The sequence below is a fragment of the Paenibacillus terreus genome, from assembly GCF_042138595.1.
Taxonomy (GTDB): domain Bacteria; phylum Bacillota; class Bacilli; order Paenibacillales; family Paenibacillaceae; genus Paenibacillus; species Paenibacillus terreus.
Genome location: NZ_JBHIRX010000001.1, coordinates 1 through 57,671 on the forward strand (window position 1 = coordinate 1; position 57,671 = coordinate 57,671).

Annotated in this window: 53 protein-coding genes, 1 rRNA gene and 1 riboswitch; of the genes, 14 read left to right on the top strand and 40 right to left on the bottom strand. The window is 51.2% G+C overall.

Annotated elements, in window-relative coordinates; genetic code table 11:
- The 4 genes from ACE5KN_RS00005 to ACE5KN_RS00020 form a co-directional block, all read right to left on the bottom strand.
- Window positions 1-552: ribosomal RNA gene (locus ACE5KN_RS00005) — 16S ribosomal RNA — on the bottom strand; the annotation flags it as partial.
- A gap of 402 nt (window positions 553-954) precedes the next feature.
- Window positions 955-2,556 carry an amidohydrolase gene (locus ACE5KN_RS00010; RefSeq protein ID WP_375528401.1) on the bottom strand — a complete coding sequence of 534 codons (1,602 nt, stop codon included), beginning with the start codon at window positions 2,554-2,556 and terminating at the stop codon, window positions 955-957.
- Window positions 2,553-3,311 (bottom strand): 4'-phosphopantetheinyl transferase family protein, encoded by a 759-nt coding sequence (locus tag ACE5KN_RS00015; protein ID WP_375528400.1) that lies wholly within the window; start codon window positions 3,309-3,311, stop codon window positions 2,553-2,555. The genes ACE5KN_RS00010 and ACE5KN_RS00015 overlap by 4 nt, the downstream gene beginning before the upstream one ends.
- A 4-nt stretch (window positions 3,312-3,315) precedes the next feature.
- Window positions 3,316-4,662 carry an MFS transporter gene (locus ACE5KN_RS00020; RefSeq protein WP_375528399.1) on the bottom strand — a complete coding sequence of 449 codons (1,347 nt, stop codon included), beginning with the start codon at window positions 4,660-4,662 and terminating at the stop codon, window positions 3,316-3,318.
- 262 nt (window positions 4,663-4,924) lie between these two features.
- Between ACE5KN_RS00020 and yhbH the strand changes: the two genes are divergently transcribed.
- Together yhbH and ACE5KN_RS00030 are read left to right on the top strand one after the other, a co-directional pair.
- Window positions 4,925-6,085 (top strand): sporulation protein YhbH, encoded by a 1,161-nt coding sequence (gene yhbH / locus ACE5KN_RS00025; protein WP_375528398.1) that lies wholly within the window; start codon window positions 4,925-4,927, stop codon window positions 6,083-6,085.
- 142 nt (window positions 6,086-6,227) lie between these two features.
- Window positions 6,228-7,670, top strand: a complete 1,443-nt coding sequence (locus ACE5KN_RS00030) for a SpoVR family protein (protein WP_375528397.1) — start codon at window positions 6,228-6,230, stop codon at window positions 7,668-7,670.
- A gap of 282 nt (window positions 7,671-7,952) precedes the next feature.
- Here ACE5KN_RS00030 and ACE5KN_RS00035 read toward each other — a convergent pair whose 3' ends face one another.
- The 9 genes from ACE5KN_RS00035 to prkA all read right to left on the bottom strand — a co-directional run bounded on the left by ACE5KN_RS00035 (window position 7,953) and on the right by prkA (window position 18,640).
- The gene (locus ACE5KN_RS00035) at window positions 7,953-9,065 is read right to left on the bottom strand and encodes a glycerol dehydrogenase (RefSeq protein WP_375528396.1); all 1,113 of its coding nucleotides are present in this window, start codon (window positions 9,063-9,065) and stop codon (window positions 7,953-7,955) included.
- Window positions 9,066-9,105: 40 nt separating this feature from the next.
- Window positions 9,106-9,420, bottom strand: a complete 315-nt coding sequence (locus ACE5KN_RS00040) for a PHP domain-containing protein (RefSeq protein ID WP_375528395.1) — start codon at window positions 9,418-9,420, stop codon at window positions 9,106-9,108.
- Between the two features lie 77 nt (window positions 9,421-9,497).
- The gene (locus tag ACE5KN_RS00045) at window positions 9,498-10,709 is read right to left on the bottom strand and encodes an ABC transporter permease (RefSeq protein ID WP_375528394.1); all 1,212 of its coding nucleotides are present in this window, start codon (window positions 10,707-10,709) and stop codon (window positions 9,498-9,500) included.
- Window positions 10,706-11,428: an ABC transporter ATP-binding protein gene (locus ACE5KN_RS00050; protein ID WP_375528393.1), complete on the bottom strand. Its 723-nt coding sequence runs from the start codon at window positions 11,426-11,428 to the stop codon at window positions 10,706-10,708. The genes ACE5KN_RS00045 and ACE5KN_RS00050 overlap by 4 nt, the downstream gene beginning before the upstream one ends.
- Entirely contained in the window at window positions 11,428-13,053 is a 1,626-nt protein-coding gene (locus ACE5KN_RS00055) for an efflux RND transporter periplasmic adaptor subunit (protein WP_375528392.1), read from the bottom strand. Before ACE5KN_RS00055 ends, ACE5KN_RS00050 begins: the two co-directional genes overlap by 1 nt.
- A gap of 45 nt (window positions 13,054-13,098) precedes the next feature.
- A complete protein-coding gene (locus tag ACE5KN_RS00060; protein WP_375528391.1) occupies window positions 13,099-14,277 on the bottom strand; it encodes a TolC family protein in 1,179 nt (392 codons plus the stop codon).
- Window positions 14,278-14,400: 123 nt separating this feature from the next.
- Window positions 14,401-15,840, bottom strand: a complete 1,440-nt coding sequence (locus tag ACE5KN_RS00065; RefSeq protein WP_375528390.1) for a sensor histidine kinase — start codon at window positions 15,838-15,840, stop codon at window positions 14,401-14,403.
- Window positions 15,824-16,507 carry a response regulator transcription factor gene (locus ACE5KN_RS00070; RefSeq protein ID WP_375528389.1) on the bottom strand — a complete coding sequence of 228 codons (684 nt, stop codon included), beginning with the start codon at window positions 16,505-16,507 and terminating at the stop codon, window positions 15,824-15,826. Before ACE5KN_RS00070 ends, ACE5KN_RS00065 begins: the two co-directional genes overlap by 17 nt.
- Before the next feature lie 237 nt (window positions 16,508-16,744).
- Entirely contained in the window at window positions 16,745-18,640 is a 1,896-nt protein-coding gene (gene prkA, locus ACE5KN_RS00075) for an ATP-dependent protease PrkA (RefSeq protein WP_375528388.1), read from the bottom strand.
- 219 nt (window positions 18,641-18,859) lie between these two features.
- Here prkA and ACE5KN_RS00080 point away from each other — a divergent pair, with 219 nt between their 5' ends.
- Complete coding sequence (locus tag ACE5KN_RS00080) at window positions 18,860-19,651, top strand: DUF2161 family putative PD-(D/E)XK-type phosphodiesterase (RefSeq protein ID WP_375528387.1); 792 nt, start codon at window positions 18,860-18,862, stop codon at window positions 19,649-19,651.
- 17 nt (window positions 19,652-19,668) lie between these two features.
- On the opposite strand, the gene ACE5KN_RS00085 is transcribed toward ACE5KN_RS00080, so the two are convergent.
- Complete coding sequence (locus ACE5KN_RS00085) at window positions 19,669-20,883, bottom strand: aminotransferase-like domain-containing protein (RefSeq protein ID WP_375528386.1); 1,215 nt, start codon at window positions 20,881-20,883, stop codon at window positions 19,669-19,671.
- A gap of 113 nt (window positions 20,884-20,996) precedes the next feature.
- On the bottom strand, window positions 20,997-21,653 hold the full coding sequence (locus tag ACE5KN_RS00090; protein WP_375528385.1) for a response regulator: 657 nt from the start codon (window positions 21,651-21,653) through the stop codon (window positions 20,997-20,999).
- Window positions 21,654-21,962: 309 nt separating this feature from the next.
- Between ACE5KN_RS00090 and ACE5KN_RS00095 the strand changes: the two genes are divergently transcribed.
- Together ACE5KN_RS00095 and ACE5KN_RS00100 are read left to right on the top strand one after the other, a co-directional pair.
- Window positions 21,963-22,400: a hypothetical protein gene (locus tag ACE5KN_RS00095; protein ID WP_375533012.1), complete on the top strand. Its 438-nt coding sequence runs from the start codon at window positions 21,963-21,965 to the stop codon at window positions 22,398-22,400.
- Entirely contained in the window at window positions 22,397-23,467 is a 1,071-nt protein-coding gene (locus ACE5KN_RS00100) for a phosphodiester glycosidase family protein (RefSeq protein WP_375528384.1), read from the top strand. Before ACE5KN_RS00095 ends, ACE5KN_RS00100 begins: the two co-directional genes overlap by 4 nt.
- A gap of 92 nt (window positions 23,468-23,559) precedes the next feature.
- On the opposite strand, the gene ACE5KN_RS00105 is transcribed toward ACE5KN_RS00100, so the two are convergent.
- The 13 genes from ACE5KN_RS00105 to ytxC all read right to left on the bottom strand — a co-directional run bounded on the left by ACE5KN_RS00105 (window position 23,560) and on the right by ytxC (window position 38,358).
- The gene (locus ACE5KN_RS00105) at window positions 23,560-23,814 is read right to left on the bottom strand and encodes an AbrB/MazE/SpoVT family DNA-binding domain-containing protein (RefSeq protein ID WP_355316838.1); all 255 of its coding nucleotides are present in this window, start codon (window positions 23,812-23,814) and stop codon (window positions 23,560-23,562) included.
- A 235-nt stretch (window positions 23,815-24,049) separates the two neighbouring features.
- Window positions 24,050-24,514 carry a tRNA (uridine(34)/cytosine(34)/5-carboxymethylaminomethyluridine(34)-2'-O)-methyltransferase TrmL gene (gene trmL, locus ACE5KN_RS00110; protein WP_375528383.1) on the bottom strand — a complete coding sequence of 155 codons (465 nt, stop codon included), beginning with the start codon at window positions 24,512-24,514 and terminating at the stop codon, window positions 24,050-24,052.
- 98 nt (window positions 24,515-24,612) lie between these two features.
- A complete protein-coding gene (serC, locus tag ACE5KN_RS00115) occupies window positions 24,613-25,701 on the bottom strand; it encodes a 3-phosphoserine/phosphohydroxythreonine transaminase (RefSeq protein WP_375528382.1) in 1,089 nt (362 codons plus the stop codon).
- A 247-nt stretch (window positions 25,702-25,948) separates the two neighbouring features.
- Window positions 25,949-27,373 (bottom strand): type I glutamate--ammonia ligase, encoded by a 1,425-nt coding sequence (gene glnA, locus ACE5KN_RS00120; RefSeq protein WP_375528381.1) that lies wholly within the window; start codon window positions 27,371-27,373, stop codon window positions 25,949-25,951.
- A gap of 248 nt (window positions 27,374-27,621) precedes the next feature.
- Complete coding sequence (gene aroF / locus ACE5KN_RS00125) at window positions 27,622-28,686, bottom strand: 3-deoxy-7-phosphoheptulonate synthase (protein WP_375528380.1); 1,065 nt, start codon at window positions 28,684-28,686, stop codon at window positions 27,622-27,624.
- Between the two features lie 197 nt (window positions 28,687-28,883).
- Window positions 28,884-29,840 (bottom strand): 4-hydroxy-3-methylbut-2-enyl diphosphate reductase, encoded by a 957-nt coding sequence (locus tag ACE5KN_RS00130; RefSeq protein ID WP_375528379.1) that lies wholly within the window; start codon window positions 29,838-29,840, stop codon window positions 28,884-28,886.
- A 56-nt stretch (window positions 29,841-29,896) separates the two neighbouring features.
- Complete coding sequence (locus tag ACE5KN_RS00135; protein ID WP_375528378.1) at window positions 29,897-31,372, bottom strand: sensor histidine kinase; 1,476 nt, start codon at window positions 31,370-31,372, stop codon at window positions 29,897-29,899.
- 1 nt (window position 31,373) lies between these two features.
- Entirely contained in the window at window positions 31,374-32,063 is a 690-nt protein-coding gene (locus ACE5KN_RS00140) for a response regulator transcription factor (protein WP_375528377.1), read from the bottom strand.
- A 125-nt stretch (window positions 32,064-32,188) separates the two neighbouring features.
- Entirely contained in the window at window positions 32,189-33,766 is a 1,578-nt protein-coding gene (locus tag ACE5KN_RS00145) for a S1C family serine protease (RefSeq protein WP_375528376.1), read from the bottom strand.
- A 219-nt stretch (window positions 33,767-33,985) separates the two neighbouring features.
- On the bottom strand, window positions 33,986-34,429 hold the full coding sequence (locus tag ACE5KN_RS00150; RefSeq protein WP_375528375.1) for a hypothetical protein: 444 nt from the start codon (window positions 34,427-34,429) through the stop codon (window positions 33,986-33,988).
- A gap of 100 nt (window positions 34,430-34,529) precedes the next feature.
- Window positions 34,530-35,117 carry a 3D domain-containing protein gene (locus tag ACE5KN_RS00155; RefSeq protein ID WP_375528374.1) on the bottom strand — a complete coding sequence of 196 codons (588 nt, stop codon included), beginning with the start codon at window positions 35,115-35,117 and terminating at the stop codon, window positions 34,530-34,532.
- Window positions 35,118-35,190: 73 nt separating this feature from the next.
- Window positions 35,191-37,131, bottom strand: a complete 1,941-nt coding sequence (thrS, locus tag ACE5KN_RS00160; RefSeq protein WP_375528373.1) for a threonine--tRNA ligase — start codon at window positions 37,129-37,131, stop codon at window positions 35,191-35,193.
- A 285-nt stretch (window positions 37,132-37,416) separates the two neighbouring features.
- Window positions 37,417-38,358, bottom strand: coding sequence for a sporulation protein YtxC (gene ytxC / locus ACE5KN_RS00165; protein WP_375533013.1), 942 nt, complete (start codon window positions 38,356-38,358; stop codon window positions 37,417-37,419).
- Between the two features lie 230 nt (window positions 38,359-38,588).
- On the opposite strand from ytxC, the gene ACE5KN_RS00170 reads away from it, so the two are divergent.
- The 4 genes from ACE5KN_RS00170 (at window position 38,589) to ACE5KN_RS00185 (ending at window position 41,994) form a co-directional block, all read left to right on the top strand.
- A complete protein-coding gene (locus ACE5KN_RS00170; protein WP_375528370.1) occupies window positions 38,589-39,665 on the top strand; it encodes a GGDEF domain-containing protein in 1,077 nt (358 codons plus the stop codon).
- Window positions 39,666-39,833: 168 nt separating this feature from the next.
- Window positions 39,834-40,208, top strand: coding sequence for a hypothetical protein (locus tag ACE5KN_RS00175; RefSeq protein WP_375528369.1), 375 nt, complete (start codon window positions 39,834-39,836; stop codon window positions 40,206-40,208).
- A gap of 57 nt (window positions 40,209-40,265) precedes the next feature.
- Window positions 40,266-40,760 (top strand): cation:proton antiporter regulatory subunit, encoded by a 495-nt coding sequence (locus ACE5KN_RS00180; RefSeq protein ID WP_375528368.1) that lies wholly within the window; start codon window positions 40,266-40,268, stop codon window positions 40,758-40,760.
- 4 nt (window positions 40,761-40,764) lie between these two features.
- A complete protein-coding gene (locus ACE5KN_RS00185; RefSeq protein WP_375528367.1) occupies window positions 40,765-41,994 on the top strand; it encodes a cation:proton antiporter in 1,230 nt (409 codons plus the stop codon).
- Between the two features lie 65 nt (window positions 41,995-42,059).
- On the opposite strand, the gene mqnC is transcribed toward ACE5KN_RS00185, so the two are convergent.
- From mqnC to metA, 4 genes are all read right to left on the bottom strand, one after another.
- Window positions 42,060-43,196 (bottom strand): cyclic dehypoxanthinyl futalosine synthase, encoded by a 1,137-nt coding sequence (gene mqnC / locus ACE5KN_RS00190; protein ID WP_375528366.1) that lies wholly within the window; start codon window positions 43,194-43,196, stop codon window positions 42,060-42,062.
- A gap of 141 nt (window positions 43,197-43,337) precedes the next feature.
- Complete coding sequence (locus ACE5KN_RS00195) at window positions 43,338-44,516, bottom strand: aminotransferase class V-fold PLP-dependent enzyme (protein WP_375528365.1); 1,179 nt, start codon at window positions 44,514-44,516, stop codon at window positions 43,338-43,340.
- Window positions 44,513-45,700, bottom strand: coding sequence for a PLP-dependent transferase (locus tag ACE5KN_RS00200; RefSeq protein WP_375528364.1), 1,188 nt, complete (start codon window positions 45,698-45,700; stop codon window positions 44,513-44,515). Before ACE5KN_RS00200 ends, ACE5KN_RS00195 begins: the two co-directional genes overlap by 4 nt.
- A gap of 35 nt (window positions 45,701-45,735) precedes the next feature.
- Window positions 45,736-46,665 (bottom strand): homoserine O-acetyltransferase MetA, encoded by a 930-nt coding sequence (metA, locus tag ACE5KN_RS00205; RefSeq protein ID WP_375528363.1) that lies wholly within the window; start codon window positions 46,663-46,665, stop codon window positions 45,736-45,738.
- A gap of 112 nt (window positions 46,666-46,777) precedes the next feature.
- A riboswitch (SAM riboswitch) is annotated at window positions 46,778-46,897 on the bottom strand.
- Window positions 46,898-47,376: 479 nt separating this feature from the next.
- Between metA and corA the strand changes: the two genes are divergently transcribed.
- On the top strand, window positions 47,377-48,312 hold the full coding sequence (gene corA, locus ACE5KN_RS00210) for a magnesium/cobalt transporter CorA (RefSeq protein ID WP_375528362.1): 936 nt from the start codon (window positions 47,377-47,379) through the stop codon (window positions 48,310-48,312).
- Between the two features lie 81 nt (window positions 48,313-48,393).
- On the opposite strand, the gene ACE5KN_RS00215 is transcribed toward corA, so the two are convergent.
- The 8 genes from ACE5KN_RS00215 to ACE5KN_RS00250 all read right to left on the bottom strand — a co-directional run bounded on the left by ACE5KN_RS00215 (window position 48,394) and on the right by ACE5KN_RS00250 (window position 55,271).
- Entirely contained in the window at window positions 48,394-49,398 is a 1,005-nt protein-coding gene (locus ACE5KN_RS00215) for an HRDC domain-containing protein (RefSeq protein ID WP_375528361.1), read from the bottom strand.
- Between the two features lie 163 nt (window positions 49,399-49,561).
- Window positions 49,562-50,434, bottom strand: coding sequence for an ROK family protein (locus tag ACE5KN_RS00220; protein ID WP_375528360.1), 873 nt, complete (start codon window positions 50,432-50,434; stop codon window positions 49,562-49,564).
- Between the two features lie 34 nt (window positions 50,435-50,468).
- A complete protein-coding gene (locus tag ACE5KN_RS00225; protein WP_375528359.1) occupies window positions 50,469-51,116 on the bottom strand; it encodes an MOSC domain-containing protein in 648 nt (215 codons plus the stop codon).
- A 70-nt stretch (window positions 51,117-51,186) separates the two neighbouring features.
- The gene (locus tag ACE5KN_RS00230; protein WP_375528358.1) at window positions 51,187-52,305 is read right to left on the bottom strand and encodes a phosphodiester glycosidase family protein; all 1,119 of its coding nucleotides are present in this window, start codon (window positions 52,303-52,305) and stop codon (window positions 51,187-51,189) included.
- Window positions 52,302-53,198: a 5'-3' exonuclease gene (locus tag ACE5KN_RS00235; protein WP_375528402.1), complete on the bottom strand. Its 897-nt coding sequence runs from the start codon at window positions 53,196-53,198 to the stop codon at window positions 52,302-52,304. The genes ACE5KN_RS00230 and ACE5KN_RS00235 overlap by 4 nt, the downstream gene beginning before the upstream one ends.
- A gap of 119 nt (window positions 53,199-53,317) precedes the next feature.
- The gene (locus tag ACE5KN_RS00240; RefSeq protein WP_375528357.1) at window positions 53,318-53,683 is read right to left on the bottom strand and encodes an arsenate reductase family protein; all 366 of its coding nucleotides are present in this window, start codon (window positions 53,681-53,683) and stop codon (window positions 53,318-53,320) included.
- Window positions 53,684-53,733: 50 nt separating this feature from the next.
- Window positions 53,734-54,705, bottom strand: coding sequence for an RluA family pseudouridine synthase (locus ACE5KN_RS00245; RefSeq protein WP_375528356.1), 972 nt, complete (start codon window positions 54,703-54,705; stop codon window positions 53,734-53,736).
- Entirely contained in the window at window positions 54,702-55,271 is a 570-nt protein-coding gene (locus ACE5KN_RS00250) for a cob(I)yrinic acid a,c-diamide adenosyltransferase (RefSeq protein ID WP_375528355.1), read from the bottom strand. The genes ACE5KN_RS00245 and ACE5KN_RS00250 overlap by 4 nt, the downstream gene beginning before the upstream one ends.
- 240 nt (window positions 55,272-55,511) lie before the next feature.
- Between ACE5KN_RS00250 and ACE5KN_RS00255 the strand changes: the two genes are divergently transcribed.
- From ACE5KN_RS00255 to ACE5KN_RS00270, 4 genes are all read left to right on the top strand, one after another.
- A complete protein-coding gene (locus ACE5KN_RS00255) occupies window positions 55,512-55,799 on the top strand; it encodes a Dabb family protein (RefSeq protein ID WP_355318374.1) in 288 nt (95 codons plus the stop codon).
- 84 nt (window positions 55,800-55,883) lie between these two features.
- Window positions 55,884-56,327 (top strand): DUF86 domain-containing protein, encoded by a 444-nt coding sequence (locus ACE5KN_RS00260; RefSeq protein ID WP_375528900.1) that lies wholly within the window; start codon window positions 55,884-55,886, stop codon window positions 56,325-56,327.
- Window positions 56,328-56,358: 31 nt separating this feature from the next.
- Window positions 56,359-56,976, top strand: a complete 618-nt coding sequence (locus ACE5KN_RS00265) for a helix-turn-helix transcriptional regulator (RefSeq protein ID WP_375533014.1) — start codon at window positions 56,359-56,361, stop codon at window positions 56,974-56,976.
- A 109-nt stretch (window positions 56,977-57,085) separates the two neighbouring features.
- The gene (locus tag ACE5KN_RS00270) at window positions 57,086-57,502 is read left to right on the top strand and encodes a YtxH domain-containing protein (RefSeq protein WP_375528898.1); all 417 of its coding nucleotides are present in this window, start codon (window positions 57,086-57,088) and stop codon (window positions 57,500-57,502) included.
- Window positions 57,503-57,671: the final 169 nt, after the last annotated feature.

The following is a 57,671-nucleotide window of genomic DNA, read 5'->3' on the forward strand; positions in this document are numbered from 1 at the left end:
CCCCTACGTATTACCGCGGCTGCTGGCACGTAGTTAGCCGGGGCTTTCTTCTCAGGTACCGTCACTCCTTAAGCAGTTACTCTTAAGGACGTTCTTCCCTGGCAACAGAGCTTTACGATCCGAAAACCTTCATCACTCACGCGGCGTTGCTCCGTCAGGCTTTCGCCCATTGCGGAAGATTCCCTACTGCTGCCTCCCGTAGGAGTCTGGGCCGTGTCTCAGTCCCAGTGTGGCCGATCACCCTCTCAGGTCGGCTACGCATCGTCGCCTTGGTAGGCCGTTACCCCACCAACTAGCTAATGCGCCGCAGGCCCATCCTCAAGTGACAGATTGCTCCGTCTTTCATCACGCTGCCATGCAGCAGCATGAATTATCCGGTATTAGCTACCGTTTCCGGTAGTTATCCCAGTCTTGAGGGCAGGTTGCCTACGTGTTACTCACCCGTCCGCCGCTAACCCAGAGCGATCCGAAGATCGCCAAGGTCCGCTCGACTTGCATGTATTAGGCACGCCGCCAGCGTTCGTCCTGAGCCAGGATCAAACTCTCCAATAAAGATCATCCGAAGGATGATCGCCCTGCATTCCATTTGGTCCATCTCGAATGGAGCGGATGAATGGAATGCAGCCTATCGAAAGAGCGATTAAGCTCATTTGAATCTGACGAGATATCATATCTCAATATTCGCTCCGTCATTTATTCTGTCATAGACACGAACCAAATGACTTCACGCTCGGTTTTACGATGTAAAACCTACTCACTCGTTGTTCAGTTTTCAAAGATCAAACTTCGTCGTCGCCTCAGCTCATCGCGTCAGCAACTTTTATATCTTAACACGCCTAATCCAACTTAGCAACCCTTATTTCAAAAAAAATGATTCCCTTTTTCATCCATACACAAACACCTCGGTTACAATCAACGAAGAGCCTTCACAAGAAAGCTCCCCGCCGAACTCTATTATCCTCGATAAGCCACCGTACCGTTTACTACCGTCATAAGGACCTTCTGCCTCAGCAATTCATCCGGGGACGCTTCAAAAACATTCTGCTTCAGGACAGTAAAATCAGCGGCATACCCTTCTGCTATCTTCCCGCGCTGGTCTGCTTCACCTGCCGCTGCCGCACTGCCGGTTGTAAACAAATTTATTGCTTCACTTATATCCAGCTTTTCTGCAGGCAGGTAGCCATCATGGGTTTCTTCCGGCTTGCGTCGAGTAACTGCTGCATGGATCCCAAAGAACGGATCCAGCGGCTCAATGGGAGCATCGCTTCCTCCTGCACAGGTAATACCGGCATCAAGCAGCTTCCTCCATGCATACAGATACCCGGTCCTGTCGGGGCCGACTCTTTCCAGCACCCATGGAAAATCACTCGCCACAAACCTCGGCTGAATATCCGCGGCCAATCTGAGACGAGCCATTCTTGCCACAAGTTCTTCATTCAGCACCTGAGCATGGATAAAACGGTCAGGCAAACATGCGGCCGAATCCAGCCGATGCTTTTCCAACGAGGTTAGAACCATATCGGCGGCCCCGTCTCCAATGGCATGCACTGCTATTGGAAATCCGGCGCTTCGGGCACGTAAAGTAATATCCTCCAACTGCTCCTGAGTTAAAATCGCCATCCCCTTCGTCCCGGGTGCATCATGATAAGGCTTGCGCAGCAGAGCGGTTCGACCTCCGATCGCTCCGTCGGCAAATAGTTTCACCGCCCCGATAGCCAGCCATTCATCTATCTCACCAGTCTGAAGCTCCAGTTTCTGGGCCTCCTCAAGAAATGGATAATAGATCAATTGATGCGTTCTGAAGGCGAGCCCTTCCTCTCGCAGCTCGCTGTAAATACGAAGCATCGTCTCAATACTGCCGAGAAAGCGAAGATCTTCGGTATGAGATGCCGTCAGGCCCAGACGCAGCGCATCTTCACATGCCCGTTTAATGCAGGCCTTTTTGATTGCATATTCGGGCTCCGGCTGAGCCTCGTTAAACGGCTGCGACGCTTCTTCATAAATCCAGCCGTTCAGTTGCCCTTGCCCATCCCGGCCATAGGCTCCCGATACCGGGTCAGGTGTATGCTCATCAACCCCCGCTCTCCGAAACGCTTCAGAATTGCCCAGAAAAGCGTGAAAGCAGGTCCGGGTTAAAAATACAGGATGTCTGTCCGTCACGGCATCCAATTCATGAATATCGGGAGCGACGGCAGGGTGGAACGCATTTTCGTTCCAATTCAGCCCCAGTATCCATTCTCCAGGCGGAGTTATTTCCGCCCGCTTGCGCAGCATTTCCAGCATTTCTGCCTTCGATTTTGCTTCGGTAAAATCAAGCATTCCGAGCTTCATACCGTGCATGGACAGATGCATATGCGAATCAACCAGCCCAGGTAGTACATAAGCGCCTTCCCAATCAACAGTACGATAACTCCGCCCGCTTAGCTGAAGCTTCAGTTCGTCTGTTTGACCTATCGCAATGATTTTGCCGTTCTCAACGATGACCCCTGCTTCTTTGCTGAACCCTGTCAACGAGGAGAATGCCAATTTGCCGTTTTGAAATAAGGTTAAACTCATAATTGCTCACGCTCCGATTTCAACGAACTCAATTGAATATCTGTACAGGAAATAAAATGTACTGTGTCGGCAAATCGCTCATGCGAAGCAGCCACCGCTGCCTTATAACCCGCCTCAATGCTATATTGTTTAAAATATCGAAAAGGTGAATCCCACCCGTCGGTATGTATAACACCACCAGCCTGACCGGCAGAAAACGTTACTTTTTTTAAGGGAAGGTTAAGCCCCCGGCCATCAGCCTTCGCAAAGCTTTCTTTTAAAGTCCACAACTCATAAAAATAGCTTAAGCGCTCCTTTTCGGGAAGCTGCATCAACTCAGCAAACTCCTGCTCCGAAAAGCAAATGCGCCCCACCCCAAAATCAATAGGCCGGATTTCTTCAATATCCACGCCCAACGGCTCGACATCTATCGCGCACAGCACCCATTTTCCGGCGTGAGAGACGTTAAACTGCAGCTCCGGATAACCTTCTATGAAAGGCTTGCCATGCTGTAATCGGGCAAAGCAAAGCTGATCGTTTGCCAGACGCAGCCGGTCGCATGCCAGCCAGCGCACCAGCACCTCACCCCCAAGCCCCCGCAGAGCATCTTCTTTCCGAAGAAATCTTTGAAGGCGGTTTTTTTTCTCGTCAGGCACCCAGTCAAGCATTCGCTCATAGCTTTCGGCCATGGAATTTACAGATATATCCATCGCAAAGACTTCCATATTAAGACACCATCCTTTCATCCAAAGAGGCACTGCTAAGTGGTCTTTCAAAAAGCTAACGGCGAATGCTGCCCGATTGTTCGGCCGAGCCTGATCCCATGCTCTTTTGCGGAAATGAATCTTCCTGATCGGCTGCCAGAGCGTCCGCTTGGCCTTTCGCAACGTTCACCAAGCGCAGAAGCACAATGCCTGCCGCAAAAAAGGCAATAAGGGACAGAATCCCCCAGCGGGACGAACCTGTGAGCTGGCCCACAAGACCAAACACAAACGGCCCGAAAATGGACGAAAATTTGCCGGTTACATTAATAAAGCCGAAATATTCGCCCGTACGCCTAGCCGGAATCAATTCACTGAACAGCGATCTGGCAATGGCCTGGCTGCCTCCCTGCACCATGCCGACCAATGCCGCAAGCATATAAAAGTGCAGGGCATTTGTCATAAAATAACCCAGGACAACAATTCCCAAATAAACCGATAGCGAAAAGATAAGGGTACGCTTAGACCCCCATGCCCCGGCAATTCTGCCCAGCAGAATCGTACAGGGAAATCCGATAAACTGCGTGATGAGCAGGGCCGCAATTAAATGGGAGGTGCCGATCCCGATGCCGCTGCCGTATATCGTGGCCATAAGAATAATCGTATTGATGCCGTCATTAAAAAACCAAAAGGACAGCAGCAGTTTCAGCAGCTCCGGCAAACGTCTGATGTTTCGCAGCGTTTGGCCTATCCTGCTGAATCCGGCCGACCAGCTAATCACACCTGCTTGAACAGAACCAGGCAGTTTACTCCGTCCCAGCCTTCCACCGATACGAAAAAGCGGCAAAGAGAACACAAACCACCAGAACGACACCGTAACAAAGGTCCATTGCGTTGCCTGCAGCGAGCTTTCCAGTCCAAACCAGGTCGGCTGCTGGATCATGACCATATTAACGGCCAGCAGAAGTCCACCTCCGACATAACCGTAAGCGTAGCCTCTTGCCGATACCGCTTCCCTCTGTCCGGAAGGAACGAGATCAGGCAGCATCGCATCATAAAACGTATTGCCCCCGGCAAATCCGATGGTGGAAAACACCAGCAAAACGGAGGCCAGAAGCCAATCTCCCTCGCCAACCAGACTGAAGCCGAGCGTGGAGATAATGCCGATTCCCGTGAATATTTTCAGGAAACCGTTTTTGCTGCCTGACAGATCGGCCAGCGCGCCGAGCAGCGGAGACAGCAGTGCGACACACAGCATGCCGATGGCATGAGTATACCCCAAATAAGAGGAAGCTGTCGTCGCATCCAGCGTCGAAGCCGCCACCGTAGCGTAAAAAACGGGCAGTACCGCAGCCAAAACGGTCGTGGCATAACCCGAATTTGCCCAGTCGTACAGGACCCAGGCCCGCACAGCTTTCCGGTTCATCCGATCCCTTCCCCCTCCTTTGAACATACCTAATTTTAACAAAAAAGCTGGCCAGGCTTCTATCCCGGCAAACTTCGCCGTGCCCAAGAGCATACCAATTTTCCATCAAGCCGGTATAAAATCCTCCCGCCAAGTATGTATTTTTGAGCCTCGGCCGTTAATTTATATCCCACCCTATCACATATCAGACCGCTCCCTGAATATACTTAATAACCAAAACAATCTGGTTGAATGCAGTGAAATCCGTAAGGGGGTGCCTGACATGTCAGAATTACGCCAGCCGTCGTTTGTTGTGTCCCGCGAAGATTGGTCGCTGCATCGCAAAGGGTACCAGGATCAACAGCGCCATCATCAGAAGGTGAAGGAAGTCATCAAACAGAATCTGCCCGATCTGATCACGGAAGAAAATATCATCATGTCCGACGGAAAACAAATCATCAAAGTGCCGATACGCAGTCTGGACGAATACCATATCATCTACAACTTTCAGAAGCAGAAGCATGTAGGGCAAGGAGACGGTGACAGCCAGGTCGGCGACGTCATCGCCCGCGATCCCGCTGCCAAGCAGCCGGGAAAAGGTGAGAAAGCCGGCGACCAGCCGGGTCATGATATTACGGAAGCCGAAGTCAGTCTGGAGGAGCTTGAGGATATTCTTTTTCAGGAAATGGAGCTCCCGAATCTGAAGCATAAAGATAAAGATGAAATGGAAGTTAAATCCATCGTTTTTAACGATATCCGCAAAAAGGGCATGCAGTCCAATATCGACAAAAAGCGGACCATCATGGAAAATCTGCGGCGTAATGCGCGGCAGGGAAGTCCGGGAATCCATCATATCACCCCCGACGACCTCCGCTACAAAACCTGGGAGGATAAAATCGTCCATCAGTCCAGCGCCGTCATCATTGCCATGATGGACACCTCAGGCTCCATGGGCTCATTCGAAAAATACTGTGCGCGCAGCTTCTTTTTCTGGATGACCCGGTTTCTGCGGCGCCAGTATGAAAAGGTGGAAATTGTATTTCTCGCCCATCATACCGAGGCTAAAGAGGTTACGGAAGAAGAATTTTTTACCCGCGGGGAAAGCGGCGGCACAATCTGCTCCTCAGCCTATGTCAAAGCGTTGGAAATCATCGACAAGCGCTATCCTCCATCGAGCTATAACATCTACCCCTTCCACTTTTCAGACGGAGATAATCTGACCTCAGATAATGAACGCTGCGTCAAGCTCATCGGCGAGCTGATGAAACGCAGCAATCTGTTCGGATACGGAGAGGTCAATCAATATAACCGCAGCAGCACCCTGATGTCCGCCTATCGCCATATTAAAGTGGATCAGTTCATGTATTACGTCATCAAGGAAAAAGGCGAGGTATATCAGGCTCTGAAAGCCTTTTTCCGGAAAAGGGAAGAAAGTCCGGCCTAAAACCTTACGCGAGAAAGGCAGCTGCTCACCGGCAGCTGCCTCTTTGATTCACCTGCAAACGGAAATTGTTCATCGTCCTCATAAATCAATTGTCCCCACATACAATGGGAAGAATCGTACTTCGACAAACGGAGGGATTGCTATGACCCAAGATGAAATGGTTCTGCTGGAACGGGCGATCGCAGAAATCACCGAGATTGCAGCAGGCTTCGGCCTTGACTTTTATCCGATGCGTTACGAAATTTGCCCGGCTGACATTATATATACGTTCGGGGCTTACGGCATGCCGACCCGTTTTAACCACTGGAGCTTCGGGAAGAACTTCCAAAAAATGAAGATGCAATATGATTTCGGGCTCAGTAAAATCTATGAGCTTGTGATCAACTCCAACCCCTGCTATGCCTTTTTGCTGGAAGGCAACTCCCTGATTCAAAACAAGCTGATCGTGGCGCACGTGCTGGCCCACTGCGACTTTTTCAAAAATAACGCACGCTTCTCATCATCCAACCGCAACATGGTGGAAAGCATGTCGGCCACAGCCGAGCGGATCAGCAGCTATGAGCTTGAACACGGCACCGAGGCTGTAGAATCGTTCATCGATGCCGTGCTGGCGATTCAGGAGCATGTCGACCCGCAGCTGATCAAGCCGCGCCAGTTGGATAAACAGCGTTATCTTGAACTGAAAATTCAGGAGCAGAAGCAGGCGGCCAAGGAATACCGCCCTCCAGGCCAATACGATGACCTCTGGGCTTTGGATGACCTGAACGAGTCCGCTTCCAAAACTAAAGAGGCACAGGTATTTCCTTTTCCGCCCGAGCCTGAAAAGGATGTGGTCTGGTTCATTCAGGAATTCTCCGAGGTGCTTGAGGACTGGCAGCGGGACATCATGACCATGCTGCGCGACGAAATGCTGTACTTCTGGCCGCAAATGGAAACGAAAATTATGAATGAAGGCTGGGCCTCCTACTGGCATCAACGTATCATCCGCGAAATGGACCTTACGAGCGACGAGACGATTGAGTTCGCGATGCTGAATGCCTCCGTGGTGCAGCCTTCGCGGCAAAGCCTTAATCCCTATTATCTCGGGCTGAAAATTTTTGAAGATATTGAACGGCGCTGGGACAATCCGACACAGGAGGAGCAGGAACGCGGAGGCCGGAGACCCAACCAGGGGCGCGAAAAAATATTTGAAGTGCGGGAGTTTGATTCCGACACCTCATTTATCCGCAACTACATGACCAAACAGCTGGTGGAGGATCTTGACTTATATGTATTTGAAAAACGGGGGCCAGACTGGAAAATCACGGATAAATCCTGGGAAAACATCCGCGATCAGCTCGTTTTCTCCCGAATCAACGGCGGAGTTCCATACCTTGTCGTGCAGGATGGCGATTATATGCGGACCGGCGAGCTCGTTTTAAAGCACCGCTATGAAGGCGTTGAACTTGACCTTAAATACTTGGAGCGCACTCTTCCTTACCTTCATACTCTATGGGGAAGAACCGTGCATCTGGAAACCATTGTGGAAGATAAGAAGGCCATGTTCTCCTATGACGGCAGCAAGCATTACCGGAAGTTTTTATAACAGCCTGGGCATTCTTTCGTATTTTACGAGACGCTCCGTGCAGTCCTGCTAAGTATACCGAAAAGAAATCGCTAGGCTCTTGCTGTTTCTGATTAAAAAAGGTCAAGAACAGGATGCTCAAATTCCCCCTGTTCTTGACCTTTTGTACTTTCTCCCCGCAGACCATGCTGGTTGCGGGTATTTGAAAAGCACTAAGGAGACAGCCTCTATAGCAATGAGTGAGCTTGCTCAACCAGGGAGGCTATCGCGTTCGATTGGCAGCATAAAACTCACTCATGAACGCTATAAAGACAGCTTGGCCTTGTAAGCTTTTGAGTATTGATCTGCAGCCAGAATGGCGTCAAGCACGTCGTCCGCCGTCACCTTGAACGGGAGGTTGGCTGCCGTCTCCCCTTCCTTGGTGGCCGCTTGTGCAACCCGGAACAGGTCCTCAACCGGGGTATCCTTAAGCTTCAAATCCTCAAGGGTAACCGGCAAATCCAGCTGCAGATAAAAATCGATGTACTGCTCGATTTCATGCAGCGGCCGCTGCTCAAGCGCAAGCTGCACGAGTGTCCCGAAGGCTACCTTCTGTCCGTGCGTCATATGGTGAATTTCGCCTTCAAGCACCGTAAACCCATTGTGGACTGCGTGAGCGCCTGCCAGGCCGCCGCTTTCAAAGCCCAGGCCGCTAAGCAGCGTGTTGGCTTCCACGACAGCTTCCAGAGCGGGGGTCACCACTTTTCGCTTGACCGATTCGTAAGCCAGCACCCCGTAATCAAACAGCACTTCCTCACATTTCTTCGCTATAGCCTCAGCGGCAAGTGTAGGAAGCCCTCCAGCCATGGTGGTCGCTCTCGCTTCGATGACCGCACGGGCTTCAATCCACGTAGCAAGCGCATCGGCAATTCCGGATGCCAGGAAAAGCGGGGGAGCGCCAGCAATGACCTTCGTATCCACCAGAATGAGATCCGGATTTTTACGGTAGAAGGCGTAGGATTCAAATTCTCCCGTGTCGGAATAAATGACGGACAGGGCGCTGGTGGGTGCATCCGTCGAAGCCGTGGTCGGCACAATGACGCATACACCGTTCAGCCGGTCATTCACCGCCTTGGCCGTGTCCAGCGTTTTGCCGCCGCCAACGCCGATCACGATATCCACATTGCTGCCTTTACCCTGTTCCGCCAAACGTTCGATTTCGCTGCGCGAGGCTTCCCCGCCGAACTCGGCTTTCACTGCCGCAATGCCGGATTGCTCTAGGCTGTTGGCAACCCTGCTGCCCGCAATATCCCAGACAATGTCGTCCGCAATCACCAATGCAACGCTGCCAAGCCCTTTCACATACTCTCCTGTTTTATCCACTACATTTTTGCCTTGAACATACTTTCCCGGACTGATGAATACACGTTCTGTCATACTTCACCCTCCTTTTCCTTATTCATTTCAAATTATACCATTATTCATACCAAATGATCGGACAAGCTGCCAATCGGCAAAGTATAGGGCTTTCGCTCACGATAAATCTTAATTGCTGGTAGCCCGCCTCAAGGGCGGCTTGTAAAGCTTCATCCAGAAGCCTTCCGATATCATCGGGGAAATGGGAGTCCGAGGATAAGGTGATGGGTACGCCCTGTTCAGCCAGAACGGATAAAAACAACGGGCTTGGACAACCTTCCGCCACCGGATACCGATAAGCCAATCCTGTATTGATCTCAGTCCCTACACCGCTGCGGGTCATTTCCGCGGCCACCTCACGGTAAAGTGGAAGCAAAACAGCTTCATCCGCCGGACGGAAATTGAATACTTTGAGATTGTCGGGATGGGCGATAAATTCAAACAGTCCTGAGATTATTCGTACCGCAACGCATCAATCGGCTTCAGCTGTGCCGCTTTTCGTGCCGGATACACCCCGAAAATAATGCCGACCGCCATGGAGGAAAGAAAGGAATAAAGCGTTGGCTCAAGCGTCAGCTCAATGGACAGGTTCGCCACCTTCTCAAGAAGCTTGGCTGTACCAAGGCCAAACAGCACGCCCGCTACCCCGCCCATAAGACTCAGAATAACCGCCTCGATCAGAAACTGGCGCATGATGTCTCCGCGCTTGGCACCGATCGCTTTGCGGATGCCGATTTCCCTGGTTCGTTCCGTCACGGACACGAGCATAATGTTCATGATTCCGATCCCGCCAACGACGAGTGAGATCGCGGCGATCCCTGAAAGCAAGGTCGTCATGACGCTGCTTACGCTCTCTGCTGTCTCCAGAATTTGCGACTGATTCGTAATCTGGAAATCATTCTCTTCACTGGACATCAACCCGTGTGAGGTCCGCAGTGCCGTGGTAATCTCATTTTGCGCCTGGGTCATCGCTTCGGCCGATACGGCGGAAGCATAGATGGTCCGGATCGTGGTAATGCCCAATCTGGCCTGCGCCGTGGTTACGGGAACGATGATCCGGTCGTCGTTGTTGGTCATCCCCGAGCTTCCCTGCGATTTCAGCACACCAATCACGGTAAATGGAACCTGATTAATTTCGATTCTCTCGCCAATCGGATTCGGATTCGAGGGAAAGAGGTTGGTCACTACCTCGCTGCCGATGACAGCGACATTTTCATGATTGTTATATTCGTAGTTGTTAAAGAACCGTCCGGATTGCACGGAGGTGCTGCGCACTTCAAGGAAAGACATGCCTGTGCCTTCCACGCTTGTATTATAGTTTTCCGATCCGGCGATGATCTGGAAGTTGGAGGAAGCGCTCGGTACAGCGCCGGCCACGCTGTCCTCCTCCGCAATGGCGTCCACATCCTTCAGCTTCAGGGTATTTGAAGAACCAAAGCCCATATTGATCCCGCCCGAGCTGGACTGTCCCGGGGATATAATGAGCAGATTGCTGCCGAGTCCGCTGATCGAGGAAGTCACACTCGAAGACGAGCCTTTGCCGATCGCTACCATGGCGATTACCGCAGCGACACCGATAATAATGCCCAGCATCGTCAGAAATGAGCGCAGCTTGTTGGACTGTATGCTGCGGATGGATACACGGATAATTTCCAGAAAGCTCATCGCACCCGCTCCCCCTGTCCGGCAATGACCCGGTTTTGCACTTGTACGTCCGAAATCACCTGACCATCCCGGAAGTGAATGTTGCGCTTGGCATACGCCGCAATTTCCGGTTCATGGGTGACAATGATAACCGTCTTGCCCATATCGTTCATCCTCTGAAAAATCCCCATGATATCCGCGGTCGTCTTCGTATCCAGCGCCCCTGTCGGTTCGTCCGCCAGAATGATGACCGGATCATTGACGATTGCCCGCGCTATGGAGACACGCTGCTGCTGTCCGCCGGACAGCTCATTAGGCTTGTTGTACATCCTTTCGCCAAGACCGACGCTGTTCAATGCCTCAATGGCCCGCTTGCGCCGCTCCCGTGCGGGGATGCCTCCATACATCATGGGAAGCTCCACATTAGAGATCGCTGTCGTGCGCGGCAGCAGATTAAAGCTTTGGAATACAAAGCCGATCTTCTGGTTGCGGATAATAGCCAGTTCATCGTCATGGGCATCCAGAATGGAATAACCGTCTAGAAAAAAACGGCCTGATGTCGGTTTATCCAGACAGCCGATCATGTTCATCATCGTGGATTTCCCTGAGCCGGAGGGGCCCATGATGGTGACGAAATCTCCCTCTTCGATGGTCAGGTTTACCCCTCGCAGCGCATGAATTTCCTGATCCGCTATCGTATATATTTTTCTAAGGTCTTCAATTTGAATGACTGGTTTCATCATGGTCGGCCTCCCGATCTGCCGCCACCGCCTGAGAATCCGCCACCACCGCCAGTGAATCCACCGCCCATGCCGCCTCCCATGAAGCCGCGCTGCTGCTGACTATTGCCGGAAGTGGATGAAATGTTGGTCTGAGCCGGTATGGTGATTGTATCGTTCTCGCTCAGGCCGGAAGTAATTTCAACCTTGTCAGCCGTATAATATCCAACCTTTACAGGGGTAAACTGAATGCCTCCGCTTCCTCTTTGAGCCGACTGACGGCCATTGGAAGCCCCGGTTTGTTTCTCCGCTGCACTTCCTTCTTCTTTTGTTTCGGCTGCAGAATTGGACTGTCCGCCGGTGACCAGCATGACCCCATCTTGGTCCCCGCGGGAAATCAGAGCCGTTGCAGGAATGTAGAGCACATTTTCATGTGTGCCCTCACGGATCGTTACGTCCATGGTCATGCCGGTTTTCAGCTTGCCGTCCTTGTTCGTAATCGATAAATTCACCTCATAGGTCGTTACACCCGAATCTGTCGTTGCTTCCGGGGAAATGGAGGTTACCTTGCCCGCAAAGGTTTCATCCGGATACGTATCCGTTACGAAAGTCGCGGTCTGCCCGACCTTAATGGAGCCGATGTCACTTTCACTCACAGCCGCGCTGACATTGAGCATAGTTGCATTGGAGTTATTCATTACAATGAACGGTGATTCGGGAGCCGTGCCGACATCACCGTTGACCTGCAAAATCACCCCATCCCACGGAGCCGTCAGCACCAGCTTTTCGAGGTCGCTTTTACTTTGCGCAAGCTTCGTCTCGGCTTGCTGAACAGAGGATTTGGCCTGCACGAGCGACGTCTCCTTGGGCGGGGACATCAGCTCCTCCATTTGGGCTACCGCCGAGTTATAAGATATCTGGGCTTCCTTGATCGCCTGCTCATTCGATTTTACCGTATTGCTGTACTGCAGCTGCGCGCTATCATATTCATCCTGAGCGGTGTCCACCGCATCCTGGGCTGTTTTAAGCTCGGAGGCCGCGATGGCGTCCGCATCATACAGATACTGCTGATCCTCCAGCTCCTGCTGGGCAGACACCAGCGCCTTCTTGGCCTTATCCAGACTCATCTTGGCGGATTGCACATCCGTGGAATTTTTCGCCGAATCAAGCGCCAGCTCCGCCTTGTCCACACTGGCCTGCTGCTGATCGATTTCCGCGGCCGTCGCCGTTTCCTGTGCTTCTGTCAGATTCGCCTTGGCAACTTCGAGATTGGCTTCGGCTTCACGCACCGCCTGCTCGGCATCGGTGCTGTCGAGCCGGGCAAGCACCTGTCCGGCTTTGACTACATCGCCGACTTTAACGTTGACCGCCGTCAGCTTGGTATCATCCGAGGAAGTGAAGTTCAGATTGATCTCCTTGGACGCCTCCACTGTACCGGTAACCTCCAAAGTTTTGCTTACATCCCCGCGCTGCACCTGGACGGTCTGGTTCACAGGGGTCATGACCGGCTGTTCGTTCATTTTCAAATAGCCGTATACTCCTGCTGCAACAGCGATGACCACCACTATTCCCGAAATGATAAACGTTTTTTTCCTGCGTCTTCTTCTTAACCCGCTCAGCGGGTCCGCTATTGCCGATTCTGCCATCCGACTTTCCCCTCCATTATTTAAAAACAGCTTGTTTTTATTCCGTTATGAAATCCAAGGCTGATCCAATACTCGCTGTGCCTCGTCAATCTGCAGTACCAGGTCATCCAGCTTCCGCTGCGCCTGGTTAACACTTTGCTCCGCCTTTTTGACCTCCAGCCTGGTGATCAGGCCGCGTGCGTATTTTTTCTCGGCCAGCTTCAGCGCGTCCTGTGCTGTCACCAGGGTGGTCTGCTGCTGTTCATACTGGTCATGCAAATTTTGCAGATTGTAATAAGTGCTGCTGATGGATTCCGCGAGTTCCTTTTTACTTTGTGTCAGCGCCTGATTGGCTTCATCCACACTCATCTCGGTCAGCTCTAAATCTCCATCACTGTTATAGGAGAAGAACTTAAGATCCAGTTTAGCGGACCCCACATTCTGCTCCTTCTCCCATATGGTCGGATCCTCACTAATAATTTTTTGTGTGTATGCTTCCAGATCAGGCGCCTGCAGAGGCGTGTACACAGGGCGGTCAGTCAGGTTATAGACAGTATCCGTCTCCGCGCCAATGGCATGATTCAGAGACTCGCGTTCCTGCGCCAGTGCCGATTGCGCTGTTGCCAGCGCTTGCTCTGCCTCGATACGGGCTTGGACAACGGACTTGTTATCAGAAACAGAGATTTTGCCTTTCTCCGCCTTGGCAGCCGCCGCCTGCTCTTCCGAACGGGCAATTGCAAGCGACTCCTTCGCTTCTTCCACGCTGCTTTCCGCCGACAGCACTTTGTAATAAGTCTGCACCATGCTGTATGCGATCTGCTGTTTTACCGTATCGATATTTTTGGATGCTGCGACATACGACAGGTTGGATTGAGTATAGCTTTTCCATGCCGAAACAGCCTCTGAGTTTCCGGATCCATCCGTGGGAATGTATTCCAAGTTGTCGGCTGCATCTTCGAGAGAAATGCCGTTGCGTTTATATGTATTTAACGCTTGCTGCAGGCTGTAGCTATTTTCAATCCCGAGCTGAATCGCCTCCGCAAGCGTCAAGCTCGAATCATCCCTGTAGGTTGCCGCTGCCGCCGACACGGCTGAAGATGCGTCGGCAACAGAAGCCGAGGTGGCCGAGGTGGCTGAAGCCAGAGCTTCACTCGAATCGCCTGCCACAGCCGTCTCCGCATGGGCAGGAAGGGCATAAGCCGACAAAGTGCACAGCAGCACTGCTGCGGCTGCCTGCTTTTTCATAACCTCATCATCTCCTTTGTATTGCTCTTTCCCTAGCCATTTTAGAAATGGAATGTGTCAAACAGATGTCCAACTTAACAAAAAAAGGATGCCTCAATCCGTTCGGTTGAGACATCCTGTCTGTTACTCTTCTGTTTTATTGGTGCCGCACAGGAATACTCGAAAAACAGTTATCCCGCTGCCGCTTTGCTGCAGCACCAGATCACCGTCGAGGGAGCGGGCCATCATCCGGCTGAACGGCAGACCAATCCCCAGCCCCCGCACAAGATGCTTCTTGTCTTCCCCGCGATAAAATCTTTCAAAAATAAGCGCCTGCTCCGCCTGCGGAATACCGGCTCCCCAGTCGGTAACGTCTATTTGCGCCTTTCCGCTTTCCTCAGACAGGGAGACTTCAATTTTTGCCGGCTTCCGGACGGACGCCTGCTTGGCATTGTTCAGCAGGTTGTATAAAATTTGCTGCACCCGCAAAGGATCCGTATAAAGCAGGACCTCCCTGGAAGGCAGGAGCAGCCGAACGTCAACCTCACCGGCATCCTGGATCATCTGCCACTGCCGGACGAGCTCGTTCAGCAGTTCATTCAAGTGGGTCTGTTCCTTGTGAACCTTAACGTCCCCGGTGGCAAATGAGTTGAAATCGAGCAGGTCCTCCACCATGCTTTGCAGCCTGTTCGTTTCTTTACGGCAGATGGCGAGAAACTCCTTGGCCTCATCGCCTGTAACAATGTCCTCCTGCACAGCCTGAATCAATCCGCTGATGGAGGTGACGGGCGTTTTCAGCTCATGGGTCACGCCTGCCAGCAGCTCTGTTCTCATATGCTCCAGATGCTTTAAGCGGTCCGCCATTTCCTCAAACGAGGTCATCAGCTCGTAAAATTCGCGTTCCCTGACGTCCTTTTGCAGATTCACGTCATAATTGCCTGCGACAATTTGTTCCGCCGCTGCCGCCAGCACACCGATCGGATGGGACAGCTTGCGGGTCAGCAGATAAATGACAACCCAGCCCAGCAGCCCCAGACTGAGCAGCAGGATGGCCAGCATCTGCAGCTGCCAAGGATCGCCGACCAGAACCTTTTCCGGCTGCAGGATGATCACCCAGCCCAGAGTACTGCCATTGTACTGAATCTCTTTTTGCACAGCATAAAATTTCATTCCGGGCCGGGGGCCGGCAGCAATGATCTCCACCCTGTTGCTGGTTCCTGTAATACTCTCTACCTTCTCCAGCAATTCGTGCGGCAGCTCGGGAAAGCTTCCGGACAGGATCTGCTTGTCCTTATCCAGAATGAGAAATCTCGGGGCCTCTTTAAACGGAATCATTCTTCTCCTCCGCTCCACGTCCCTGAACAAATCCGGTCCAAGCTGCAGCTTTCCGTTCTCCCCCACAATCCGGTCCGCCGTCTCGGCGGCAAGCAACTCCATAAAATCAACCTGCTTTTGCTTCTCGTAATAACGTATAACGCCAAAGGATATAATGCCGATCGAAAGGAGACCAATACATAAAGTCAGCAGATAACGAGTGGTCCAATAACGAAGCAGCGAAGTTCTCTCTTTACGATTCCTGAACACTGAACTGATACCCCAATCCCCGTAATGTACGGATTTCGCCCTCTTCCGCCGGCCATGCCTCCAGCGTTTTCCGAATCCGCTTTACCGCTAAATCCACCGCCCGATCGCTGCCGTCATAGTCCATGCTCCATACCTGGTCCAGCAGATGGTTGCGGGTAAAGGTCTGATTCGGATGCTTGGCCAGAAATAACAGCAGCGCCAGATCTCTGGGTGTAAAATGCAGCTCTTCGTCCCTCAAATAAACCGAGTGAGCCATAAAATTCACCTTCAGGCTGCCGAAGCTGCGCTGGTCCTGATTCTGTGCGCCACTGCTGCGTCTCAGCACGGTCCGGACTCTCGCAACGACCTCTTCGCCGACAAAAGGCTTTGTTATATAATCATCCGCTCCAAGATCCAAGCCCTTCAGCTTATGATCCGTCTGCCCCAGCGCCGTAAGCATGATGACCGGGCACTGGCTGTGCCTGCGGATTTCCTCAAGCAGAAACCACCCGTCATGATCCGGAAGCATGACATCCAGCAATATTAGGGCCGGTTTGAGCATTTGCGCCTTATTTAGCCCTTCTCTGCCTGTAAAAGCCTGCTCGACACGGTAACCCGCTTTTTCAAGATATGCCTTTAATACCCGCGAAATGGAGGGCTCGTCCTCCACCACCAAAATGACTTCCATCGCTTTAATCACTCCAAGTTCTGCCTGCCTTCGATATCGAACATTATACTCTATGGCGCTTCATAGCTTCAAAGCTTATTGGGCATATCAGGTTATCGCACCAGATTCGGGCTGTTCTGCATCACTTCAAGCTCTAAAAAAAGCGAGTATTGGTGGTCGGATTTCCACCAATACTCGCTCTTTTTTTCATACATGCCGTTAAGTAGGGGAATGCACGGAGCATCTCTCAGTGCTCGTTCACCGGTTAAGCAGGCTGCCCACATAACGCAGCAGATCGTTGGCGCTGGCCGCTGTATAGCCATGCTCCTCCACGAGTCTGTTGATGACTTCATTCATACGCTTCAACTGGGTTGCATCTGGAGTTTTGGTGGAGGTCGTGATCTTGACAATGTCCTTCAGATCAGCGAACAGCTTCTTCTCAATGGCCTCGCGCAGCCTGTCGTGATTATGGTATTCGAATTTTTTCCCCTTGCGCGAGTAGGTCGAAATCCGGATCAGAATCTCCTCACGGAACGCTTTTTTGGCGTTTTCGGATACACCGATCTGCTCCTCAATGGAGCGCATCAGCCGCTCGTCGGGATCCATCTCCTCATCTGTAAGAGGATCGCGGATTTTCGTCCAGTTGCAGAAGGCCTCGATATTATCCAGATAGTTCTCAAACAACGTTCTGGCCGATTCCTCGAAAGAGTAAACAAACGCCTTCTGCACTTCTTTTTTGGCCAGCTCATCGTATTCCTTGCGCGCGATGGAGATGAAGTTCAGATAACGCTCCCTCTCCTCCTTCGTAATGGAGGCGTGCTGATCCAGTCCATCCTTGATGGCCCGTAAAATATCGAGCGCGTTGATGCATTCCAGATCCTGTTTGATCAGGGCACTGGATATCCGGTTAATAACGTAGCGCGGATCGACACCGGACATGCCCTCCTCCAGAAATTCGTTCTGCATTTCCTTCAGGTCGGCGTCCTTGTAGCCCTCGACTTCCTGACCGTCATACATACGCATTTTTTTGACCAGATCCATGCCCTGCTTTTTGCTTTCTTTAAGGCGTGTCAATATGGAAAAGATCGCAGCCGCCCTGAGCGCATGCGGTGCGATGTGCACATGCTTCATATCGCTTTGCTGAATGAGCTTGTGGTAAATCTTCTCCTCTTCCGAGACCTTCAGGTTGTATGGAACAGGCATGACGATCATCCGGGACTGCAGGGCCTCGTTTTTCTTATTCGCGATGAACGATTTATATTCCGCCTCATTCGTGTGCGCAATGATAAGCTCATCGGCGCTGATCAGTGCGAACCGCCCTGCCTTGAAGTTGCCCTCCTGCGTCAGGGACAGCAGGTTCCACAGAAATTTCTCGTCACATTTGAGCATCTCCTGGAACTCCATCAGCCCGCGGTTTGCTTTGTTTAACTCCCCGTCAAAACGATAGGCGCGCGGGTCGGATTCCGAGCCGTACTCCGTAATGGTGGAAAAGTCGATGCTGCCCGTAAGATCCGCAATGTCCTGGGATTTAGGGTCTGAGGGGCTGAATGTTCCGATGCCGACGCGATTGTCCTCGGAAATGAGCACTCTGCTGACCTTTACGTTCTCAATATTGCCGTCATATTCCGTCCGCAGCCTCATTTGGCAGGAGGGGCACAGATTACCCTCGATACGGACTCCCAATTCTTTCTCCACCTCGGGGCGCAGCTCATGCGGAATCAGATGCAGCGGCTCTTCGTGCATGGGGCAGCCGTCTATGGCATAGACAGCACCTTGATCGGTACGGGAAAACTGCTCAAGCCCGCGTTTCAGCAATGTAACAAGTGTTGATTTGCCGCCGCTGACCGGTCCCATAAGCAGTAAAATACGCTTGCGCACATCCAGCCGCTTGGCCGCGGAATGAAAATATTCTTCCACCAGCTTCTCGACGGCTCTGTCCAGACCGAAAAGCTCTTGTTCAAAAAACTTATATCGCTTGTAAGGTCCGGTGCTGTCCACCCCATAGGATTTAATCATTTCATATACCCGGGCATGGGCGGTCATCGCAGGAGTGGGGTCCTTGCTGAGAATTTCGATATAATCCCGAAAAGTGCCGGTCCAGGCGAGCCGTTCGCTCTCCGCCTGGTATTGCGCAACTCGCTCAAAAATCTTCATGTCGTACCTCCCATGGCTTCCTTAATCATGTTCCCGACAACCGGGCTGCAAGTTCGACCCATTTTTAAGACAAAAGTGTAATACATACGTATGCACCCGGACGGTAATGTTGACCTTTTTTTTGCCTGTCACATCCGATTATAAAACAGCTGCGATAGGAACATAGGCTCCTATGCTATAATGAACCATTAGTAGACAGTATCAAAGGAGCGGACAGAAATGGCAGTCAGGCTGGAAACGGAATTATATGCGCCCGTTAAAGCTTTTTTCGAAGCCAGGGGATATGAGATCAAGGGCGAGGTAAGAAACTGCGATCTGGTAGGGGTGAAGGAGGGCCAGCAGGAGCCGCTGATTGTTGAGATGAAAAAAACGTTTAACCTTGCCCTGCTGCTGCAGGGCATTCAGCGATTGAAGCTGAGCAGCGAAGTATATGTTGCCGTGGAGCGGAACCGTAGCAAAAAAGGGGCGGTGAACCAGCGCTGGAACGAGCTTGTAGATTTGTGCCGCAGGCTCGGCATCGGGCTGATCACGGTAACGCACTATAAAACAAAACCTCCGCTGGTGGAGGTGCTGTGTGTCCCCAATGCAGCGGCCGTGAAGCCCGCCCCCAGAATCGGTTCCCGCCGGGACCGATTGCTGCGGGAGTTCAACGCACGAAGCGGGGACTATAATGTGGGCGGCAGCAGCCGGCAAAAGCTCGTCACCGCTTATCGTGAAAAGGCGCTGCGTGTCGCGGCTGCCCTGGCTGCGCTGGGGGAAGCCTCTCCCGCCCAGCTTGCCCGGGCCTCAGCCGTCAGCAGCGCCGCGTCCGTTTTGCAGCAGAATTATTATGGCTGGTTCCGGCGCATCGTGCGCGGGAGATATGCACTGACACCTTTCGGGGAAGCAGCGCTTACGGAGTATGCCGCTGTCCTTAAGGAGCATGCGGTGGCGGTGGACTGGCAGACCGCTGACCGGGTCGCGGAATCAGCTGCGGGGATGTCCGGTGAGGTCCCGGATCAGGCGGATTAAACGAAGCGGACATCCGTTTAACTGCGCGCAGTGAACTCCGCGATCGTCTCCCCGATCAGATTCATGCCCAGGAAGAGCTCGTCGCGTCCGGGATGGCTGAAATTCAGGCGGATATACGACGCCCCTTCTTTGCCGGCTGTACATAACCCACCCGGCAAAAAAGCCACCCCCTTCGGCAGCGCCGCTTTCAGCAGGATGGCGCTGTCCAGCCCCTCGGGCAGCCGGGCCCACACATACATGCCTCCCTCCGGCACACGCCAGGTCACCTCTTTCCACAGCGGCCGCTTGAGCAGCTCCAGCATCAGCTTCAGCCTGGTCGCATATTCCTTGTTCAGCAGGGCAAGATGATCGTGCCAGCTAAAGGGGGGACCTGCGAGCAGACGGTGCAGCAGCCTTTGATTCATCGTACTGGACTGCGTGTCAGCCAACTGCTTCAACACCGTCATTCCTTCAATGACAGGAGCCGCTCCTGCTGCCCAGCCTGTTCTTAAAGCGGGAGCTATCGTTTTGCTGAATGAGCCGATATAGAGCACCTGCCCCCCTCGTCCTCCATCATCCAACGCAAATAAAGAGGGGAGATGCACTTCCCCTCTCTTAAGATTCAAATCAAGCTCCCCGTAGGAATCGTCCTCCACAAAGAGCACGCTATAGCGCCGGCACAGCTCAAGCACATCCTGCCGGCGTCCCAAATCCCAAACCCCCCCTGTGGGATTGGAAAAGGTGGGTGCGGCGAAAAGCAGCTTCGGACGATGAAGCTTCATCTGCTGCTCCAGGTTATGAATGAGCAGCCCGTTTCCATCGGAGACAGTCGGAATCACCCTGGCTCCCTGCATCGATAACACCTGAAGACAGCCGGGAGATGTAGGATTTTCCACCAGCACCGAATCGCCTTCATCCACCATGAGCCGTACCACCAAATCGATAGCCTGTTGGGTTCCGGTCGTCAGCAGCACCTGTGAAGGAACTATCATTGCGTTCTTTCTATTTTCCCACTCGGCTATAAGCCACTCCCGCAAGGGCCTGAAGCCCTCGGGCTCACCATATTGGAGCACGTCGGGCCCAGACGCCAGCACGTCCTGAGCAGCCTCCTCAAGCAGCTTGACGGGAAAAAGCTCCTGCGCAGGAAGCTCCTCGGCAAGAGATATGAACGAGTTCAAACGCGCATTCTCCCTGATCTGGCGCAGGGGAGACGATAAAAGTGATACTGTGCGTGATGCAAAGGAATAACGCATACAGAACCTCCTCGCCTTCATCCGTCGCTTCCCCATCCGGACATACTCCCATGAACGAAGCCGGAAGGAACTGCTACAGCATATTCGGTTTGTTCACCGAGTATACCCGGTGCTTAAGCGTATAACTGCTTGTTCTGACGCGCATAAAGCGCATAATGTTCAATCGCCTGCGCACGGCTGGAAACGCCGAGCTTCGCGTAAATTTTGCGCAGATAATTGTCAATCGAGCGACGGCTCACTTCAATTTCAAGCGCGATTTTGTCGTATGTAATCCCCTGAACAATGCGTTCCATAATAAACACTTCTGTCTCCGTAAGCTCATCAAATGGCTCATGCGGCACTAAAGGCATATTAGGCCAGCTTCCGCTGCGTACCCAGTCGAGGGGCACGGACACAATTCCTTCCCTTAAACCGTTAATTAAATGAATAAGCTGACTCGTTGAGGCCTGCTTCGACAGCATGCCGCTGGCTCCCAGGGAAGTTACCTGCTGAAACAGAGCCACGCTGTCTTCATCGGTCATTACTACGATATGGCTATCCGGAGAAATGTTCTTCATTTCTGTCAGAAACGGTTCGACCGTCCCCTCCGGCAATTTATAATCTATCAATACCAGATCCGGCTGAATCGAGCGAACCAGTTCAAGCGCTTCCGTCCCGGTGGAAGACATACCTCTTACGAGCAGGTCCTGCTGATCCTCAAGAATCAGCTTGGTCCCCAGCATACTCGTCGGATGAATATCAACAAGCACAACCTGCCACACTTTCCTCATTTCCGAACCTCCCGTTGTTTTCACAAAAAACGACATCCTTCCCCTTTAAATCTGCCTGCCGTGCGCTAGCTGTTTTTTAGGTGAAGTTTTAAATAATAATTGTATATTTTCCCATAAATAAACCAGTTTTTCTCACGCAGAGCAGGCTATCTAGTAAATTTTGCGTTAGTTTTGTCCGGTTTGAGAACCTTTTCAAGGAAATAATAGCGTAGTCCTTCCCCAGCTTGCAATTCATTTTTAGCATTTAAAAGTGGAAACTATTACACTTTTGCGTAAATTATAGGCCCATGATAGAATGGGTTTGGAAAAATGAACAAACTTGCGGGAGTGATTCAATTGCAACCTACGATCGAGTCGGCTGTCGAAGCATCAGAGCGACGCCCCACCCAAACGAAGGGTCCTTCCGTCAAAGCTTTTCTCATACTCTGGTTGCTTGTCATTGCCCTGGGCATTACTGCAACCTACCTGTACAGCAACCATCTGAAGCAGCAAGTGGTACTCCAGGTTCAAAGTCATACCGACAGCCAAATGGCGTCGTTAAAGGCCGATTATGAACAAAAGCTTGACGTGATATCCAAAGAGATGGCCGAATTGCAGAGCAAGGTGGACTCGTTTAACGAGCTTCTTACCTTCACGAAGGACAACGCCAGCAGCAAAACGGATAACAGCAACAAACTCTACACCCAGCTCAGCGAGGTACAGAAACAGCTCGACAAGCTGGAGAAGCAGATGGACTTGTTAAAATGAGCAACCTTGAAGTCAAACAGATCAACCGTTTCTTTATGATGGCTCTTGCCCCCTTTATCGGGCTGCTGCTGGGACTGCTGCTGTTCAATCGTCCCGTTCCCGCCACATCTCCGTCTGCAGATTACACACCTGACCGCAGCTTGACTGCCGAGAGCGAATCGGTGCTGCAGAAGCTGGATGAAGCAGAGCTGTTAGCTGAAAGCACCATATCCAAGATTCAAAAGACTGCGGCGCTGTACAAGCAAACGACCGGCGTAATGAGGGATATCGAGAAGACCGCCACAGCCCAGTCTGCGAGACCCGGCATCATTTATAACCGCCGCATTACGGCCAAGCTGGGAATCCCTTTTCAAACCATTAACAGTGATCGGATCACCATTGAGCTCTATAAAGTAAACCCTGGCGTTTACCATGGGTATGCCATGAAGGTCAAGCTTAAGGATCCGTCGGCTATGCAAATGTCTCTTGGCAGCGGACAGCCCGGTTCTGCGGAAACCACGTTGAGGGCCGTGCAGCGGACAGGCGCCGCAGCCGGTATCAATGCCGGCGGTTTCGCCGACAGTGGAGGCAGACGCTACCCCTTGAGCACGACGGTTCTGGACGGCAAATACATCAATGGCTTTCAGGCCAGCTACAAGGATTTGGCCTTTGTCGGATTGAATGAGAACGGAAAGCTGATCGGCGGCAAATTTTTCAGCCAAAGCGCGTTGGACAAGCTCAAGCCTGTTTTTGGCGCCACATTTGTCCCCGTTCTTCTCCAAAACGGACAGAAGGTTGCCATCCCGAGCAAGTGGCAGGTATCCCCCGCAAGGGCACCGCGTACCGTTATCGGCAATTACAAGGATGACCAGCTGCTTATAATCGTGGTTGAGGGCTATAACGAGAACGGAAGCTCCGGCGCCACTCTGCAGGAATTGCAGAACAAAATGTACGTTCTCGGCATTCAGAATGCCTACAATCTTGACGGAGGCGGCTCCTCATCACTCGTAGTGGGCGGCCGGGTCATCAATAAACCGTCAGACGGGAACCTTCGGCCAGTACCCACCCATTTTCTGTTCTACAAGTAACGGTTAATGGATATGTTTTGATTTCAAGCCTTAAAAATTTTATGAAAAGAGCATCACGTGTGGACCACATCGCGATGCTCTTTGTCATAGTGTCAGGCGTGTCTTGGCAGTTGGGTCATTTCGGACATGCACTGACCGCAGATGTAGCGCTCCTTAAACTCAGCCACATCCTCCATTGAACCGCAAAATACACACTTCGGACGGTAACGCTCCAGAATGATATGATCGCCCTGCACCAAAATTTCGACAGGATCTCCCTCATTCATCTGGTATCTTTTTCTCAACGATTTGGGCAAAACGATTCTACCCAGCTGATCCACTTTTCGGACAACGCCAGCAGGTTTCATATGTTTCATACACCTCTCTGTTTCTGAAATACTATGTATATGGTTTCCACACAATTGTTACATTCGCCATTTTTGTGTCGAATCCTGCTGTACATAGCGGATTTTGTTATGTTCTTTCATCAGCCTATCAAAAGCATAAATACGAAAGAATTTGTACGCCCTACATATTTTATCGTCTGTAAAAGCCTGTATCATTAGAACTAAACGAAAATTAAATTTTCAGCCGTTTTTCATTTCATTTCAATCCCGGAAAATCCAGCTGTCTCAATGCTTCATACACGATGATAGCTGCAGAGTTGGACAGGTTAAGCGACCGTACATCACCAGTCATAGGCATACGCATACATGTATTTTTATTGGCATTGATTAACTCTTCAGGTAGGCCTTTAGTCTCCTTGCCGAATACTAAAAAATCATGATCACGAAAGAAAAAATCGGTATATTTTTTGTCTGCTTTTGTAGTTGCATAGAAAAAACGGCTGTCAGGATACAACTGCTGAACCTCTGCAAATGAATCGTGATAATGGATATTCACTGCATGCCAGTAATCCAATCCGGCGCGTTTTAAGGTAGCGTCATCCGTTCTGAAGCCAAGCGGTCTGACCAGGTGCAAATGTGTGCCCGTCGCGGCACAGGTTCTCGCTATATTGCCCGTATTGGCCGGAATCTCCGGCTCTACCAGTACGATGTGTAATGGCATATGAATACACCTCCATGTGCATGTAAAAAGGGGGTCCCAAAAGGTCCATTTGACCGGGGCTCCCCTTCTAATATTCCCTTAATAAGCTGAACAGATCATTAACCGTGCTGCTTCTGGAATGTGTCCATAAAATCAGCCAGGGCTTTGCAGCTTTCGTAAGGAACCGCATTGTAGATGGAAGCTCTGAGTCCTCCCACGCTGCGATGACCTTTTAGCCCGACAAAACCTTCCTTCTCGGATTCCTTCACGAACAATTTCTCCAGCTCTTCAGAAGCCAGTCTGAACGTAACGTTCATCAAAGAGCGGTCCTTAGGCTCTGCACAGCCTCTGTAAAAGCCTCCGCTTTGATCTATACGATCATACAGCAGCGATGCCTTGTCGCCGTTCATTTGCCCGAGCGCATTCAACCCGCCCTCCTCTTCAATCCAGCGCAGCACCTCATTCACCATATAAACGGAAAAGGACGGCGGGGTATTGTAAAGGGAGTTATTCTTTAAAAATGTACTGTAACGGAGCATGGTCGGGATATTCTCCGCCTGCCCGGCCAGCAGTTCTTCCTTGGCAATGACGACCGTAACGCCTGATGGACCGAGATTCTTCTGAGCGCCGGCGTAAATCATATCGAATCTGCCGATATCGACCGGACGGCAAAGAATATCACTCGACATATCGGCAATGAGCGGCACTCGACCCGTTTCCGGGTATTTCTGATACTGCACGCCTTCAATGGTTTCGTTTGACGTAATATGAAGGTATGCCGTATGTTCAGGAAGCTCAAGGTGATCCAGATCAGGAATCTTCATATACTGATCTTCCTTGGAGGAAGCCGCGATATGCGTCTCACCAAACAGCTTGGCTTCTTTCAGAGCTTTATCGGCCCAGCTGCCTGTCATCACATAGCTGCCCACCGTTCCCTGCTTCAAGAAGTTCATGGGAATCATGGCGAACTGAGTGCTTGCTCCTCCCTGCAGGAAAAGCACTTTATAGCCTTCCGGGTTGCCCAACAGGCGAAGCAGCCGTTCCTGGGCTTCATTGTGCACCGATTCGTACACGGCCCCTCTGTGTGACATTTCCATAATGGACATTCCCGTTTCGCGGAAATCGACAAACTCGGCCTGTGCCCGCTCCAACACCTTCAAAGGCAGCGCAGCAGGACCTGCGTTAAAATTATAGGCTCTCTTGTTCAAACCTTCCCCCGTCCTTTCGTCTGCATAAGGCACTAAAACATCACATGCCGTGTTAAGTTTCGGTATTATGGACCTGTTTGCTGCGGTAAAGCAGCGCAAATATTAACGCTATAATAGCAGCATTCAACAGGCTGTTCAAGAGCAAGAAGTCACTTTTTTGTGAAACTGTTCACTATAGTTATTCGCCTTTTGATATCTCAATTAAAAAGTCCCCCGGCAAACGGGGGACCAGTGTATGAGTACAATTTTAGCAGTCGAAGTAAAGGCTGAATTCATGCGGATGAACGCGAATGGCAACATCCTTGGCTTCGCTACGCTTGAACTGGATGTAATTGTCGATAAAGTCTTTTGTGAATACTCCGCCCTCTGTAAGGAACTCGCAATCAGCTTCCAGAGCATCCAGAGCTTCATCCAGCGTTCCAGGAACACTGCGGATTTTCGCTTTCTCGGCATCGGACAGCTCATAGATATTTGTATCCAGAGGACCGTAGCCCAGTTCAATCGGGTTCAGCTTGCGCTTGATGCCGTCCAGACCAGCCATCAGCATAGCTGCGAATGCCAGGTAAGGGTTAGCTGTGGAGTCCGGCGTGCGGAACTCGATACGGCAGCCTTTAGGAGTTACTGCAGCAACCGGAATACGTACCGCAGCGGAACGATTACCTTTGGAGAACACCAGGTTCACCGGTGCTTCATAACCAGGCACCAGGCGTTTGAAAGAGTTGGTGCTTGGGTTGGTCAGAGCGATCAGCGCCGGAGCATGGTACAGGATACCGCCGATGTAGTGCAACGCCATTTCGCTCAGGTTGGCGTATGCGCCCTTTTCATAGAACAAAGGAGAATCGCCGTTGAAGATGGATTGGTGAACGTGCATCCCGCTTCCGTTGTCTCCAAACAGCGGTTTTGGCATAAATGTTGCCACTTTGCCGTATTGGCGGGCAGTGTTGTGAACGATATATTTGTAGACCAGCAGATTGTCTGCTGTTTTCTTCAATGTGTCAAAACGGAAGTTGATTTCCGCCTGGCCAGCCGTTGCAACCTCATGGTGATGACGCTCGATCACGAGGCCGGCTTCTTCAAGCAGACGGCACATTTCACTGCGGATATCCTGCTGCGTATCCACTGGCGCAACGGGAACGTAACCACCTTTAACGCCTATTTTGAAGCCAAGGTTGCCGCCTTCTTCTTTACGGTTTGTGTTCCATGCAGCTTCTTCGGAATCTACTACGTAAGAAGAGGTGTTCATGCCGCTCTCATAACGCACATCGTCGAAAATGAAGAACTCGGACTCAGGCGCGAAGAACGCAGCCGTGCCCACGCCGCTTTGCTGCAGGTACTCTTCAGCTTTAACCGCAATGCCGCGAGGGTCGCGATCGTATTTTTCGCCGTCAGGCGTAACGATATTACACATCACGTTCAGTGTCGGATGTTGTGTGAATGGGTCTACGTAACAAGCTTCCGGATCAGGCATCATAACCATGTCGGATTCTTCGATACCGCGGTAGCCGGGAATGGAAGATCCGTCGAAAGCCACACCATTTACAAAGGTCTCTTCATCTACTGCAGAAGCCGGAAGCGAAATATGATGCGTGCGACCGGAGAGGTCAACAAAACGGAAGTCCACCCACTCAATATTGTTTTCCTGGATCGTTTTTAAAACATTTTCAACGGACATGTCTTCTTCCTCCCAATTTTCCCGAACATTAAACAAATTCCACGCAAGCAATGTTCATGAACTAATTATTTTTTCTGTCGTCATTATAAAGCTCAAATGTGACATGGGTCAAGAGCTATGTCAGGTATTTTTTAAACGCATGTCAGCTATGCTCACGCTTTTGACACAGCTTCCGGATGCGAAAAACGCCCAAAATACGCCGTATTCAGGCGTAATCGGGCGTATTTTGCTTTTTCACAGTATCACTTTTATGCATTAACGCTGGAAGGAAATAACTCCAATGGTTTTTTGTCCGTTGAAAATGTTTTGCCTACGATGGGGGCAAGCTTCTCCAGATCCTGCAAGAGACCCGCGAACTGGTCGGGGAACAACGACTGAACACCGTCTCCTGTCATGGAATTGTCCGGATCGGTGTGCATTTCTATGATCAAGCCGTCCGCTCCTGCCGCCACCGATGCCTTGGCCATGGGCTCGACCAGCTCCCTGCGGCCCGTGCCGTGGCTCGGGTCAGAAATGACCGGCAGATGGCTGAGCTGCTGCAGCACCGGAATAGCCGACAGATCCAAAGTGTTGCGGGTGTAGGTTTCAAAAGTTCGGATTCCGCGCTCGCACAGCATGACATCTGGATTGCCACCGGCAAGAATATATTCGGCAGCATTCAGAAACTCATCATAAGTGGCGCTGAAGCCGCGTTTAAGCAGAACCGGCTTGCCGCACGTGCCAAGCTTGCGCAGCAGGTCAAAATTCTGCATGTTGCGGGTGCCGACCTGCAGAATATCGGCGTATTCCGCACAGATATCGACGTACTCGGGAGTCATAACCTCCGTGATGGTCAGCAGGCCGTGCTTTTCGCCCGCCTCAGCCATCATAATAAGGCCCTCTACACCGATGCCCTGGAAGCTGTAGGGACCGGTCCGCGGCTTGAATGCCCCTCCGCGCAGCACCTGTCCGCCCGCCGCCTTGACCAGCCCGGCAATCTCATCAATCTGCTCCGCCGACTCCACGGCACAAGGTCCGCCCATGACCACCAGATCGCCGCCGCCAATATTTACGCCCTTGATGGAGATCACTGTATCGTCAGGATGGAAATCCCGGCTTGCCAGCTTGTAGGATTTCGAAATTTTGACGACATTTTCGACTCCCTTCATCTGTCTCAAATGCTCAGCCAGCTTCGGAGCCACGCTGCCGATCAAGCCGATAACGGTCCGATCGGCTCCACGGGATACATGAGCCTGCAGTCCTTCCTTTTCAATCACTTCCACGATGTCCTGAATTTGCTCCGCCGGAGTATTCTTGCCTGCGATAACGATCATATGATCCCATCCCTTCAAAATTGGGTAATTTATATATTTTTACACTTAAACGCTTGTTCGCTTTTAAGCTTTTATCCATTAAAGCAATCATATCAGATTAACCGCTTCTTCGTCAATTTCTTTCTGGGAAACGTTACAAACACAAAAAAGCGGAAGAACAGTCTGTGCTGTTTCTCCGCTTTGATTACTACGCTTCGTCAGGATAAGCTCTTGCTCTTCTCCCTTACCGGCGGCAAAATTTTGCGTTTATCGATCGTGCGTTTGATCTCCCATGTCTCCGGTTTTTCCGGGTCATACTGCTCAAGATACTGGATGACTTCCTTCGTGATCAGGGTAGGGGTTGAGGCGCCGGACGTAACACCAACCTTCGAGACCCCTTCGAGCCATTCGCGCTTCAACTCCGTTATATCAGCTATGCGGTAAGCCTTAACCCCGGCAATTTCCTCAGCGACCTGTGCAAGCCGGTTCGAGTTGTTGCTGCGCGGATCACCGACTACAATAACAAGATCCGTCTGTCCCGCTTGCTCGGCTACAGCCTCCTGGCGCACTTGAGTAGCCAGGCAGATTTCATTATGAACTTCGGCTCCAGGGAATTTCTCCAGCAGCTTTTTCATAATATGCTTGATGTCCCATTGGCTCATCGTCGTCTGATTCGTAATAATAATGCGCTCGGACTTCACATTCAGGCCGGCAATCTCCTCTTCGCGCTCAATTAAGTGCACATGGTCGGGAGCAATTCCGATCGCGCCTTCGGGCTCGGGATGCCCTTTTTTACCGATATAAATGATCTCGTATCCATCAGTTGTCTTGTCCCGGATCAGGTCATGGGTCTTGGTCACATCAGGACAGGTAGCGTCCACCGTGGTGAGCCCCTTCTCTCTTGCAAGCTTCCTTACCTCGGGAGATACGCCATGGGCCGTGAAAATAACGGTACCGCTGTCCACCTTCTGCAAAATCTCCATCCGGTTGGGTCCGTCCAGCGTAATGATGCCTTCCTCTTCAAACGATTGGGTGACATGACTGTTGTGCACAATCATGCCGAGTATATAAATAGGCCGCGGGAGGTCCAGGTTTTTGGCCGCCTGCCGGGCCATCACCATGGCGTCCACTACTCCGTAGCAGTATCCGCGCGGCGAAATTTTCAGTACTTCCAATTTTAGCACCTGCTTTCTGTAAGCCGGAATGTGATAGGGCCATCCCTTATTATACCTTATTCAAGAGGCGCGGAAAAGCTCACAGGCAGCCAGATGACAAAGGTCGTCCCTTCACCGCGGCGGGTAACAACCTCCACCGAGCCCTGATGCTCGTCAATAATCCATTTGGCAATGGACAGCCCGAGTCCGATTCCTTCCGTTACACCGCGGGACTCGTCGGCCCGGTAGAAGCGTTCGAAGATGTGCGGCACTTCATCTTTATCCATACCGATGCCCGTGTCGCTGATCCGCAGCCCGACCTGGCCCTGATACAAAATCGCGTCCAAGCGCACACTTCCTTCGGGAGTGTATTTAAAGGCATTTTCGATAAAAATAAACAGCATTTGCTGCAGATAATCCTTGTTCCCCTCCATGTAAATCCCGTTCAGGAATGAAAAATCCCCCACGATCCAATCCGCGTTTCGCTCTAAAAACTGCGCACGCCGCGCCACTTCCGTCACGAGTGGCTGCAGGGCGGTCGGCATCTTTTCGAAGGTCTGCCCCGTATCGGCTCTAGCCAGCGACAGCATGTCGCTGATCAGTCTGCTCATGCGTTTTCCCTCGTCCGCCATATCTTCAATGGCCTCTATAGACAACTTGCGGATCGTCCGTTCGTCCATATCCGGTCTTTCTTCCGGCTGGGCGGTCCAAAGCTTTTGCAGGAAATCCACATTGCCGCGCAGCGTGGTCAGCGGCGTGCGCAGCTCATGGGAAGCATCCGCCACGAAGCGGCGCTGGGCGGCATAGGCATCCTCAAGCTCCTTGTAAAATACCTCCGTACGCCCGAGCATTTTGTTGACCGTTGCGATCAGCTGGCCAATCTCGTCAGGCGGGCCATCGTATTCAATCCGGACACTTAAATCGTCCCCGGACTGAATCTGATTGGCGCCCTCTATAACCTTGACGAGCGGGCTCATGGACTTACGGGCCAGGAAGAGCCCGGAGGTTGCCGCCGCAATCAAGGCGACGAGCGAGCCGTACACCATTACATTCTCCAGCCTATGCAGCAGTTTGTCCTGGGAGTTGGTCAGCTGCGCAACCTGCAGCAGCCCGACCACCTGATTGTTGTCCTCAAGGATCAGAGGCTGGTAAAAAACCAGAAATGAGTTCCCGCTTTCGCTTACTTTCTTGAAGCCCTTGCTGGTATATGCCCCCTCCGGTGTCGACGGGACGGGCAGCTGGATACCTTGAAGATTGTCGGACGACTTCAGCACGCCCAGGGTATAGTTGTAAATCTGAACATAGACCTCCGAATCGTCCAGCCTTCTACTGTCCAAGTTAAAATCGAGCTTGGGCTCGGTGCCCCCGAAAAAATCACCGTTGATCGTCACCTTCAATTGCTGCCGGATACGCAGCGCTTGCTGCTGCACCGAGCTTTTCAATTCACTGTAGGTTGAATAATATACAAGCCCGTAAATGGCAACACCGAATATAACAAGCACGATGGCCAATATACTTGAATACCAGGCTGTCAACCGCCATCGTATGGACATATTATGAGTCACCTCTCAAGATGTAGCCTGCCCCCCGTATCGTCTGAATCAAGCGTTTGCCTCCATGCTCCTCGGTCTTCTGCCGCAGCATCGCAATGTAAACCTCCAGCACATTGGATTCACCGCTGTAATCGTAACCCCAAATTTTATCCATAATAAGATCCCTGGAGAGCACCCTTTTTGGGTTTTGCATAAACAGGTTCAGAAGCTCAAATTCCTTGGCTGTCAACTCCAGCCGCTGCCCCCCGCGGATCACCTCCCGCGAATCATTGTCCAGCATAAGATCCTCGAATACCAGCTTCTGCCCGCCACCTTCATGGTGTTCAGTCTTCCGCCGCAGCAGCGCCCGTACCCGGGCCAGCAGCTCCTCAAGGGCAAAGGGCTTTACCAGGTAATCATCAGCGCCGATATCCAATCCCTTGACACGATTCTCCACCTCATCCTTGGCAGTCAGCATCAGTATGGGTACGGTACTTCCTGCAGCTCTTAACCTGCGGCATACCTCGAACCCGTCAACCTGGGGCATCATGACATCAAGCACCACGACATCGGGCTCGTCGATCAGGAGCTGGTTCAATCCTTCCGCACCGTTGGCAGCAGTTGTTACTTCATATCCTTCAAACGCCAGACCTCTGCGCAGCATAGATACAATTTTTTCGTCATCATCAATGATGAGTACTTTGGAACGCATTGCCGGATCTACCCCTTTATCTTCTATTTTTCTTATTGTAACAGGAGCATTCTACCTAAATCCAACAGACCACCACAAGAAAAAAAGAGCGAAAGGAATATCCTTCCGCTCCGCTGTTTGCCTAATTACTGGCCGCTGTTTTGATCCAGCTGTGATTGGAAATCGTTTTTGTTGCCGATTTTCACAGTCAAATCCATTTTTTGTCCATTGCGTTCAATGTTCAAGGTAATGCTGCTTCCAACCTTCTGAGACTGGATAAAATCGATCAATTCCTGTGCTGTCGCATATTTCTTGCCATTTGCACCAATGATTATATCGTAAGGGCGAAGATCTGCGGCATACGCAGGAGATTTGTATACGACCTCACCAACGACAGAACCTTCTTTGAGTGAAGTCCCCATCTGACTTGCCACCTGTGACGTCAGATCAATCAGGCTGGCACCGATGAACGGCACAGGCTCTTTCGGAATTTCCTGATTATTTTTCAACTGATCCAGTACGTTCTTGATCGTATTGGACGGGATTGCGAAGCCGATACCTTGAGCATCCGCACTTACCGCCACGTTCATGCCGATCACCTGACCGTTTAGATTAAGCAGCGGCCCGCCGGAGTTGCCAGGGTTGATGGAGGCGTCCGTCTGAATCAGATTTTTATACTCGTTAGGCTGTCCTGTGCTTTCATCATTGATCGTAATCGTACGGCCCTTCGCGCTTAATACGCCGGCAGTAACCGTATGCTCAAAACCTTCTGGGTTGCCGATCGCTACCATCCATTCGCCTACCTGGGCTTGATCTGAATCCCCCAGGGAAACGGTCGGGAATTCATTCCCTTCAATTTTGAGAACGGCCAGGTCCAGATCGGCGCTTTTGCCAAGCACCTTTGCCTCATAGGGCTTGTTTGTGCCTTCGACAGTAACCTGTACGACATCCGCTCCCTCAATAACATGGTTGTTGGTCAGGATGTAGCCGGATTTGTCAAAAATGAAGCCGGAACCGATGCCCAGCGGCTGCAGCTGTCCGCTTTGACTGCCGCTGTTGTTCGAGCTTCTGTTCCCGAAGGAATCGCCGAAGAAATATTGAAACAGCGGATCATCGAACTGGCTGTTGCGACGGCTGCTGCTCGATTGACGAGCCAAAGTCTCGATTTTGACGACTGCGGGGCTGGCCGTTTTTACAACAGACTGAACGTCAGCCGTACCTGCAGGCATAACTGCGGGAATGGCATTGGAGCTGCTGCTGTTGCTGCTTGAGCTTGAAGCGCTTTGCGAGCTGGTTGAAACAGACGCGGATTCAGCCACACCGCCGGTGAACAGATTCATGCGGTCAGCCGTATACATCAGCACTGTAATGACCAGCATGCCTGCCACAAATGACAGAAACGCAGTTTTAAAAACGGACTTGGGCTTCTTCTGTTTAAATTGCCAATTGCCTTCCTGACGATTTCGGTTTGAATAATCCTGTGAAGCGCTGCTGTACAGTTTCGGTACAGGTTTGACCGGAGTCGGCTCCGTAACCTCGACCTCAGTGCGCTCCTGCATACCGTTATTTGTGTGTTTATCTTCAGCATTCATGGATGAAAACGGGCCATAAGAATAATAATAGGAAGAATCATTGCCTTCCGGCTGCCGTGCGGTTTCATTATTCCGTTCAGGCTCATCCTCTTCACGACGACCGGTATTATTGTTTTTGTTGAACTCATCCATCATGTATCTCCTCCTAAACTTTCGCTTGGCAAATAACTCGTGATCAACTGTCTTTATTTTGTACTTTAAACCTTAATCTCACCTTAAAAACAATATAAAAGCAGATAAAACCTTGTACTGCGCGGGATACAGCCCTTTATGTATAACCATTCCATATAAAATCCAGGCCCCCGATTCAATCACCGGGGGCCTCCTGAAATAAGGATTCATCAAGTCAGATTACTTGCTGTCAAAACGCTCGTCAAATTTTTCATTTGGCGTTTTATAGTTATCCTGGATTTTGCTGCGTTCCGAATTCTGTACTTTTTGACGAAGCGTACCTTGAGTTTCAGCAGCAAACTCGGAAGTAAACTGTTCGTTCGGCGTTCTGTAATTGTCCTGAATTTTATTTTGCCCGGAGTTCTGCACTTTTTGGCGAAGCGTACCTTGAGTTTCGGCAGCAAACTCGGAAGTGAACTGCTCGTTCGGTGTTTTATAGTTGTCCTGGATTTTGTTCTGCGCCGATTGCTGTACCCGTTTGGCTACCAGAGGCACGTCACTATCCTGTGCAAATTCTGCAGAGAATTGTCCTCCCAGCTGCTGCACAACTTTCTGACCTGTAGGAATTTTGCTTCCGAGTTGACGTCCGCCGGGCTGCTGACCAAAATTACCGAAATTGTTCACAGTGATATTCCTCCCTGACTTGAATTGTGGGATGTCTTATCCCTCAAGTAGTATGGGGAGCCGGGAATCACATTATGCAGTCCTTGACCTCAAGAAAAACCTACATATTTACCGTTTCATCCAGCATTTCGGGCGGTATGGTTTTATGAACCTCAATGGCTTTACGGAATTGGGCGATCATCTTTTCGGTACATTTTCCCTTGCCAAGCTTGATGATCTGCACATCGACTTCCTTTTTGCCCCATTCCTTATATACTTGTTTAATTGTGGAAAAATATAAATCGATTTTCTTGCCTTTGATCGCCGAGCCGGTATCCGCTACAATTCCGTAACCGTAACCCGGAATATACAGTATGCTGCCCAAAGGAAATATTTCAGGGTCAGCGGCAATCGTCGAAAGTGTGTTTTTATCCCTGCGGACCTTTACTCCCGAATAAGTAATGCCATACAGCGGGTGATTGGGCCTTTTTCCCGTAGATTCATAGCCAGCGGTATACCCTGTAGCCATGACCGTGATCGTTGTCAGTACCTGCTCGTCACGCGGCGCAAGCACGGAGACGGAATCATTGTTCCCGGACGGCTTGGGCGCTGCATGTGCCATGAAAGCCGGGTCAGGCGCGATCGGCAGAAGCAATGCACCAATAATGAGCCATAAAAAAATCCTCTGCCTTTGCGAAATTGAAATCATCCGACAAACCTCCCCTAATGAAAGGTTTTCCAGAGTTCTCTTCCGTTATACAGCAGAGGACGAAAAAAATATGTTATGAAATGCTGCGGGAAGCAATCTCTTCCGTCAGCATGGATACAGCCTCGTCCAGCGGCTTGGCACCCAGGTCTCCCTGCCCGCGTTTGCGCACTGAAACACTGCCTTCATTTTTCTCATTTTCACCAACAACAAGCATATACGGTATTTTTTCCAGCTGTGCTTCACGGATTTTGTAGCCCAGCTTCTCATTGCGCAAATCAGCTTCCACAGTGACTCCGGCACGGCGCAGCTTGTCTTCCACCTCACGCGCGTAGTCCTCATAGACGCCGGATACCGGAATGACTTTGGCCTGAACCGGGGATAACCAAAGCGGCAGATTGCCCGCAAAGTTCTCCAGCAGGAAAGCCGTAAAACGCTCCATGGTGCCCAGTATGCCTCTATGGAGAACAACCGGACGATGCTTTTGCCCGTCTTCTCCCACATATTCCAATTCAAAACGTTCAGGCAGCAGGAAGTCAATTTGCACGGTGGACAGCGTTTCTTCCTTGCCGAGAGCCGTTTTCACCTGAACGTCCAGCTTAGGGCCGTAGAATGCCGCCTCGCCTTCCGCTTCGTAGAAGGGCAGTCCCATCTCTTCAACGACCTGGCGCAGCATGCTTTGCGCTGTATTCCACATCTCGTCATTTTGAAAGTATTTCTCGGTATCCTGCGGATCGCGATAGGAAAGACGGAAACGGTAATCATGAATCCCGAAATCCTTGTAGGCGATCATGATCAGCTCAATGACGCGCTTGAATTCATCCTTAATCTGATCCAGACGCACGAACAGGTGCGCATCATTCAGCGTCATCGCCCGTACACGATGCAGACCAGTCAGCGCACCGGACATCTCATAACGATGCATCATGCCAAGCTCTGCGATACGGATAGGAAGATCACGGTAGCTGCGCATTTCGCTTTTGTACACCATCATATGATGCGGGCAGTTCATCGGACGAAGCACAAGCTCCTCGTTGTCCATCTCCATCTTTGGAAACATGTCTTCCTGGTAGTGCTCCCAGTGTCCTGATGTCTTGTACAGCTCCACATTTCCCAGCACCGGAGTGTATACGTGCTGATAGCCCAGTTTTTCCTCAAGGTCAACGATATACCGCTCCAAGGTGCGGCGCAGCTTGGCTCCGTTTGGCAGCCAGATTGGAAGCCCCTGTCCTACAAGCTGGGAGAAAGTGAACATGCCGAGCTCTTTGCCCAGCTTGCGGTGATCGCGCTTCTTCGCTTCCTCCAGCAGATGCAGATGCTCATCAAGCTGGGCCTTCTTCACAAAAGCGGTGCCATATACACGCTGCAGCATTTTATTCTTGCTGTCCCCGCGCCAGTAGGCTCCGGCCACATTCATCAATTTGAACACCTTCAGCTTGCCAGTGGAAGGCACGTGCGGTCCGCGGCAAAGATCGAAAAATTCTCCCTGCTCATAAATGGAGATGATGCTGTCTTCAGGCAGATCACGAATCAGCTCCAGCTTGTATGGATCGCCCACTTCGGTGAAAATGGACAACGCTTCTTCGCGGCTTACCTCTTTCCGGGTAATGGGCAGATTTTCGCCGGCGATTCTTTCCATTTCCTTCTCGATCTTGAGCAGATCCTCAGGATTGAGCGCATGCTCCAGATCCATATCATAATAGAAGCCGTCTTCGATGACCGGACCTACGCCCAGATGCACCTCTTTGCTGCCAAACAGCCTTTTCACTGCCTGTGCAAGCAAATGCGCGGTACTGTGACGGATAACCTCAAGCCCTTCCGGGGTATCCTGGGTTACGATTTCGATCTGTGCGCCTTCTGTCAGCGGAGTGGACAGATCCACCACGATCCCGTTTAATTTGCCTGCTACGGCATTTTTACGCAAGCCGCTGCTGATCGAAGCGGCCACGTCGTCAATGCTGCTTCCGTCCGCATATTCACGGACAGAGCCGTCGGGCAATTGAATACGAACTGCCATTTCCTTTTTCCTCCTTTTTGTAAACGCAAAAAACACCCGTCCCGCTAAAGGGACGAGTGTATGCTCTCGTGGTTCCACCCTATTTCGGCAAATCAGCCCTATGCACGCTGACTGCCCTCATTGGCGTCCTGTAACGGGAACGGCCCGGCGCTTCTTAATATCCGGATCACCGGGGTTCGGAGGCGCAGCTACAAAGTGGTAAACCAAAGCCGGTAACGTAAGGAAATTTCAGCGCTAATGTTTCCTCATCTCTGGGACGGCCTGTCTTTGGTTCTTGTCTTTGTCTCAGCTTTTTCTGGAAAATGCGGGTTCACCCTTTTTAAGTGACCCTGATTCACAGTTATTATAATTCTCTGCCTCTTTTCCGTCAAGACGATCCGAATCGTTCAGCCAGGTCCCGCAATCGGGGCAAAAACGGCACAGCTCAACCTTATCTTCAAATATATCCAACAGCGTATGCACAACAAAGGCGCTTGGATCCTGCGTATGCAGCATGATGCGAGCCGGAGCGATGGAAATCAGGCTGCTGACAATCATGTCTTCAGCCGGCATCCCCACTTCAAGACCGGGAAGCTCAACCGTGATGGGTTCAGCCTGTAGAGGGCTCAAAAGCCTCATCTCTGTATCCAATATGGTGAAATTCTGTTCCCCTCTGTGAATCACATGCACGAGCGGAACCTGATTCTCCTGAAAGTAAACAAAATACTTTAATAATTGTACAAATTCCTCGTATTGCCGTTCCCCCCAAAACTCGTCCAAAGCGTATTCAACCAGGTCACGAAGCTCCTGCTGATACGCTGGCAGACGAAACCGGATCACTCCCTCCAGATTTATAATATGCAGCTCCTCAAAGCACTGCATAAGTGAGGATACGATCATGTTCCTTCTTTTTTTGCGGCCGCTGTTCAAATCCTTCTGAAGCAGCCCGGTGCTGATTTCACGAATTCTTTGTGCCTCTTCGCCGCTCATGTACCTGCATTCCCCGGATACAGCCTCCAGCAACATTGGGATTTCCCATTGATTCTGAATGTATCCCGCAAAGGCGTCGGCCATGAAAGTCTTGACGCGAATAAGGAGGGCTTGATCTGCTTCCTGGCGCCCCTTGTATTTACAGGTCCAGGCCACCCTGTTTCCGGACTGGCTGAAGGCAAAACTTAATCCGTGACGTGACATATGTAAACCTCTGCCTTTGCCTTTCAAGGCTTGGTAAAAACATTCTGCTTCCATTGGATCTTTAGTCTCAGTCCATACCGTGAACAGTTCCATTGGCCCACCCCTTTCACTGACTGCTCTAAGTATATGGCGCCATGTTCAGGGTTATACGAGGTGAACTGCTGGAAGCTCCGGCACATTTATTTTTTCGCTTCCTCTATTTCAATGAGCGGTTACACGTGTTATAGTTTGATTGTTGTTCTATCGGACGACAGGCCTATGACGATTCGGAGAGTGATCGCAACTTGTTCAGGCAATATGTCAAAAGGCTTAGAGAGCCATCCGGCAGAGTGCTGGAATGCATGTTGTTTTTTATTGTAATCGATCTGGTTTTTACCATCATCTTTGATTTGAATTTTCATTATAAATGGACGCAGAATTTGCTTCTTACTGTTCCTGTATGGCTGCAGCTTCTGGTCCTGCTTATTACGAAAACGGTTGTCGACAAATTCCCCTCCCCTCTGAAATATTGCACAGGAATCGCGGGGACCGCAGTTATCTCGATCATTCCTGTACTTGCTCATCCGGAAAGCAGCACGCTGGTTCTGACATTGGCATCCCCAATATTGTTTTCCGCGTTCAGCTTTGAGTATAAAAAAATCGCTTTCGGTTATGCCTGCAGCATGATTACCTTGATCATCAGCTATGGTTACGTAGACAGCATACAGAGACTTCAGGCGAGGGATCTTCTATTACTGATGGTCCTCCACTTTTTTTTGACGCTTCTGATGTGCAGTATCGTGCAATATAACCGGCTTTTGATGAACCATCTGGAAAAATCGCTTAAAAATAATGAACAGCTTATGATTCAAAATGTCATGATGGAATACCTGAACAAAACCGATCCGCTGACCGGACTTTATAATCATATGACCTTTCAGGAGTATTTGGACAAGCTCATTGGACACAGTGAATCCAATCCCTTCCGAATTCACCTCGCTTTGATTGATGTCGATGATTTCAAAGGAGTCAACGACACCTACGGACACCGCGCAGGAGATATCGTGCTGAAAAACGTATCAACGATTATACAGAAGCATGCGGGGCCAAATGATTTTGTCGCCAGATACGGCGGAGAGGAATTTGCGGTTATTTTTACGGAAAAGAAAACCGCAGCAGTGTTCGCTACGGTTGAATCGATCCGCCGGGAAATCTCCGCCCATACGTATGAACGGTTGAATAACTCGGCTGTAACCATCAGTACGGGAATCAATAAGTATCAGCAAAGCAAAGGAAAAGAAAACTTCTTTCAGGGAGCGGATACAGCTCTTTACACCGCCAAACGGACTGGTAAAAACAAGACCGTGCTTCACTCGGAATAGAAATTTTAATATGTTATAAATAAGCGGCGCTTCCGGTCAAAAAGTGAATTTCTTTCCGGCATGACAGACGCTTTTTTTGTTGAAGGATTTGAACAGTGCCAAGATTTTATGATAGAGTAAAATTGATACGCTATTTAAGCTTACATTCGGACAGGAGGGAGAAGCGTAATGAACTCAATTATTTCGGCAGTACGTTTATGGATCGTCATGCTGCTTAGCATCATTATGCTGTTCTCTTTTCCTGCCCCTTTCTTTGATGAGGCTCGTCAAGTGGCTGCGGGTGCCGACGCCTTGGCGGAATCCTTCAGTCTGAGCCATCCCAAAGAAACACATCAGAAGCCCGCGATCCGGGCCCAATCCCATGGACTTGTCAAAATGATTACGGCAGCCAAAGCTTTGCCTTTCTTTGCCGTTTTGCCCGTTTTGATGTTATGGTCCTGTCCGCGCCCCTCTCTGCCCTTTTTGCCCATCATTAATATTATTTACAAGCGGATCTATTTGAAGCCGCTTAAATTCACCTCCAGATTCGTGGTGTGCGCCTGATCAATGTTATAAATTGATTCGAATTGCAGCACATTAGAATTCAGGAGGCTAACCACAATGGAAATACGTGAAACTGTATTGCCCGGAATCGGGATGAAATATCAAATGGATACCGCCAGCGGAGACCGGCTCGTCGTTATTATCCATGATGACGGCAGACGTGAGCTGTATCATTTCGACTACGAGGATTTGGAACAGAGCATATCCATGATTACCCTTGAGGACCAGGAGGCAAGACAGATTGCCTCCATCATCGGCGGCATGGCCTACAGGCCAAAGAACCTGGAAAGCGTGGACATGGCGTTTAATGACCTCATCATTGAATGGTATAAGATTGAACCGCAGTATGCCTGTGCAGGCAAAACGATCGGTGAACTGGATGTCCGCCAAAATTCAGGCGCATCCATCATCGTTGTCATGGAAGACAAAAAAACAAAGCATATCAACCCGGGACCTGATGTTGTTCTCAATGCCGAAGCAACAGTGCTTGCTGTCGGAGAGCGAGAACAGCAGAAACGCTTTAAACAAATCCTGATAAGCGGAAGCGGGTGATTGGATGGACCATATCGTATTTGAAGTTGGATTGGCCATTGCACTCATCGCTTTGTCAGGTCTGATCTCCGCCAAACTGCGGTTTTCGGTCATTCCCTTTTACATTCTGGTCGGAATGGCCGTCGGCCCTCATGCCATGGAAATATGGCACTTTGACTTCCGCTTTATCGAAAGTGCGCCCTTTATCGATTTCATGGGCAGAATCGGCGTTTTGTTCCTGCTGTTTTATCTTGGTCTGGAATTCTCTGTCGGCAGGCTGATCAAATCAGGTCGGTCCATTGCTGTCGGGGGAACCATTTATATCCTCATCAATTTCACGTTGGGGCTTGCCCTCGGCTTCGTCTCGGGCTTTCCCATTGCTGAAACGCTGGTCATCGCAGGCATTACCACTATTTCGTCCAGTGCCATTGTCGCCAAGGTATTGGTGGATCTAAAACGGACCGCCAACCCTGAAACCGAAATGATTCTTGGCATTATCATGTTTGAAGATGTCTTTCTTGCCGTGTACATCTCCATCCTGTCGGGGCTTGTTCTCAGCGACTCATCCTCTATCGGTGGAGTAGTGATGTCCGCTCTGATCGCCCTGGGCTTTATGCTCGCGGTCATCCTTATCGGACGAAAAGCCGTTCCTCTTCTGAACAAAGCACTGAATATCCGCTCCAATGAGCTGTTTTTGCTTGTGATATTTAGCACACTTTTCCTGGTGGCCGGTTTTTCGGAGACGATTCATGTGGCTGAAGCCATTGGGGCGCTGCTGGTGGGGCTGGTACTGGCGGAAACGGATCATGCGAAGCGGATCGAGCACCTGATTGTGCCATTCCGCGACTTTTTCGGAGCCATGTTCTTCTTCAGCTTCGGATTGTCCATCGATCCGCTGTCCCTTGGCGGAACTGCTGTCTGGATCGCCCTTGCGGCCGTTCTGGTCACGCTGTTCGGGAACTTTACGGCAGGCATGCTTGCCGGACGCACAGCATCCCTGTCCCCTAAAGCCTCCGCCAATATCGGACTGACGATTGTATCCCGGGGGGAGTTTTCCATCATTATGGCAAACCTCGGACGGGAAGGCGGCCTACTGGAGATACTTCAGCCTTTCGCAGCCATTTACGTCCTTATTCTGGCCATTCTCGGTCCGGTGCTGACCAAGCAGTCCAAACCGATATATATGGCACTGAATAAAGTGTTCAAGTTTAAGGATCATCGCGTGCAGAGGGAAAAAAGCACCGATACGGGTTGAAAAAAAGCTTGCCGCGCATCAGCACGCGGCAAGCTTTTTTTCATATATCAGACATCCACGCAGAATTAGTTTTGCATTACAAAATCGCGTTCAATGCTGCTGTGCTCGTCAAAGACACGCAGAATGTCATATCTTGTGTTTCGCTGGGCAGGCGTATGCCCCGTTTCGCGGATCAGCTGCAGGATCGATTCAATGTTGACTTTATATGTAGCCCCGGCTGCCGACACTACATTTTCCTCAATCATGGTGCTGCCAAAGTCATCGCAGCCGTAGTACAGAGACTTCTTGCCGATTTCCGGCCCCATCGTTACCCAGGAAGACTGGATATGCTTGATGTTATCCAGCACGATCCGGCTGATGGCGACCGTCTTCAGATACTCGTCCGGCGTTTGTCTCTCCAGCTTCAGATTGGTGTTGTCAGGCTGGAACGTCCATGGAATAAACGCAAGGAAGCCTTCTGAATCGTATTTGTTGGCAATGCATTCATCCTGGGCATCCCGTACACGCATCAGATGCAGCGCCCGCTCTTCCATCGACTCGCCCAGCCCGATCACCATCGTAGCGGTGGTGTTCATGCCGATTTTGTGGGCTGTCTTCATCACATCCATCCAGTCTGTCCAGGAGCCCTTCAGGCGGCTGATTTTACGGCGTGTGCGGTCATCGAGAATTTCCGCTCCGCCACCGGGCAGGGAATCGAGGCCAGCTTCATGAATCTGCCGGATCACCTCTTCCAGCGACAGACCGTCTGACACAACCTTCATCTTCTGAATTTCAGCCGGCGAGAAGGAATGCATTGTAATATTCGGAAAACGTTCCTTGATCGCTTTTAGCAAATCCGTGTAATAGCTGAAAGGCAGGTTAGGGTTCGTTCCGCCCTGCATCAGAATTTCCGTGCCTCCGACGTCCTGTGTTTCCTGAATCTTCTGAAATATGACTTCATCGGGAAGCACATAACCTTCCTCCGAGCCTGGTCTGCGGTAAAAAGCGCAAAAACGGCAGTACACGTCGCATACATTCGTATAATTTATATTTCGTCCGATGACAAATGTCTTGATCGGATTCGGATGCATCCGGTTCATGATCACATTCGCCGCATCCCCCATCTTCTCAACCTCATTGGATTCAAACAGGGCAATAGTATCCTCCAGATTCATTCGTTCACCGCGTAATGCCTTATCTAAGATACGGTCTATTCCGCTCATCGTTCGCTTCCTCCCATCCTTCATTCTGTAAAAGATCCTTATGAAAATAATGATATATGAAACCACTATATTACCATCGTAACACAGGTGCAATGTGAAAAACAGCACCTATTCCAAAGGTACTGTTTTTGCGGGGTCATTCTATTCAAATTGCAGAGCCTGTTCGAGATCGGAAATGAGGTCACCGATGTCCTCCAGACCTACCGAGAAGCGCAGCAATCCGTCCGTAATGCCGCGTTCAAGCCGGACGCTATGCGGCATGGCCGCATGGGACATCATGGCAGGGTAGGAGAGAATGCTTTCAACAGCACCAAGACTGACCGCAACGATTGGAAGACGGACACGGTTCAGCAGTGCCTTGGCGCGTTCGCCTGAGCCAACGTCAAAGGAGACCACGGCACCGTAGCCGCTGGACTGCTTCTCATGAATATCGCGTCCCGGGTGATCAGCAAGGCCCGGATAGTAGACGGCCTGGATATCCTCCCGTGCATGCAGCCATTCGGCCAGCCGGCGGGCGCTTTGCTCGCTATGTGCCATGCGGGCTTGCAGTGTCTTCATTCCCCGCATCAGCAGCCAGGATTCCTGCACACCCAATACGGTGCCCAGCCCGTTCTGCAGCTGCTTCAGTCGGGCAGCAAGTGCTTCCGTGCGGGCAACGGCCAAGCCAGCCAGCACGTCGCTGTGACCGCCGAGAAACTTGGTGGCACTGTGCAGCACGATATCCACGCCCAGTTCGATGGGACGCTGATAATAAGGGGTCATAAAGGTATTGTCCAGCAGGGTGATGAGTTCATGCTCATGGGCCCAGCTTGTGACCGCCTCAATATCCGTAATTTTCAATGTCGGATTGGACGGGGTTTCCATATATACCGCTTTGGTGTTGGGCTTCAGGGCTTGTCTGACTTCATCCAGCTTCGTCATATCGACAAAGGTGGACTCGATGTTCATTCTGTTCAAAATTTTGGTCAGCAGCCGGTAAGTCCCGCCGTACACATCCTCGGTTACGATAATATGGTCACCGGCCGACAGCATCATAAAAGCGCTGGAAATGGCCGCCATCCCGGATGAATAAGCGAACCCGCGCACTCCACCTTCCAGGAGCGCAATATAATCCTCCAAGGCCTGCCGGGTCGGATTGCCGGACCGGCTGTAATCATGCTGTGGCGGATTAAAAATATCATGATGATGAAAGGTGGAAGCCTGGTAAATCGGTACGCTGGACGCGCCCGTTTGACTGTCGATTTCCGCTCCGAAGTGCAGAAGCCGGGTGCCGAACTTCAGCACCTGCTCTTCTTCTTTCCGCTTCCCGTCCCCACTCATTCCGCAGCCCCTCCTTCAACCTCACGGTTTGCAGCTTCAAGCGCGCCGCCCAGATCCTGAATAAGGTCCTCCGCATGCTCAATGCCGACGGAGAAACGAAGCAGCCTGTCATCAACACCTACGGCATCCCTGATTTCTGCCGGAATGTCCGCATGGGTCTGAATGGCCGGATAGGTCATGAGAGATTCAACCCCTCCCAGGCTTTCGGCAAAAGCGATCAGCTTGATATGGCGCAGCAAAGGCTCAACCAAGCGGGCGTCCTTGACCTTAAACGAGAAGATTCCCGTATTCCCGGAGGATTGTCTGTTTTGAATCTCGTATCCAGGGTGGCTCTCCAGGGCCGGATAGTATACGTCCGTAACGAGCGGGTGAGTCAGCAGATACTGCGCGATCCGTGTGGCGTTCTGCTCATGTCTGTCCATGCGCAGGGCAAGAGTTTTCATGCCTTTCATCAGCTGGTAGCTGTCGCTTGGAGACAGCACGGCCCCAATCGAGTTGTGCAGGAAGGCCATTTCTTCGGACAGCTCTTTTCCTTTGGTGACGATCAGTCCGGCCAGGACATCATTATGCCCGCCCAAATATTTGGTGGCGCTGTGAACTACAATGTCGGCCTCCAGTTCAATCGGTCTTTGGAAATATGGAGTAAGCAGCGTATTGTCTACAATTGTAAGCAGACCATGCTTCTTGGCCCAGCCGGCTACCGCCGCAATATCAGTGATCATCATGAGCGGATTGGTCGGTGTTTCAATAAATACGGCCTTTGTGTTCGGACGGCGCGTCTGTTCCAGCGCAGTCAAATCATTTGTATCCACATAAGAAGCGGTTACGCCGAATTTGGAAAGGATGCGTTCCAGCAAACGGTAGGTTCCTCCATACAGGTCAAGGGAGACGATAAGATGATCCCCCTGTCCGAACAGAGTAAAGATCGTCTGCAGAGCGGCCATGCCGGAAGAACAGGCAAACCCGGCGTCTCCGGATTCCAGCTCTGCCGCTGCTTCCTCAAGCACCTTGCGGGTCGGATTCGTGGTACGGATATAATCGAAGCCTGTGCTCTTTCCTAGCTGCGGGTGACGGAAGGCTGTCGACTGGTAAATGGGAAAATTCACCGCACCGGTTACGGGCTCATTGATGGAACCGATTTGGGCAAGTCTGCTTTCGATTTTCAACTTTTGCTTATGATCCATATAAATCCTCCTGTCTACTTCTGTTCTTATTTGGTTTAAATTTGAGGCCCGATATCACCGATGTCATAAGGGGTCTCCTGGTACACATAGTAATTCAGCCAATTAGAGAATAATAAGTTGGCATGAGCCCGCCACGTGGATGGGGGCGTACGGGTTGGATCGTCCTGCGGGAAATAATTTTTGGGCAAAAGAACATTGTCAAGGCCCTTGGCTATATCCCGGTCATACTCCCATTTCAGGGATAACGGATCATACTCGGAATGGCCTGTCACAAAGATCTGCTTGCCGTCCGTCGTAGCCACAATATACACGCCGGCTTCTTCCGATTCCGAAAGCAGCTCCAGCCCGGGAATACGTTCAATATCCTCGCGGCGGACTTCCGTATGCCGTGAGTGCGGCGCGAAGAAGACTTCGTCAAAGCCGCGCAGCAGCTTCACATGCGGCTTGTTTACCGTATGGGAAAAGACGCCGAAGCATTTGCTGTCCAGTCCGTATTTGGGAACACCGAAATGGTGATACAAGCCTGCCTGCGAAGCCCAACATATATGCATGGTGGAGGTCACATTGGTCCGGGTCCAGTCAAAGATGCCGCGAATCTCCTCCCAATAGTTTACATCTTCAAATTCAAGCTGCTCTACAGGCGCACCCGTAATTATCATACCGTCAAAACGGGTATTTTTGATTTCGTCAAATGTTTTGTAAAACATGTCCAGATACTCCTGGGACGTGTTTTTGGACACATGCGATTGCGGGTGAACGAGCGTGACATCCACTTGAAGCGGGGTATTGCCGATCAGCCGCAGCAGCTGGGTTTCGGTCGTTTCTTTGGTTGGCATCAGGTTAAGAATCGCAATGCGGAGCGGACGGATATCCTGGTGATAGGCCTTGCTCTCGTCCATGACAAAAATGTTCTCACCCGCAAGGATCTCCTTCGCAGGCAGGGTGTCTGGAATTTTAATCGGCATAATGCTCACTCCTGTTCGTGAAGTTTGCGAAAATCATTGCTGAGATGCCGGGCATATTAAAAATGACCTTCCTCGCAGCACGAGAAAGGTCATATCTGATTCATATGCGCCTCTCTCATCTCTCAGGTCCATTTCCTAAAGGAAATGTAACCTGCAAGAATTAGCACCGTGCGGATCACCGCCGGTTGCCGGGTTTCATCGGGCTAGTCCCTCCACCTGCTCTTGATAAGATTTCGCTTTTTTTAATTTTAACTATTTCAAATATCCTGTATCAAACTTTAATGCATGAACGCCTATCTCGTCAAGCAGAAAAATCCATTCATTGCGCACACGGATTCGGCTGCCCCCATAAGATGAAAACAGCAATGAAAATGTCCAATTTAGCCCTTGAAAGGCCATCTGGCGGGCGTTATACTAGACAAGTGCTGCAGGCGGCTGAAGCTATATGCGCAGTTCAAGATTTGCGTATAGGGCTGCGGCGGCTCATCTTAATATAATTCGATAGGGGTGACACCAACCATGGAAGGCGACCCGAGTCCGTATAGGCGGCGGAAGCATGACAACAGCATAGGAATGACTTCAGCTTGCCGGAGACGGGACGCACGTTCTGCATGCCTGTGGAGCTTCTAACTTCCTGGGTCTGGGCACCAGGCTGAAAGCATTCCTTATGGACATCATTCGCCCTGGGGCGAAACATAAGGAGTGAGAGAAATGAAAATCCGGTTAGTGAATAACGGGGTATTTACCCTCATTGACGACATTGAAAAAACATTGACGGCACCAGCCGACGGCTTTTACTGGATTGATGCCGATGTAGAAGATCTCGAGGTGCTGCAGCCGCTCTTTTCCATTCATGATCTGGCTGTGGAGGACTGTCTGAGCGAAGAAGACCAGCGTCCGAAAATTGAAATATATGATAATCATTACTTTATCGTTGTAAACAGCATCCGGTTTGATGATGAAGAAATTTTTCTGCGTTCCCTCAATATTTTTCTCGGCAGACATTTTATCATCACCATCACCAGACAGAAAATCAATGAGCTTCGCTCCCTTAAGCCCCTGCTTTGGGAGCAGGAAGTAAACTCGCCTGACCGTTTTATGTATCTGCTGATCGACCTGATCGTGGACAATTATTTTCTCGTCGGCGACCGGATCGAGGTTCGGATCGAAAAGCTTGAGGAAGACATCCTGATGCATACGAAAAAATCTCATTTGAACGAGATTATCGGTCTGCGCAGTGAAATTTTATGGCTTAAAAAAGTGCTGGGCCCGCAGAAGGAAGTCATCAACACGTTGAACAAACGGGATTTGCGCCTGATTGACGAGCAGTTGCAGAAATATTTTAGCGACATTTATGAAAACGCGGTAAAAATTTCCGAAACCTTTGACACCTACCGTGATCTGATGGGCAACCTTCGTGAAGCCTACCAGTCCAGCATTGCCAACCGGGCCAACGAAATCATGAGAGTGTTTACAGCGATCACCACCGTCTTCATGCCTTTGACCGTCATTACCGGAATTTATGGAATGAACTTTCAATTTATGCCTGAATTGCACACACGCTACGGATATTTTGTTGTGCTTGGCGTGATGATCGCACTGGGCAGCAGCATGTTTTTGATTTTCCGCAAGAAAGACTGGATTTGAGCCTCATAGGCATATTGAAACTGAAAGACGGAGCCTTCCTTCGGGACAGGGTCCGTCTTTGTGCTTTAACTGCCGTTAGGTTCAACTGGCACTGCGTTTGCCGGCTTCATCACGGCGGTGCCAGATACGCACGAGCCGCAACCGTTCATAAATTTCATCCAGCTTCAGATCAGTATTGTTCTGGTCGCCGTACACCCGCTGCATGACAGGCTTCAAAAAGCGGTCTCCCAGTTCCTCGTAGGCCGCCCGAATCGCCGCCTGCTCCTGCTCCGGAGCAGCCAACAGCTCACTACGGATGACATTATCCACATCATATCCTTCTTTCATGAGCACCTCCAGCATTTCAATGACTTCCCTGCGCGGCAGTCCAGCCTGCCGGCTGATCTCCTCCAGGCCGAGGCCTTCCACCGCTCCCTGCAAAACCGCCTGGCGCTGATTAAACCTGTCGAGCTCCAGCTTGTACTTCTGTTCCTTCTGGCGATAGCTCCAATTGATAAAGTCATGGGCATCAAGCTCCTCCAGAACCCAATGCAAAGGAAATGCACGATATTGCTCCCACTTGCAGGTGATAGCCAGCAAATCCGTTCCATAAGCCCGCACCTTGCTCTCCCCCATACCCGGCAGTTCTAGCAGTTCCGCTTCATTTCGTGGAAGAAAAACACTGATCAGCTTCAGCAAACGGTTGCTGGCAATCATATACGGTGCCCTATGCTCGGCTGCTGCCCGGCGACGGCGCCATACCGTAAGCTCGGTATACACATCATCACGGGGATGAAGATCGCTGTAGCAGCACAGCTTCTGCACAAACAACCCACGGTTCCCGCCTTCTTCGCGTTCATGGAATACCCCGTCAATAAGCGGGCGGTACCCTTCGGACAGCTTCAAAGCCAGCTGATAGCGGTAAATGGAGAGCATCTCCTGCCATGAACGACCTTCATACCAGACGCTATCTTTCGCGCCATCTCCTTCTGTGGTCCGCCAGCCGACAGACCATACTCCCTCTTCTTCCCCGATCCATACCTGGGCAGCCCCCAGCCCGTCGACTTCCTCCGTCTTCGACAGCTTGTTCAAGAATACAATCTCCATACTGCAAACCTCCTCAAAGCTATGTCAGCATCCGGCAACAAAAAAAGCACCTATTCTGCGTAATTCGCAAAATAGGTGCTTCCTTATAAACCGTACTATGCTGTTAAACTTATCTTATAACGGAAATGTATGCCTCGTCAAAGCTTTTTTTTCACAAGAAACATCATATTCCCAACCGGGCCAGCGCAAGCGCGCCGGACAAGCCGGCATTGTCGCCAAGTCCGGGAGGAACGATATAGCTGTCGATATCCGCCGTAAGGCTTGCATGCTGAACGTAGCCCTGAAGCAGCTCCTGCAGCTTGCGGCGGACCAGTGGGAATATCTGCTCCTGCTTCATGACTCCGCCGCCCATAATAATTTTTTGCGGGGAAAGGATCAGAACGTAATTCATCAAGGCCTGTGCGAGATAATAAGCCTCCATCTCCCATGCGGGATGATCCGCGGGCAGCTCTGCCCCCTGAGTCCCCCACCGCTTGTTGATGGCAGGTCCTGCAGCCAGGCCTTCCAGACAGTCGCCATGATAAGGACAGAAGCCTGCAAAAGTGTCTTCCGCATGACGGCGGACCAGAATATGGCCCATTTCCGGGTGAGACAAGCCGTGAAGCAGCTGCCCTCCAACTACGGCTCCCGCGCCAATGCCCGTTCCAACTGTAATATAGATGCAGCTGTCCAGGCCTTTGGCAGCTCCCCATGTGTATTCACCCAGAGCGGCTCCGTTTACGTCCGTGTCAAAGCCCATCGGAACATCAAAATGTGCCTTCAGCTTGCCGATCAGATTATAGTTGCTCCAGTGGGGCTTGGGAGTTGTTGTAATGTACCCGTATGTACTGCTGCCGACAATCGGATCAATGGGTCCGAAGGAACCGACTCCGATCGCTTCGACGTTTTTTCCTTCGAAATAGTCAATGACCCGGGCCATCGTTACCTCAGGCGCTTCCGTCGGGAAGCTGACCCTGTCCATAATTTCCCCCTGCTCGTTTCCGATACCGCATACAAATTTAGTCCCACCTGCTTCAATAGCGCCCAATACTGACATTTCAATCTCTCCCTTCCTTATGTAATCCAATCCTTCAGCCCAAACGTTTGCGCAAGGTCGCCTTCCAGCTCTCCGACAGCGCCTCTACATCGAGCAGACGTTTCGTCTCCTCAATCTGATCCTTCCGTTGGTACATAATCCGGTTGGCCTCCATGACGGTGATGTGCTCTTTCCGCCTCTCCACCAGTTCCATCGCATCCCCCGCAGCCAGTTCGCCCTCTTCAAGCACTCGGAAATAATAGCCCGTATACCCTGTCTGCTGAAACTGCTGCGGCAGCTCCTTCCATCCGTATTTTGCGGCCAGTTTGAAGCAGGGCTGACGGGGCTGGCTGATTTGCACAAGCGCACGGCCAAGCCGGTAAATGTCCCCAATGCTGACTGTATCCTCCGCTGCCCCCGATATCGTCACATTTTCCCCGAAAGCCCCGAAAGCAAGCTCACGATCCATCAGCTGCGCAAAATACGCATAGCGGCTGTGATCATAAACGCACACCGCCTTGTCCGGACCTCCATGATTCACGAGATCGGCTTGTCCGTCACCAGGAATCCCGCTGCGTGTCAGAAGGATGGGTCCGTCTGCGGGTAATTTGTTAATACCGCTGAGCACTTCCTTTCCGCCGTGCATGAGCACGGACGGCAATCCAATGTTCACGGAGACGGCTGAAGCCGCTGCGTTGTTCATGTCTGATCCTCCTGCGATATATACTTATCCTATCTTCTCCTGAAATGTTCCAAACGTCAATTATGGAAAGCTAAAACGTTTGCAGATTCGTTCCGAATATGAGCGTATTGCTCAGTTTGCGGCCGGGAGCCGTCTGCATTTTGCCCCCTGCGTACATGCCGGAGGAGGCACCCCCGTCTAGATTCATGGCCTGCTTTGCGCCCAGCTTGTCCATGATTGCTGCCCACTGCTTCATGGTCGCTGCCGGTACCGTGGCGAGCAGGACCGATCCGTCAGGCATGATGGCAATTCCGCTGCGCGCCCCGGAAGCGCTCAATATCTTCGGATCCTTGAAGCCCTCCGCTTCAGGATTCAGCGAGATTTTACCGTCCGTGATCAGCCTCGGACCGGCGCCTACTCCGGTCACTACGTCCTGCCAATCAGGGGCTTCGCCCTTTTGGTTGTTGTATGCCGTGGTCAAGGTTACGGCCGCTCCCTCTGCAAACCGCTGCGCCGTGCTTTTCATCGTCCCGGTAAACACGAGCACATATCCATCCTTCGGAATGGAGGCATTTGTATTTATCCCATTTTTAACGACAATCCCGTCACGTACGGTTACGGCAATGCCCCCCTTGAACCCTACCGTCGCCCCGCGTTCCGGCGTGTACATCATCGAGGTGTTTGCATTTTCGGCGGGAGTTCTGTTCATAAAATTCGCATACCAGCCCAAGGATCTGCCGTCTTTTCCTGTTACCCGCCCGGTAATATTGACACTCAACACGTCCATGACCACCGTTCCATCCCGCTTGAAGCCCACCGTGGTGCCATATCTGCCAATGTGAATGACCTTGCCCCCGGAAATCAGCATGCCATACGGATCAGGAGCTCCGTTATACGCTTCGAAGAACGCGCCATTGATGGCGGCTTCGGCATGATATTTTTGGACGATACCGCTCAAATCCTGGGTTTTGCCGACCTGCCCCTCTGCCAAACCGATGGACGCCGGTGTGCCTTTCGGAATGCTGACCGTCTTGACGGTAAAAGTGCGTCCGGCAGCAGTTACTTTTTTCACCGCTGTTTGTATCCCTTTCTGCCCCAAAGCCTCCGCCCGGGGTATTCCATATCCGGACAGTAAAAAGGACGCCGACATCATCAATGTCAGCACCCCGGCTATCCATTTTTTCCATTGCTTACGTGTCCCGCTGCTCATGATCCTGCCGCCACTCCCATCATTATGCTCAGGCTCTTCATTTCAAGCTGTTCAAACTTGGCCGCGATGAGCGCGTGATCAAGCTGCAGCAGACTGCTTTCCAGCGAGCAGGCAACCGGCACTTCACAATGGATTTCGGCCAGCCTGCGCGACAGATGAAGCATGTCCAGATCGTTCTCGATCTTCTTTCTTACCGATGGGCTCAGATTCTCCAGGTTAGCGAGGATACCCTCGATGGAGCCGTATTCCTGTACCAGCTTCAATGCCGTTTTCTCGCCGATGCCGCGCACCCCGGGGTAGTTGTCGCTTGTGTCCCCCATCAGCCCTTTTACATCTATGATTTGACGGGGCTGAAGCCCTTTCTCTTCCATCAGGCTTTCGGGTGTATAGACCATATAGTTGCCCTGGCCCTTTTTCATAATTATGACTTTAATCCGCTCATCCACCAGCTGCAGAAGGTCATGGTCGCCTGACAGAATCAGCACGTCCGTATTTTCGCCACGGGAATAATGACGGGCCAGGGTACCGATGCAATCATCCGCTTCGTAGCCCTCTGCCCCAATGTTCGGAATCCCGAGACTATCCATGACTTCACGAATTAAAGCAAACTGTGGGATCAGATCATCCGGAGCCTCCGCACGGTTGCCTTTGTATGCGGCAAAATGCTCCCCCCTGAACGTCTTGCCTCCCATATCCCAGCAGCAGACGACATGAGTGGGGCCGAAGGCCTGCACCGCATCCCAGAAATAGCGGATAAAGCCATAGATGGCATTGGTCGGGATTCCTTCTTTGGTGCGCCGTATATATCCATGGGCTGCTGTTGCGTAATAGGCGCGGAAGAGCAGGGCCATTCCGTCCACCAGCATAACTGATTGTCCATTGTTTTGTGTCACGTAAGTGTCTCGCTCCATTTCCGTAAAAATAATCTTGTTCGAGTATACCATATTGGCGGTCATTTAGGGGCCTGCCCATCCACTTTCCTGCCTTTTACTCACATTGCAAAAAGACAGGCTCACGCCTGTCCCCATACCTCGCTGTATTGATCCTCTTTAAATCCGACGCTGACCCGCTGCCCGTCGGTAACGACAGGCCGTTTAATCAGCATGCCGTTGGAAGCAAGCAGGTTCAGCTGCTCCTCCCGGCTCATGCCCGGCAGTTTGTCCTTCAGCTTCAATTCCTTGTACACCTCGCCGCTTGTGTTAAAGAACTTTTTCAGGTCCAGCCCGCTCTTGTCCACAAGCTCCGCAAGCTGGCCGGCTGTTGGCGGCTCCTCCACAATGTGGTGAAGCTCAAGCTCATGTCCGTGGTTTTGCAGCCATTTTACCGCATTGCGGCAGGTGCTGCACTTCGGATATTGATAAACTGTTAATTTACTCATATAACATGTCCTCCATCATTTCGTCCCAATACGATGCTCTTCTTTAGCAATTATATGTTATTTGCAGCCTGCAACGCCTCTTCCAGACGAAGCAAATCCGGCGGCAGCGGGGCCCGGAAGGTGCACCGCTCTCCAGTGAGCGGATGATCGAAGGAAAGCTCGGCGGCGTGCAGGGCCTGTCTTGAAATCACACTGTCGAGAAATGCCTTTCGTTCGGCCTTGCCGGCATCAGCATTTTCATCATCCGCGGGATGGATAAAATACATCGGATCTCCGATCAGCGGACAGCCGATATGCGTCATGTGCACACGGATCTGGTGCGTACGCCCGCTTTCCAGCTTCAAGGAGATTCTGCTGCCTTCCGGCCATCTCTTCTCAAGATTGTAAAGCGTGAGGGCAGAATATCCGTCAGGCGTTACGATGCGCTTGTGCGGATTGAGAGGATCGCGGTCGATCGGTCCATCCACTCTTCCAGTCGGCGGCTCCGGGCAGCCGTGTACATAAGCCGTATAACGCTTGTCCACCGTACCTGCAATCATTTGCCCGGATATATGCTGGTGGGCATACGGGTTCTTGGCTATAGCCAGTACACCCGAGGTATCCTGATCCAGCCGGTGAACAGGACGGAAGCGGAACGATTCTCCCTTGGACTGCCAGTAATACACAACCGCATTAGCCAGTGTTCCCGTATAGTGGCCATGCGTCGGATGAACAATCATACCCGCAGCTTTATTCACAATAAGAAGATGCTCATCCTCATACAGGATATCAAAGGGGATAGGCTCAGGCAGAATATCCTCCGAGGTTTCCCGCTCCATCCGGATTTCCACACAGTCACCCGGTCGCACCTTCACATCGACATATACACGGCTTCCGTTGAGCATAATTCCCTGCTCCGTAAGCTTCAGACGGGACAGGAGCTTGCGTGATACGCCCATTCTTTTGTGCAAAACCGTTCTCAGCAGCATGCCTTCGTCTTCCGGTGGAACCTTATATGCAATCGGATCATAATAAGCGGTCATTCTTTTCTACCAAACACCTTTTTGCTGCGCACGTATTCCACGTCAGCCACTCCCAGCCTTGCATTGGCCGTACGCGCAGCCACGAAGAAATAGTCGGATAGCCTGTTCAAATACCTGCGGACGGCAGGGTTAACTTCTGTATGGGAGCCAAGCGTTACCGACCGCCGCTCAGCACGGCGGCATACTGTACGGCACACGTGAAGAGCTGAAGAGAGGCGGCTGCCGCCAGGAATAATAAAGCGCTCCACCTTCGGGTTCTCCTCTTCACAGCGGTCGATCCACTGCTCAAGCCGGAGCACCATCTCTTCCTTTACCTTATATTTTTTATCGCTAAGCCTTACAAAAGCCAGATCGGAGCCGCAATCGAACAGCTCCTGCTGAATTTCGGCCAATTGCTGCCGCAGATCTTCATAGACGTCCTCTTCCGCAAAGCTGATTGCCTGTCCGACAAAGCTGTTCAATTCATCAATGGTGCCGTAAGCTTCAACCCTGTCATCATCCTTGCGGACCCGTCCCCCAATGACAGAGGTTTCACCTTCATCTCCCGTTCTTGTATATACGCCCATCATATTCCTCCTTTACGATCATAGCTCCAAAATAGTCAGTGTTCAAAAAGTCAGGTTTTCAGCACCGAGAAGGTTGAATGAAGATAGGGACTGAGGAGCGGAGCGTACTTGGGGTACGTGAGCCCCGGAAGGCCCGGCTGAATTCAAGATTCGATGTCGAGTCCGCTGCCTGACTTCCTTCGTGATCAAAAGATGACTTTTTGAACTACCTCTACAAATTAGAAATAAGGAGTCTGTCCCATGATTAAACATATCGTCTTTTTTAAACTGAAAGACCGCTCTCCTGAAAGCGTTGAACATACGGCCTCCGTTCTGCGCAGCATGAACGGTAAAATCAAGGAAGTGCTGTCGCTGGAAGTGGGGGTCGATGTCATTCGTTCCGAACGTTCCTTCGATATTTCGCTGACGGTGGTGTTAGAAAATCTGCAGGACCTGCAGGCTTACCAGGTTCATCCGGTGCATCAGGAAATCATTCAGCATATCAACGAAGTAAAGGATGTATCCTTTGCGGTGGATTATGAAATCTGACAGGCAGCGAATGATATGGAATGGCCGTCATGGTGCAAATGGCCGGTTTGACGGCAGTTATACCGGGAAGGAGGTGCGGGACAAATGTACTATGTGAACAGAGAACAGATTGAGCTGCGTCTCAAGGCAATTCCCGAGATTGCGGAAGGATTGCGCCGGGTCTCGTCCGGCTGGACTGGCGACCTGATGCAGGGCTTGGTGCAGGAACGCTGCCTGCATCTGGCAATCGAGACGGTAACTGATGCGGGCAGCTATCTGATTGACGGCTTTATTATGCGTGACGCCAGCAGCTACGAAGACATCATCAGTATCATTCATGGGGAAGAAGTTATTGACGAGTCTGTCTTTGCACCAATTTATGAGCTGGTATCCCTGCGCAAGCCCTTGGTTCAGGAATATTTCCGTTGGAAACGTGGCGAGCTTCATAAGCTGACTCCGCTGCTGCCTGAGGTGCTGGAACGGTTTGCGGCCAGTGTGGAAGGCTATCTGGACCGTGAGTTGGGAACACAGCCAGCGGGCAGTAAATGATTTGGAGTATATGATGAATACTGTACCCGAAATGTCTACACGACGTCTGATTATGACATTGCTGAAAACAAGAGGGCCCCTGGGCGTTTCTTCCCTCGCGGCAGAGCTCGGCATTACCGAGATGGGGGTCCGAAGACACCTGAAGGCTATGGAGCAGGAAGGTTTTATTGAGGTCGCCGTTGTGCGCCAGGCTATGGGACGGCCTGTCTATAAATTTGGCCTGAGTGAACGTGGGGATGAGCAGTTTCCGCGCAACTACGATCATCTGCTGGTGGACCTGCTGGAGGAGCTGAATGAGCTTCAGGGGGCAGGGGCCGTTGACGCGCTCTTCGAAGGAAGAAAGCGCAAATTGATCCGCCGTTATATGCCGCAGCTTGAGGGCAGGTCCTTGCCGGCACGGATCAGGAAGCTTGCAGACATTCAACATACAGCCGGTTATATGACGTATTGGAACACGGAAGAAGACGGAAGCTTTACGTTCTATGAGTACAACTGCCCGATTGCGCAAGCAGCGAACCGTTACCGCAAAGCCTGCGAGTGTGAGCAGCATATGTTTGAGGAGCTGCTGGAAGCGGAGGTGCTCCGCACCGATTGCCTGGCGGAAGGCGGCCGCTGCTGCCGGTATAAAATCTTGCCCCGCCAGAGTTAGATCCGATAGCACTTTACCTGTAACAAGCCAAGCCCATCCTGCTTATAATGCATTAAAAAGGTGGGCGTTCGCCCGGTAAGACAGATCTCGCTTGCGGGAGAGGCACTTCATGATTATGCCTGAAGCGCTGCTCCCGTCAACAGGGTCTTTCCGGTCCCGGGGCCTGGTCGAAGGAGAGATTGTTATGGATCAAAAAGGCAAATTGGTGATGTGGGGTGCTATTGCAGGCACCATTCTTGGTTCAGCCGCAGCCTTGCTGCTGGCACCAAAATCGGGGCGCGAGCTGCGCAAGGATCTAGCGGAATGCACCCAGCAGCTCAGCGAGGCAAGCCTGTCTGTGGCGGACAAAATCGGGACAGCGGGCCTCCAGCTTGTAGACATCGTCAAAGATACAGCTTCCTATGCGGTTCAGGAGGTCCGCCAGGCGTATGGCAAGCAGGAGGAAGAGGAAAAGGTAACCATCTCTGCGATCGATGCGGAGAAGCCGGAAGCACACCGGGAAAACAACGACAGCTATTATATCTGATCTCTGCAGCCGGGTTCGTCCCTAAGGGGAATGGACCCGGCTTTTGCATGGCCTTCCGTTAATAACAGGCAGCCGCGGACTTGGTGGAGAACTGCCTTTTGTTTCACTTTTAACGTACCTTTTGAACTTGTCTCACATAAGTTATGTAGAAGAGTGATAGCAAGAGGGA

Bases quoted from the DNA above. Each gene is read 5' to 3' on its own strand.
- ACE5KN_RS00010 (WP_375528401.1), bottom strand. From the start codon at position 2,556: ATGAGTTTAACCTTATTTCAAAACGGCAAATTGGCATTCTCCTCGTTG.
- ACE5KN_RS00020 (WP_375528399.1), bottom strand. From the start codon at position 4,662: ATGAACCGGAAAGCTGTGCGGGCCTGGGTCCTGTACGACTGGGCAAAT.
- yhbH (WP_375528398.1), top strand. From the start codon at position 4,925: ATGTCAGAATTACGCCAGCCGTCGTTTGTTGTGTCCCGCGAAGATTGG.
- ACE5KN_RS00030 (WP_375528397.1), top strand. From the start codon at position 6,228: ATGACCCAAGATGAAATGGTTCTGCTGGAACGGGCGATCGCAGAAATC.
- ACE5KN_RS00035 (WP_375528396.1), bottom strand. From the start codon at position 9,065: ATGACAGAACGTGTATTCATCAGTCCGGGAAAGTATGTTCAAGGCAAA.
- ACE5KN_RS00045 (WP_375528394.1), bottom strand. From the start codon at position 10,709: ATGAGCTTTCTGGAAATTATCCGTGTATCCATCCGCAGCATACAGTCC.
- ACE5KN_RS00050 (WP_375528393.1), bottom strand. From the start codon at position 11,428: ATGAAACCAGTCATTCAAATTGAAGACCTTAGAAAAATATATACGATA.
- ACE5KN_RS00055 (WP_375528392.1), bottom strand. From the start codon at position 13,053: ATGGCAGAATCGGCAATAGCGGACCCGCTGAGCGGGTTAAGAAGAAGA.
- ACE5KN_RS00060 (WP_375528391.1), bottom strand. From the start codon at position 14,277: ATGAAAAAGCAGGCAGCCGCAGCAGTGCTGCTGTGCACTTTGTCGGCT.
- ACE5KN_RS00070 (WP_375528389.1), bottom strand. From the start codon at position 16,507: ATGGAAGTCATTTTGGTGGTGGAGGACGAGCCCTCCATTTCGCGGGTA.
- prkA (WP_375528388.1), bottom strand. From the start codon at position 18,640: ATGAAGATTTTTGAGCGAGTTGCGCAATACCAGGCGGAGAGCGAACGG.
- ACE5KN_RS00080 (WP_375528387.1), top strand. From the start codon at position 18,860: ATGGCAGTCAGGCTGGAAACGGAATTATATGCGCCCGTTAAAGCTTTT.
- ACE5KN_RS00085 (WP_375528386.1), bottom strand. From the start codon at position 20,883: ATGCGTTATTCCTTTGCATCACGCACAGTATCACTTTTATCGTCTCCC.
- ACE5KN_RS00090 (WP_375528385.1), bottom strand. From the start codon at position 21,653: ATGAGGAAAGTGTGGCAGGTTGTGCTTGTTGATATTCATCCGACGAGT.
- ACE5KN_RS00095 (WP_375533012.1), top strand. From the start codon at position 21,963: ATGAACAAACTTGCGGGAGTGATTCAATTGCAACCTACGATCGAGTCG.
- ACE5KN_RS00100 (WP_375528384.1), top strand. From the start codon at position 22,397: ATGAGCAACCTTGAAGTCAAACAGATCAACCGTTTCTTTATGATGGCT.
- ACE5KN_RS00105 (WP_355316838.1), bottom strand. From the start codon at position 23,814: ATGAAACCTGCTGGCGTTGTCCGAAAAGTGGATCAGCTGGGTAGAATC.
- trmL (WP_375528383.1), bottom strand. From the start codon at position 24,514: ATGCCATTACACATCGTACTGGTAGAGCCGGAGATTCCGGCCAATACG.
- glnA (WP_375528381.1), bottom strand. From the start codon at position 27,373: ATGTCCGTTGAAAATGTTTTAAAAACGATCCAGGAAAACAATATTGAG.
- aroF (WP_375528380.1), bottom strand. From the start codon at position 28,686: ATGATCGTTATCGCAGGCAAGAATACTCCGGCGGAGCAAATTCAGGAC.
- ACE5KN_RS00135 (WP_375528378.1), bottom strand. From the start codon at position 31,372: ATGTCCATACGATGGCGGTTGACAGCCTGGTATTCAAGTATATTGGCC.
- ACE5KN_RS00140 (WP_375528377.1), bottom strand. From the start codon at position 32,063: ATGCGTTCCAAAGTACTCATCATTGATGATGACGAAAAAATTGTATCT.
- ACE5KN_RS00145 (WP_375528376.1), bottom strand. From the start codon at position 33,766: ATGGATGAGTTCAACAAAAACAATAATACCGGTCGTCGTGAAGAGGAT.
- ACE5KN_RS00155 (WP_375528374.1), bottom strand. From the start codon at position 35,117: ATGATTTCAATTTCGCAAAGGCAGAGGATTTTTTTATGGCTCATTATT.
- thrS (WP_375528373.1), bottom strand. From the start codon at position 37,131: ATGGCAGTTCGTATTCAATTGCCCGACGGCTCTGTCCGTGAATATGCG.
- ytxC (WP_375533013.1), bottom strand. From the start codon at position 38,358: ATGGAAGCAGAATGTTTTTACCAAGCCTTGAAAGGCAAAGGCAGAGGT.
- ACE5KN_RS00175 (WP_375528369.1), top strand. From the start codon at position 39,834: ATGAACTCAATTATTTCGGCAGTACGTTTATGGATCGTCATGCTGCTT.
- ACE5KN_RS00180 (WP_375528368.1), top strand. From the start codon at position 40,266: ATGGAAATACGTGAAACTGTATTGCCCGGAATCGGGATGAAATATCAA.
- ACE5KN_RS00185 (WP_375528367.1), top strand. From the start codon at position 40,765: ATGGACCATATCGTATTTGAAGTTGGATTGGCCATTGCACTCATCGCT.
- mqnC (WP_375528366.1), bottom strand. From the start codon at position 43,196: ATGAGCGGAATAGACCGTATCTTAGATAAGGCATTACGCGGTGAACGA.
- ACE5KN_RS00195 (WP_375528365.1), bottom strand. From the start codon at position 44,516: ATGAGTGGGGACGGGAAGCGGAAAGAAGAAGAGCAGGTGCTGAAGTTC.
- ACE5KN_RS00200 (WP_375528364.1), bottom strand. From the start codon at position 45,700: ATGGATCATAAGCAAAAGTTGAAAATCGAAAGCAGACTTGCCCAAATC.
- metA (WP_375528363.1), bottom strand. From the start codon at position 46,665: ATGCCGATTAAAATTCCAGACACCCTGCCTGCGAAGGAGATCCTTGCG.
- corA (WP_375528362.1), top strand. From the start codon at position 47,377: ATGAAAATCCGGTTAGTGAATAACGGGGTATTTACCCTCATTGACGAC.
- ACE5KN_RS00215 (WP_375528361.1), bottom strand. From the start codon at position 49,398: ATGGAGATTGTATTCTTGAACAAGCTGTCGAAGACGGAGGAAGTCGAC.
- ACE5KN_RS00220 (WP_375528360.1), bottom strand. From the start codon at position 50,434: ATGTCAGTATTGGGCGCTATTGAAGCAGGTGGGACTAAATTTGTATGC.
- ACE5KN_RS00225 (WP_375528359.1), bottom strand. From the start codon at position 51,116: ATGAACAACGCAGCGGCTTCAGCCGTCTCCGTGAACATTGGATTGCCG.
- ACE5KN_RS00230 (WP_375528358.1), bottom strand. From the start codon at position 52,305: ATGAGCAGCGGGACACGTAAGCAATGGAAAAAATGGATAGCCGGGGTG.
- ACE5KN_RS00240 (WP_375528357.1), bottom strand. From the start codon at position 53,683: ATGAGTAAATTAACAGTTTATCAATATCCGAAGTGCAGCACCTGCCGC.
- ACE5KN_RS00245 (WP_375528356.1), bottom strand. From the start codon at position 54,705: ATGACCGCTTATTATGATCCGATTGCATATAAGGTTCCACCGGAAGAC.
- ACE5KN_RS00250 (WP_375528355.1), bottom strand. From the start codon at position 55,271: ATGGGCGTATATACAAGAACGGGAGATGAAGGTGAAACCTCTGTCATT.
- ACE5KN_RS00255 (WP_355318374.1), top strand. From the start codon at position 55,512: ATGATTAAACATATCGTCTTTTTTAAACTGAAAGACCGCTCTCCTGAA.
- ACE5KN_RS00260 (WP_375528900.1), top strand. From the start codon at position 55,884: ATGTACTATGTGAACAGAGAACAGATTGAGCTGCGTCTCAAGGCAATT.
- ACE5KN_RS00265 (WP_375533014.1), top strand. From the start codon at position 56,359: ATGTCTACACGACGTCTGATTATGACATTGCTGAAAACAAGAGGGCCC.
- ACE5KN_RS00270 (WP_375528898.1), top strand. From the start codon at position 57,086: ATGATTATGCCTGAAGCGCTGCTCCCGTCAACAGGGTCTTTCCGGTCC.